General features: G+C 70.3%; 46 protein-coding genes (1 of these 46 running past the window's edge). 17 read left to right on the top strand and 29 right to left on the bottom strand.

The features are described 5' to 3' along the window. The 4 genes from GXW74_RS20220 to GXW74_RS20205 all read right to left on the bottom strand — a co-directional run. Positions 1 to 598: the 5' portion of an SDR family oxidoreductase gene (locus GXW74_RS20220; protein ID WP_211848360.1), read on the bottom strand. The gene continues 248 nt to the left of window position 1, outside the view; 598 of the gene's 846 nt are visible here — the first part of the coding sequence; it begins with the start codon at positions 596 to 598; its stop codon lies beyond the left edge, outside the window. A 1-nt stretch (position 599) separates the two neighbouring features. Further along, entirely contained in the window at positions 600 to 1400 is an 801-nt protein-coding gene (locus tag GXW74_RS20215; protein ID WP_211848359.1) for a crotonase/enoyl-CoA hydratase family protein, read from the bottom strand. A 63-nt stretch (positions 1401 to 1463) separates the two neighbouring features. After that, positions 1464 to 2435: a Bug family tripartite tricarboxylate transporter substrate binding protein gene (locus GXW74_RS20210; protein ID WP_246523740.1), complete on the bottom strand. Its 972-nt coding sequence runs from the start codon at positions 2433 to 2435 to the stop codon at positions 1464 to 1466. 16 nt (positions 2436 to 2451) lie between these two features. Further along, positions 2452 to 2952 carry a GAF domain-containing protein gene (locus tag GXW74_RS20205; protein WP_211848357.1) on the bottom strand — a complete coding sequence of 167 codons (501 nt, stop codon included), beginning with the start codon at positions 2950 to 2952 and terminating at the stop codon, positions 2452 to 2454. A gap of 393 nt (positions 2953 to 3345) precedes the next feature. Here GXW74_RS20205 and mbfA point away from each other — a divergent pair, with 393 nt between their 5' ends. Beyond that, entirely contained in the window at positions 3346 to 4323 is a 978-nt protein-coding gene (gene mbfA / locus GXW74_RS20200) for an iron exporter MbfA (protein WP_211848356.1), read from the top strand. Positions 4324 to 4412: 89 nt separating this feature from the next. Here mbfA and GXW74_RS20195 read toward each other — a convergent pair whose 3' ends face one another. From GXW74_RS20195 to putA, 6 genes are all read right to left on the bottom strand, one after another. After that, a complete protein-coding gene (locus tag GXW74_RS20195) occupies positions 4413 to 5741 on the bottom strand; it encodes an NAD(P)/FAD-dependent oxidoreductase (RefSeq protein ID WP_211848355.1) in 1329 nt (442 codons plus the stop codon). Then, positions 5741 to 7117 carry an aminotransferase gene (locus GXW74_RS20190; RefSeq protein ID WP_211848354.1) on the bottom strand — a complete coding sequence of 459 codons (1377 nt, stop codon included), beginning with the start codon at positions 7115 to 7117 and terminating at the stop codon, positions 5741 to 5743. The genes GXW74_RS20195 and GXW74_RS20190 overlap by 1 nt, the downstream gene beginning before the upstream one ends. 44 nt (positions 7118 to 7161) lie before the next feature. Further along, positions 7162 to 8067: an ABC transporter permease gene (locus tag GXW74_RS20185; protein WP_211848353.1), complete on the bottom strand. Its 906-nt coding sequence runs from the start codon at positions 8065 to 8067 to the stop codon at positions 7162 to 7164. Beyond that, positions 8064 to 9026 carry an ABC transporter permease gene (locus GXW74_RS20180; RefSeq protein WP_338148285.1) on the bottom strand — a complete coding sequence of 321 codons (963 nt, stop codon included), beginning with the start codon at positions 9024 to 9026 and terminating at the stop codon, positions 8064 to 8066. Before GXW74_RS20180 ends, GXW74_RS20185 begins: the two co-directional genes overlap by 4 nt. 40 nt (positions 9027 to 9066) lie before the next feature. Beyond that, complete coding sequence (locus GXW74_RS20175) at positions 9067 to 10764, bottom strand: peptide ABC transporter substrate-binding protein (protein ID WP_246523739.1); 1698 nt, start codon at positions 10762 to 10764, stop codon at positions 9067 to 9069. 241 nt (positions 10765 to 11005) lie between these two features. Continuing rightward, a complete protein-coding gene (putA, locus tag GXW74_RS20170) occupies positions 11006 to 14668 on the bottom strand; it encodes a trifunctional transcriptional regulator/proline dehydrogenase/L-glutamate gamma-semialdehyde dehydrogenase (RefSeq protein ID WP_211848352.1) in 3663 nt (1220 codons plus the stop codon). 133 nt (positions 14669 to 14801) lie between these two features. Here putA and GXW74_RS20165 point away from each other — a divergent pair, with 133 nt between their 5' ends. Further along, complete coding sequence (locus GXW74_RS20165; protein ID WP_211848351.1) at positions 14802 to 15263, top strand: Lrp/AsnC ligand binding domain-containing protein; 462 nt, start codon at positions 14802 to 14804, stop codon at positions 15261 to 15263. Between the two features lie 459 nt (positions 15264 to 15722). Continuing rightward, entirely contained in the window at positions 15723 to 17123 is a 1401-nt protein-coding gene (locus tag GXW74_RS20160; protein ID WP_211848350.1) for an aminotransferase, read from the top strand. A gap of 192 nt (positions 17124 to 17315) precedes the next feature. On the opposite strand, the gene GXW74_RS20155 is transcribed toward GXW74_RS20160, so the two are convergent. Both GXW74_RS20155 and GXW74_RS20150 read right to left on the bottom strand, forming a co-directional pair. Next, entirely contained in the window at positions 17316 to 19388 is a 2073-nt protein-coding gene (locus GXW74_RS20155; protein ID WP_211848349.1) for a hydantoinase/oxoprolinase family protein, read from the bottom strand. Then, positions 19385 to 21154 carry a hydantoinase B/oxoprolinase family protein gene (locus GXW74_RS20150; RefSeq protein ID WP_211848348.1) on the bottom strand — a complete coding sequence of 590 codons (1770 nt, stop codon included), beginning with the start codon at positions 21152 to 21154 and terminating at the stop codon, positions 19385 to 19387. Before GXW74_RS20150 ends, GXW74_RS20155 begins: the two co-directional genes overlap by 4 nt. Positions 21155 to 21319: 165 nt before the next feature. Between GXW74_RS20150 and GXW74_RS20145 the strand changes: the two genes are divergently transcribed. Continuing rightward, the gene (locus GXW74_RS20145) at positions 21320 to 22504 is read left to right on the top strand and encodes an MFS transporter (protein WP_211848347.1); all 1185 of its coding nucleotides are present in this window, start codon (positions 21320 to 21322) and stop codon (positions 22502 to 22504) included. Positions 22505 to 22522: 18 nt separating this feature from the next. Here GXW74_RS20145 and GXW74_RS20140 read toward each other — a convergent pair whose 3' ends face one another. Further along, positions 22523 to 23032, bottom strand: a complete 510-nt coding sequence (locus GXW74_RS20140; protein ID WP_246523738.1) for an Lrp/AsnC family transcriptional regulator — start codon at positions 23030 to 23032, stop codon at positions 22523 to 22525. A gap of 169 nt (positions 23033 to 23201) precedes the next feature. On the opposite strand from GXW74_RS20140, the gene GXW74_RS20135 reads away from it, so the two are divergent. The 5 genes from GXW74_RS20135 to GXW74_RS20115 all read left to right on the top strand — a co-directional run bounded on the left by GXW74_RS20135 (position 23202) and on the right by GXW74_RS20115 (position 30191). Further along, a complete protein-coding gene (locus GXW74_RS20135) occupies positions 23202 to 25583 on the top strand; it encodes a transketolase (RefSeq protein ID WP_408903883.1) in 2382 nt (793 codons plus the stop codon). Positions 25584 to 25628: 45 nt separating this feature from the next. Beyond that, entirely contained in the window at positions 25629 to 25772 is a 144-nt protein-coding gene (locus GXW74_RS20130) for a hypothetical protein (RefSeq protein WP_211848345.1), read from the top strand. A 209-nt stretch (positions 25773 to 25981) separates the two neighbouring features. Then, positions 25982 to 27364: an amidohydrolase family protein gene (locus GXW74_RS20125; RefSeq protein WP_246523737.1), complete on the top strand. Its 1383-nt coding sequence runs from the start codon at positions 25982 to 25984 to the stop codon at positions 27362 to 27364. Between the two features lie 209 nt (positions 27365 to 27573). After that, positions 27574 to 28512, top strand: a complete 939-nt coding sequence (locus GXW74_RS28660; RefSeq protein WP_338148290.1) for an isopenicillin N synthase family dioxygenase — start codon at positions 27574 to 27576, stop codon at positions 28510 to 28512. A 92-nt stretch (positions 28513 to 28604) separates the two neighbouring features. Next, complete coding sequence (locus GXW74_RS20115; RefSeq protein ID WP_211848343.1) at positions 28605 to 30191, top strand: ABC transporter substrate-binding protein; 1587 nt, start codon at positions 28605 to 28607, stop codon at positions 30189 to 30191. 15 nt (positions 30192 to 30206) lie between these two features. Here the strand turns inward: GXW74_RS20115 and GXW74_RS20110 are convergent, their stop codons facing one another. The 4 genes from GXW74_RS20110 to GXW74_RS20095 all read right to left on the bottom strand — a co-directional run bounded on the left by GXW74_RS20110 (position 30207) and on the right by GXW74_RS20095 (position 36152). Beyond that, positions 30207 to 31133 (bottom strand): LysR substrate-binding domain-containing protein, encoded by a 927-nt coding sequence (locus GXW74_RS20110; protein WP_211848342.1) that lies wholly within the window; start codon positions 31131 to 31133, stop codon positions 30207 to 30209. Between the two features lie 114 nt (positions 31134 to 31247). Next, complete coding sequence (locus tag GXW74_RS20105; RefSeq protein WP_211848341.1) at positions 31248 to 32906, bottom strand: hydantoinase B/oxoprolinase family protein; 1659 nt, start codon at positions 32904 to 32906, stop codon at positions 31248 to 31250. 11 nt (positions 32907 to 32917) lie between these two features. Next, positions 32918 to 34993, bottom strand: coding sequence for a hydantoinase/oxoprolinase family protein (locus GXW74_RS20100; RefSeq protein ID WP_211848340.1), 2076 nt, complete (start codon positions 34991 to 34993; stop codon positions 32918 to 32920). A 169-nt stretch (positions 34994 to 35162) separates the two neighbouring features. Further along, positions 35163 to 36152, bottom strand: a complete 990-nt coding sequence (locus tag GXW74_RS20095) for a Bug family tripartite tricarboxylate transporter substrate binding protein (protein ID WP_211848339.1) — start codon at positions 36150 to 36152, stop codon at positions 35163 to 35165. Positions 36153 to 36361: 209 nt separating this feature from the next. On the opposite strand from GXW74_RS20095, the gene GXW74_RS20090 reads away from it, so the two are divergent. Continuing rightward, complete coding sequence (locus tag GXW74_RS20090; RefSeq protein WP_211848338.1) at positions 36362 to 37276, top strand: LysR substrate-binding domain-containing protein; 915 nt, start codon at positions 36362 to 36364, stop codon at positions 37274 to 37276. Between the two features lie 96 nt (positions 37277 to 37372). Here the strand turns inward: GXW74_RS20090 and GXW74_RS20085 are convergent, their stop codons facing one another. After that, the gene (locus GXW74_RS20085; protein WP_211848337.1) at positions 37373 to 38359 is read right to left on the bottom strand and encodes a GlxA family transcriptional regulator; all 987 of its coding nucleotides are present in this window, start codon (positions 38357 to 38359) and stop codon (positions 37373 to 37375) included. A 119-nt stretch (positions 38360 to 38478) separates the two neighbouring features. Between GXW74_RS20085 and GXW74_RS20080 the strand changes: the two genes are divergently transcribed. The 3 genes from GXW74_RS20080 to GXW74_RS20070 all read left to right on the top strand — a co-directional run bounded on the left by GXW74_RS20080 (position 38479) and on the right by GXW74_RS20070 (position 42821). Beyond that, positions 38479 to 39468, top strand: coding sequence for an aminotransferase class IV (locus GXW74_RS20080; RefSeq protein WP_211848336.1), 990 nt, complete (start codon positions 38479 to 38481; stop codon positions 39466 to 39468). 10 nt (positions 39469 to 39478) lie between these two features. Beyond that, positions 39479 to 41098: an ABC transporter substrate-binding protein gene (locus GXW74_RS20075; RefSeq protein WP_211848335.1), complete on the top strand. Its 1620-nt coding sequence runs from the start codon at positions 39479 to 39481 to the stop codon at positions 41096 to 41098. Between the two features lie 286 nt (positions 41099 to 41384). Further along, the gene (locus GXW74_RS20070; RefSeq protein ID WP_211848334.1) at positions 41385 to 42821 is read left to right on the top strand and encodes an amidase; all 1437 of its coding nucleotides are present in this window, start codon (positions 41385 to 41387) and stop codon (positions 42819 to 42821) included. A gap of 154 nt (positions 42822 to 42975) precedes the next feature. On the opposite strand, the gene GXW74_RS20065 is transcribed toward GXW74_RS20070, so the two are convergent. The 3 genes from GXW74_RS20065 to GXW74_RS20055 all read right to left on the bottom strand — a co-directional run bounded on the left by GXW74_RS20065 (position 42976) and on the right by GXW74_RS20055 (position 45237). Continuing rightward, entirely contained in the window at positions 42976 to 43725 is a 750-nt protein-coding gene (locus GXW74_RS20065; RefSeq protein WP_211848333.1) for a YbaY family lipoprotein, read from the bottom strand. Between the two features lie 112 nt (positions 43726 to 43837). Next, positions 43838 to 44530 (bottom strand): J domain-containing protein, encoded by a 693-nt coding sequence (locus GXW74_RS20060; RefSeq protein ID WP_211848332.1) that lies wholly within the window; start codon positions 44528 to 44530, stop codon positions 43838 to 43840. Then, a complete protein-coding gene (locus tag GXW74_RS20055) occupies positions 44527 to 45237 on the bottom strand; it encodes a vWA domain-containing protein (protein ID WP_211848331.1) in 711 nt (236 codons plus the stop codon). The genes GXW74_RS20060 and GXW74_RS20055 overlap by 4 nt, the downstream gene beginning before the upstream one ends. A 134-nt stretch (positions 45238 to 45371) precedes the next feature. Between GXW74_RS20055 and GXW74_RS20050 the strand changes: the two genes are divergently transcribed. Further along, positions 45372 to 46961, top strand: coding sequence for a hypothetical protein (locus tag GXW74_RS20050; protein WP_211848330.1), 1590 nt, complete (start codon positions 45372 to 45374; stop codon positions 46959 to 46961). A gap of 396 nt (positions 46962 to 47357) precedes the next feature. On the opposite strand, the gene GXW74_RS20045 is transcribed toward GXW74_RS20050, so the two are convergent. From GXW74_RS20045 to GXW74_RS20010, 8 genes are all read right to left on the bottom strand, one after another. Then, the gene (locus tag GXW74_RS20045) at positions 47358 to 48107 is read right to left on the bottom strand and encodes a TlyA family RNA methyltransferase (RefSeq protein WP_211848329.1); all 750 of its coding nucleotides are present in this window, start codon (positions 48105 to 48107) and stop codon (positions 47358 to 47360) included. A 336-nt stretch (positions 48108 to 48443) separates the two neighbouring features. Further along, entirely contained in the window at positions 48444 to 49460 is a 1017-nt protein-coding gene (locus tag GXW74_RS28445) for a helix-turn-helix domain-containing protein (RefSeq protein WP_211848328.1), read from the bottom strand. 104 nt (positions 49461 to 49564) lie between these two features. Then, positions 49565 to 51484: a 1-deoxy-D-xylulose-5-phosphate synthase gene (dxs, locus tag GXW74_RS20035; protein WP_211848327.1), complete on the bottom strand. Its 1920-nt coding sequence runs from the start codon at positions 51482 to 51484 to the stop codon at positions 49565 to 49567. Beyond that, positions 51484 to 52404 carry a polyprenyl synthetase family protein gene (locus tag GXW74_RS20030; RefSeq protein ID WP_246523729.1) on the bottom strand — a complete coding sequence of 307 codons (921 nt, stop codon included), beginning with the start codon at positions 52402 to 52404 and terminating at the stop codon, positions 51484 to 51486. Before GXW74_RS20030 ends, dxs begins: the two co-directional genes overlap by 1 nt. Before the next feature lie 3 nt (positions 52405 to 52407). Beyond that, positions 52408 to 52665 (bottom strand): exodeoxyribonuclease VII small subunit, encoded by a 258-nt coding sequence (locus GXW74_RS20025; protein ID WP_211848326.1) that lies wholly within the window; start codon positions 52663 to 52665, stop codon positions 52408 to 52410. 34 nt (positions 52666 to 52699) lie between these two features. Beyond that, entirely contained in the window at positions 52700 to 53665 is a 966-nt protein-coding gene (locus GXW74_RS20020; protein ID WP_211848325.1) for a Bug family tripartite tricarboxylate transporter substrate binding protein, read from the bottom strand. 93 nt (positions 53666 to 53758) lie between these two features. After that, positions 53759 to 54688 (bottom strand): histone deacetylase family protein, encoded by a 930-nt coding sequence (locus GXW74_RS20015; protein WP_211848324.1) that lies wholly within the window; start codon positions 54686 to 54688, stop codon positions 53759 to 53761. Next, positions 54685 to 54924, bottom strand: a complete 240-nt coding sequence (locus GXW74_RS20010) for a sulfurtransferase TusA family protein (protein WP_211848323.1) — start codon at positions 54922 to 54924, stop codon at positions 54685 to 54687. Before GXW74_RS20010 ends, GXW74_RS20015 begins: the two co-directional genes overlap by 4 nt. 74 nt (positions 54925 to 54998) lie before the next feature. On the opposite strand from GXW74_RS20010, the gene GXW74_RS20005 reads away from it, so the two are divergent. The 3 genes from GXW74_RS20005 to GXW74_RS19995 are packed head-to-tail and all read left to right on the top strand — an operon-like array spanning position 54999 to position 57548. After that, the gene (locus GXW74_RS20005) at positions 54999 to 55889 is read left to right on the top strand and encodes an ROK family protein (protein WP_211848322.1); all 891 of its coding nucleotides are present in this window, start codon (positions 54999 to 55001) and stop codon (positions 55887 to 55889) included. Continuing rightward, positions 55886 to 56275, top strand: coding sequence for a hypothetical protein (locus GXW74_RS20000; RefSeq protein ID WP_211848321.1), 390 nt, complete (start codon positions 55886 to 55888; stop codon positions 56273 to 56275). The genes GXW74_RS20005 and GXW74_RS20000 overlap by 4 nt, the downstream gene beginning before the upstream one ends. Before the next feature lie 4 nt (positions 56276 to 56279). Then, positions 56280 to 57548 (top strand): DNA polymerase IV, encoded by a 1269-nt coding sequence (locus tag GXW74_RS19995; RefSeq protein ID WP_211848320.1) that lies wholly within the window; start codon positions 56280 to 56282, stop codon positions 57546 to 57548. Positions 57549 to 57671: the final 123 nt, after the last annotated feature.

Genomic DNA, 57671 nt, shown 5'->3' with positions numbered 1-57671 from the left:
CGGCAGCTTCCGTGGGGAAGGTGCCGGGCGCGATCGCCACGAGCCGGATGCCGTGCGGCCCCCATTCCACCGCCAGGCTCTGCGTCATCGCCAGCAGCCCGGCCTTGGCCATGGCGGACGGCGTGGTGAAGGCGCCGCCCTGCAGGGCGGAGAGCGTCAGGATGGACAGCACCACTGCCGGCTGCCCTGCCTCGATCCAGCGGCGCCCGCAGCCTATGGTGCAATAGGCCGCACCATGCAGTGTGGTGCCGAGCACCGCATCCACTGCGCGCGCGGAGAGCCTGTGTGTCTGCGCCAGGAAATTCGCCGCGGCGTTGTTGACCAGGATGTCCGGCGCGCCGTGCCGCCAGACGTCGTCGAGCATCGCCTCCACCGCGACCGGGTCGCGGATGTCGCAGGGATGCGTCGTCACCTGCGCGCCGGCCAGCTCGGCACGGAAGGAAGCGGCCGCCTGCTCCAGCACCTCCGCGCGCCGCCCGCAGATCGCGAGCGACGCGCCGAGCTCCAGGAACCGCTTCCCGATGCTGCGGCCGAGCCCGGTTCCGCCGCCCGTCACCAGCGCACGGCGGCCCGCCAGCAATCCCGGTGCGAAGGCCATCTCAGGCGCCCTTGTAGGTCGGCTTGCGCTTCTCGCGCATCGCCGCGAGGGCTTCCTTGTGGTCCTCCGTGGTATGCGCCACCGCCTGCATGGCGGAGGACATCTCCAACACCGTGTCGAGCCGGTTGTTCCAGGCCTCCCGCAGCAGGCGCCGCGCCATGCGCACCGCCTGGGGCGGATTGGCCGCGACACGCGCAGCGAGTGCCTTCGCCGCCGGGATCAGCTCGGCATCGGGCACGACCTGCGACACCAGCCCCGCCGCCAGCGCCTGCTGGGCCGTCAGCGAATCCCCCGTCAGCGCCATCTCCGCCGCCTTGGCGAAGCCGACCACGCGCGGCAGCAGCCAGGCACCGCCGTCACCGGGAATGATGCCGAGCTTGACGAAGGATTCCGCGAAGCGCGCGCTTTCCGCGGCGATGCGCAGGTCGCACATGCAGGCCAGGTCGCAGCCCGCGCCCATGGCGGGTCCGTTCACCGCGGCGATCACCGGCAGTTCGAGCTCTTCGAGCAGCCGCGGCAGGCGCTGGATGCCCCGGCGATAATAGCCGCGCGCCTGGGCGGGCGTGCGTTCCTTGGGGCCGCTGGCGGCCTCGCCCATGCGCCGCACATTGCCGCCGGCGCAGAAGGCAGTGCCGGCGCCGGTCAGGATCGCGACGCGCACCTCCTGCCCGGCATCGAGCGAGGACAGCGTGTCGAGCAGCGCGTCCTGCATCTCGGGATCGAGCGGGTTGCGGGACTCCGCCCGGTTCATGGTGAGGAGGGCGATGCCCTCCTCGATCTCCACCTTGAGCGGCGCGTCCATTTGCGTTTCCCCTTCTTGGCGGGGCGGAGGATGGAACGCGGCCGATGGTGCGGCAAGCCGGGCTCAGCTCGCCTCGATGCCGAGGCGTCGGATCAGCGCGCCCCACTTCTCGGCATCGCCGCGCAGGCGCCGGTCGAAAGCGTCGACGGATTCCGGCGCCACCTCCACGCCCATGCCGGCCAGGCGCTCCCTTACCTCCGGCAGCGCCATGATGCGGTTGAGGTCCGCATGCAGACGCTGCTGCAACGCCGGCGCCATGCCCTTCGGCCCGAAGGCGCCATACCACACCGCCATCTCGTAGCCGGGTACCGCCTCGCCGACGGTCGGCACGCTCGGCTGGCGGCCCCAACGCGTCGCCTCCGTCACGCCGATCAGGCGTAGGCGGCCGCCCTCCACATGCGGCATGGTCTGCGTCGCCGCGCTGAACAGCAGCTGCGTTTGGCCGGCGACCGTGTCGGTCACCGCCGGCTGGCCGCCGCGATAGGGGACATGGACCATGCGGATGCCGGTCATCGACTCGAACAACGCGGCACAGAGATGGTTCGTCGAGCCGGGGCCGGCCGAAGCATAGGCGATCTTCTCCGGGTTCGCGCGCGCATGGGCGATGAACTCGGGCACCGTCCGGGCCGGTACGGAGGGGTGGATCACCATAGTGTTCACCGCGAAGCCAAGCATCGCCAGCGGCGTGAAATCCGCCACGCCGTCGAAAGGCATGCTGCGCATCAGCGCGTGATTCATCGCGTGGGTGCTCATCGAGCCGAAGAGCAGCGTCTGACCGTCCGGCGCGGCCTTGGCCACGACGTCCGAACCGACATTGCCGGAAGCACCGGAGCGGTTCTCCACCAGCACCGGTTGGCCAAGCGCCTGGCCGAGCGGTTCGGCGACGATGCGTGCCAGGATATCGGTCGTGCCCCCTGGCGCCCACGGGACCACAAGCCGGACGGGCCTGGAGAAGCTCGTCTGCGCCCGGACTGACGAGGCGGCGAGCACGGCGGGGGCGGCCAGCAAGAGGCCGCGGCGCGGAAGAAGGCTCATTGGGGTCTCCATCGTCTCAAGATGCATCCATGGACAGCAATGCCGGCGCGGCAAGGGCCGCGAAGACGAGGCAGATCTCCGCGTCAGCCTCACCGTAGTGCCCGGCCGCGTGCAGCAGATTCACCGTACCGAGCGTCCGGCCGGACCATCGGACGGGCAGGTTCAAGGAACTGGCAAGGCCGAGCGATGCGATCTTGTTGTGGTCCGGGTAGGCCCAGGCGATGTCGGTGGCGCTGCGGCCAATCCAGGGCAGCCCATCGACCAGCACGCGCTTCGTCCACGGGTGGTCCCAGTTCACCGGCTTGTAGCCTGAAACGGGATAGGAAACCGGATCGCTGCTATGAACCCGCCGATTCCGCCCGGCCTCAGAATCATGGCGCATGATGGTGAAAAGGCGATGGCCGAAGGCCTCGCCCATCTCTGCCTGAAGTGCGGCGAAGAGTGTGCCGGGCTGTTCACGGCCGGCTTGTGCGGCAACGACGCGACGAAGGCCGGAAGAAGGGTCGACGGTGCTCATCGGCGTCACATAGCGCAATTGCCCGCGATGCCCAGGCCCAACATTGACGACGCGGCATACGCAAGATTCGATCGGGTCGGCAGCGCGGCCGCGTGGCGCGAGTGAGCACGGCCGTCGTGCTCATATATGTCTGCGCCGATCAGGAAGCTGGATCGCTTCGTCGAACCGGCGGAACGACGCGAAGGCTCGTCCCCCGATTCAGCCTACCTCGAGGAATGCTGCGGGTCGCTCTCAATTGCAGCGGACTGCCCGCAACTTCGCACGGCGGCAAGCTCCGCCTAAGATGCAAGGATGCAATCGGCCATCCTCGGCTGAGGACACGGCGCGATGCGCGGTGCGGCTCCTCCGCGGGCACGATGCGTCGGTCCTGAATATTGATTGGAAGGACAAGCGATGCTGGCGTTTCTGGGCAACCGGAAATCGTTCTCCAGGCTATCGGAGAAGGAGATCCTGGCGCTCGCAATCTCCTCCGAAGAGGATGACGCGAGAATCTACGCCACCTATGCGGAACGCCTTCGTCAGGACTACCCGGCGAGTGCGGCGATGTTCGACGACATGGTGGCGGAGGAGAACGAGCACCGGCGCACGCTGATCGCGGATTTCGAGCGACGCTTCGGTAGTACCATTCCGCTCATCCGGCGGGAGCATGTCGCCGGCTACTACTCGCGCCGCCCCACCTGGCTCGTGGAGAATCTCGGCATCGAGCGCATCCGCCAGGAAGCGGTGCGCATGGAGGAGGACGCCCGTCGCTTCTACGAGGCCGCCTCGGCGCGCGCGACCGAAGCTGGCACGCGGCGCCTCCTCGGCGATCTCGCGATGAAGGAGAGCGGCCACCTGCACCGTGTCGAGGTCGCAGAGGCGACGCATCTCACCGGCGACGCCAGACAGGAAGAAGACGAGCGCGCACGGCGCCAGACGATCCTGACCTGGGTGCAGCCGGGCCTCGCTGGCTTGATGGATGGTTCGGTCTCGACGCTCGCGCCCATCTTCGCGACCGCTTTCGCCACGCAAGATCCCGCGACGACCTTCCTGGTCGGTCTCGCCGCCTCGGTGGGCGCGGGCATCTCCATGGGCTTCACTGAAGCGGTGCACGATGATGGCGTGATCTCCGGGCGCGGATCGCCGGTGAAGCGCGGCATCGCCTCCGGCGTCATGACGGCTCTTGGCGGGCTCGGCCACGCGCTGCCCTACCTGATCCCAAGCTTCTGGACTGCGACGGTGGTGGCCTTCGTGGTGGTGTTCATCGAACTCTGGGCGATCGCGTGGATCCAGAACCGCTTCATGGAGACGCCCTTCCTGCGTTCGGTGACGCAGGTCGTTCTCGGTGGGGCGCTCGTCCTGGCCGCGGGCATCTTCATCGGCGGCGGCTAGGGCTCACGACATTCTGTGCGACCGCGCACCGCGCCGAGTCCGCGATGGCGACCTGCAGCGGCGCCGCCAGAGAGCCGGCGGAGTTGCACTCACACCCAGGACGAGGGCCGCAGCTTCGTGCCGTCGGTGAAGCGCGAGTAGCGGTAGGCGTGCGGATCGACGATCGGCGCATCGCCGGAGACGAGATCCGCGGCCAGCCGCCCGGCGCCCGGTCCGAGGCCGAAACCGTGCCCGCTGAAGCCGGCTGCGACGAAGAAGCCCGGCAGCTTGTCCACCGCCGAGATCACCGGCCGCGCATCGGGGGTGGAATCAATGAAGCCGCCCCAGGCCTCGGCGACCTTGATGTCGGCGAGCACCGGATAGTCGGCACGGAACCGCGCCATCGCCTTGTTGATCAGATCCATGTTCGCCGGCGGGTCGAAGATGCGGATCTTCTCGAAGGGCGAGACCTCGTTGAAGGACCAGCTTCCCGAAGCTTCGGGCCCCCGGAAGAACGATGGGCCGATCGTGATTCTCACCTTCTTGCGCCGCTTGCGGTAGAGCGGCATCAGCTTCCAGGCATAGCGGATGTTCTGTGGCGTCAGCTCCACGCGCCCGGCGCCGGCGATCGCGACCGTGTAGCCGCCATCATCGCGGCGGCGGAAGGCATAGCCGCCGGTGCTGATGCCGCCGGGCATCACCTCGGGCGCGGGCTCGGTGCGGCAGGCGGTGGCGAATACACCGGCCTGTGGCAGGCTGATGCCGTGGCGGCGACAGAACATCGAGGCCCAGGCCCCACCGGCACAGAGCACGGCGCTGGTGCGGATCCGCCCGCGCTCCGTCACCACGGCCGAGACCTTGCCGCCGGTGGTCTCCATGCCGCGTGCCGCGCAGCCCTGATGGATGGTAACGCCCATGCGCCGCGCCGCCTCGGCGATCGCCGGCGCGGCCTTCAGCGGCTCCGCGCGGCCATCCGAGGCGGAGTAGAGGCCGCCGAGCCAGCTTCCCGCGGCGTCCGGGAGCATGGCCCGCAGTTCAGCGGGGGAAAGCATGCGGCTGTCGAGCTGATAGGGCTGCGCCCGCTCCACCCATTCCTCGAGTTCGGCGAGCTCCTTGGGGTCGTCGGTGACGACGAGCAGGCCGGTGCGGCGGAAGCCGACATCGCGCCCGACGTCGCGTTCCATGTCGTTCCAGCAGGACAGGCTGAACCGCGCGAGCGGCACTTCCGGCAGGCTTCGCCCCTGCACGCGGCACCAGCCCCAGTTGCGGCTGGACTGCTCGGCGCCGACCTTGCCTTTTTCGAGCAGGGCAACGGAGTACCCCTTCTTCGCCAGGTTGAAGGCGGCGGAAACGCCGATGATGCCGCCGCCGATGACGACGACATCAACCTTCTCGGGCAGATCGGCGTCGCTCGCGACGGATTCGACTGGCAGCACCATCAGGCTGCGATCTCTGCGAAGGTATCGTCGAGCGCGCCGCGCAGCCGGGCGGCCATCTCGACGATCTCCTCCTCGGTGATGATGAGCGGCGGCGACAGCGCGACCCGGTCCGCCGTGGTGCGCAGGATCAGCCCGCGTTCCCGCGCATGCGCATCGACCTTCGCGCCGATCTTCTGTCCTTCCGGGAAGGGCCGGCGCTTCGCCTTGTCCTGCACCAGCTCCACGCCGCCCATCAACCCGTGACCGGCAACGTCACCGACCAGCGGATGGTCCTTCAGCGCGCCGAAGGCCCGCAGGAAGATCGGCTCCAGCGCCTTGACATGCGCGACGAGGTCCATTTCCTCGTAGATGCGCAGCGTCTCCAGCGCCACCGCCGCGGCAACCGGATGGCCCGCGTAGGTGAAGCCGTGCACGAAGCTGCCCAGCCTGTCGCTCTGGGTCATCACCGACTGGAAGATGCGCTCGTTCATCAGCACCGCGGAGATCGGCTGCATCGCCGCCGACAGCGCCTTGGCGCAGGTAACGATGTCGGGCACGACGCCGCAGGTCTGGCTGCCCCACATGTTGCCCGTGCGGCCGAAGCCGCAGATCACCTCGTCGGCGACCATCAGGATGTCGTACTTGCGCAGCACGGCCTGGATCTTCTCGAAGTAGCGGGCCGGCGGCGGCAGAGCGCCGGCGCCGCCGCCCTGGATCGGGTCGGCCCAGAAGGCGCCGATCGTGTCGGGGCCTTCGCGCAGGATCATTTCCTCCAGCGCATCGGCCATGCGCTGGGAGAATTGTTCCTCCGTCTCGCCCTCCTCGTGGTCGCGGTAGTAGTGCGGGCAGTCGGCGTAGAGGAAACCCTCGAAGGGCATCCCGAAGCCCTTGTGGAAGTCGGGGATGCCGGTCAGGCAGATCGTGGCGACGGTCGATCCGTGATAGCTCGCCTTGCGCGAGATGATCTTGCGCTTCTCCGGCCGCCCCTGGGCATTCCAATGGTACCAGACGAGCTTGAGGGCGGAATCATTCGCCTCCGATCCCGAGCATTGCAGCAGCACCTTCGACATCGGCACCGGCGCGATCGCGAGCAGCTTCTCGCACAGATCAATCGCCGGCTCGTTCGAGGCACCGCGGAAGATATGGTAGTAGCCCATCCGCCGCATCGTCTCGTAGGCGACCTTGGCCAGGCGTTCGCTGGCGAAGCCGAGCGAGGCGCACCACAGGGCGGAAGCCCCTTCCATGTAGGCGCGCCCGGTATCGTCGTGGATGTAGATGCCGCTGCCCTCGGAAAAGATGGTGGGCCCGGTTTCGAGATGCCGCCGCGCATGCGTGTAGGGATGCAGTACCGATGCGACATCGCGCGCATGCGGGCTGTTCGGGGCGAGATGTGTCATCGGAGCGGAATCCTCATGCGGCGCGACGGCCTGTGCGGCATCGGTCATTGAAGGTCGCTGCGGGGGTCGAGCGCATCGCGCAGACCGTCGCCCACGAAGTTGAAGCTCGCCACGGTGAGCGTGATCATCAGCCCCGGCAGGATCGCGAGCCATGGTGCGGTGGTCAGGTATTGCTGGGCCTTCTCCAGCATGTTGCCCCAGCTCGGTACCGGCGGCTGGATGCCGTAGCCGAGGTAGCTGACATAGGATTCCAGCAGGATCGCGCGGGCCACGATCAGCGTGGCGGCCACAATGATCGGCCCCATCGCGTTGGGCAGCAACTCGCGGAACATGATGCGCGTCCCGGTCGATCCCGAGGTGACCGCGGCCGCCACGAAGTCCAGCTCCCGCAATGCGCGGATCTGCCCGTACACGATGCGCGCCACTTCCATCCAGGCCGTCAGCGCGACGATCAACGTGATGGTGACGACGCTGGGGTCGATCAGCGCCGCCAGTGTGAGCAGCAGGAAGATGCTGGGGAAGCACAGGATCGCATCGACGATGCGCATGAGCACGGTGCCGACCGCCCCGCCATGGAAGCCTGCGATCAACCCGACACAGGTCCCGACAACGACGCTCAGCAGCATCGCCGCGAGGCCGATGGCAAGCGAGATACGACCCGCCGCCAGCAGCCGCGCGAGCTGGTCGCGCCCGAGCTCGTCGCTGCCGAAAAGATGCGGCCCCGCGAACGGCGCCTGGAAGCGATGGCGCATGTCGAGCTGCAGCGGATCATAGGCAATGATGCTCGGCCCGATCGCGCAGGCGGCGACCAGGAACACGATGACGAAGAGGCCGAACACCGCCAGCCGGTGCCGCAGGAAGCGCCGCATCGTCGGGCTGCGCCGTGAGCTGCTGCCGCCCTCGGCCTCATCGAACAGCGCATCGGTGGCGTTCGTCTGTCCTGCGCTCATTGCGGCCGCACCCTCGGGTCGGCCACGGTATGCAGGATGTCGGCGAGCAGGCTGCCTACGATCACCAGCACCGCCGAGAAGAGCAGCAGCCCCATCACCACCGGATAGTCCCGGTATTCGATCGAATCGAGGAAAAGGCGACCCATCCCCGGCCAGGTGAAGACGGTCTCGGTCACCAGCGCCCCGCCGAGCAGGGTCGGGAGTTCGAGACCGGCAATCGTGATCATGGGCAGGAGCGCGTTGCGGAGCACATGGTGAATCAGCACGGCATGCGGCGGCAGACCCTTGGCGCGCGCGGTGCGGACGTAGTCCTGGTTGATGACGTCCAGCATCGACGACCGCATGAAGCGGCTCCACAGTGCCGTCGTCACGAGGCCCAACACCAGCGCGGGACCGATCAGGTGATGGACGAATACCAGGAAGGATTCGTTGCCGACCGGCGCGATATTGCCTGGCGGCAGCCATCGCAGCTTCACGGAGAAGACATAGATCACCAGCAATCCGAACCAGAAGGTGGGTATGGACAGCGCGACCATCGTGCCGATCGTCACGCACTGGTCGAAAAGGGAATACCGGCGCACCGCGCCAATGATGCCGACGAGACCGCCAACCACCACCGCGATCAACGTGGCAGTCAACATCAGCCTCACCGTGGCGCCGAGGCGCGAGGCGATGACGCGCAGCACGGGGCTGTCGTCGCGGTACGATTTGCCCCAGTCGCCGACGAGCAGCCCGCCCGCCCAGTCGAGATATTGCATGGGGATCGGCCGATCGAGCCCCATCTGAGTCGCAAGACGCTGCAGATCCGCATCCGTCATGCCGGGGGTGTTCGCAAACTGGGACAGCGGACCACCCGGGACTAGGTGCAGCATCCCGAAGCCGATCATCGAAACCAGCCAGAGCAGTACCGCGCTCTGGGCCAGTCGTCGCAATAGAAACCTGCTCACCGGATCGCGCACTCCCGCTTCCTGTCGCCGGCAAGGCTGCCGGGCATCGCGGTCAAGCCGACCAGTACCACTGGCTCATGTTCCAGGCATTGCTGCGGTAGTTGATGTTCGGCGTGAACCCGTGAAGGTTCTTCTTCGTACCCTCACCCAGCAATGTCTGGTGCAGCGGGAAGGCGGGAAGATCCTCGCGGACGATCTCCTGCACCTTCATGTAGTTCGCCCGGCGCTGCGCGCGGTCGAGCAGGCCGACGCTCTCGCGCAGCAGCCGGTCGACCTCTGCATTCTCGTACTGCATCTGGTTCGCGCCGGCGCCGGACCGCTTCGGGATCGCCCAGCTTCCGAGCCGGTCGCTGACATCCGGGTCGCCGGCGGTGGGATAGATGGCGCCGACGATGGTCGATTCCCACTCGCTGTTGCGCCAGAAGTCGCCCCACATCACCGCCGCCGGGAAGTTCCTGATCGTCATCTCGATGCCAAGCGGCCGCCAGCTCTGCTGCAGGAACTGCTGGACCTGCTCGCGCAGGTGATTGCCCGCCACGGTCGAGCAGGAGAAGCTCAGGCGGACGCCATCCTTCATTCGCACGCCGCCGGCACCGCGCCGCCAGCCGGCGCCGTCCAGCATCCTCGCCGCCTGCGCCGGGTCGTGGACATGCAGCGGCAGGTTTGGATTGTATGCCCAGCTCTCCTGAGGGAGGAAGGACTCGGTCGGTCTGTTGGCATCGTAGAACAGGTCGCGGTTGATCGTCTGCTTGTCCAGCGCCATGTAGAGCGCCTTGCGCACCGCCGGATCGCGGAACTGCGGGATGCCGTTGTTCAGCGCAAAGAAGGTGACAAAGGAAGTGGGCGACTTGTGCAGTGTCACGCCGGGCGTGCGCCGCACCTCCTCATGATTGTCGGGAGTGATGCCGGAAATGCCCACCGCGTCGATGGCGCCGGCGACGAACTGCGTCTTCAGCACCGTCATCTCGGGGATGTACTTGAAGATCACGCGCTCGACGAAGGGACCTTCGCCGAAATACCTGTCGTTCGCATCGAGCCTCACATAGTCGCCTGGCCGACGCTCGCCCCACTTGAACGGACCGGTACCGATCGGCCGGTTGTTGAAGGCCGGATCGCGGTGGTCGGTAACCGTGGCCAGGACGTGCTTGGGCACGATGAAGGTCCAGGCCAGGATGGCGAAATATGGCGCGAAGAAGCGCTCCATCCTCCAGGTGATCTCGGTCGGGCTCACCACCGTGATGTCGCGGAGCAACGCATGCCCGTTGCGGCTCATCGCCGGGAAGTTCGGATTCTGCAGAAGGTCGAGGGTGAACTTCACGTCCTCGGCGGAGAACGGCGCTCCGTCATGCCAGGTGACGCCCGAACGCAGCTTGATGCGCCATTCGAGCCCGTCGGCAGAGATCCCGCCATTCGCCACGGATGGGATCTCGGTCACTAGGTCAGGGACAAGATCCCCCGCGGGGCTGACACTCCAGAGGGCGCTGAACAGGTTCAGGTGGACGCCTTCATCCACCTCGAGCCGCGCCTGCAGCGGGTGAAAGCGTGTCGGCTCCTGCGAGAGCCCCATCACGATCTGCCCCTGCCGGCGGGACGGCCGCGGCGGCGCCGCCTGTGCTGCCGCCTGCTTAGTGGAAAGACCCGCGGCCGAGAGGGCCGACAGTGCAAGAACCTGCCGGCGGGGCACCAGAAGCCCGCGGTTCCGCTCCACAATCCGATCGATCGTCGAGTCGTGATCGCTGCAGATCGACATCAGACATGTCTCCTGTTCGACCGGCCATCCCCGCGGCAGGTGTCTTCGCCCCGCCTGTGGCTCAATCCTTCTTGGCGGGGATGAAGGTTGTCCAGACAGTAGTTGCACGTCTTGCATAAGCCTGGGTTATGGGAGGTGCGGCTGATCCGCCGAGGCGTTCGTGGAACGCACCGCCTGTGCGGCTTGCGCTGGAGCGCGCGGCGATCGCCACGGGCCGCGAGAGCAGCGTCGAGGCATCGGCTCAGAGGCTCAGGAGCGAGGCGTTGCCGCCTGCCGCGGCGGTGTTGATGCTGATGCACCGTTCGGCCAGGAGCATGTCGAGGACATGAAGCCTTCGTCCGCCTCCCCCTGCCGGAGACGCCACTAGCACGCTCCGTATCGGTCCCTCCGCCGCCGCAGCGCGCCGGAGAAGCAGACGCAACGCATCTGCATCTCCGTCCGCTTCGACGAGAACGGCGTCGAAGACGGCCGGATCGACTTCGGTTGCCTGTTCGATCTGCCGGGCCAAGGCCGGCGGCAAGCCATCAAGAACCTGCATCAATGCCTTCGGCACGGCGATGCTTGCGCGATTGCCCGTCGCGAAGCAGGCCGCGAGGTGCAGCAGCAGCCCCTCCCGCGTGACCGCGCGGCAGAGCACTCTGCCCCGCGGCTCGAGCAGGTAGCGGTTCTCTTCGCCCACGGGTCCAGGCAACTCAAGACAGAGGCCGGTGCGCGACGTCGCGGTCAGGCGCCTGGCTGCCTCACTCATGTCGGCATGGCGCATCCCCAGCCAGTCGAGGTAGGCCGCCATCTCCTCCGTCAACGCCGTGCGGGGCAGTGATGGTTCCGCATCGCAGGCGGCAAGCAGCCGCCGCAGATAGAGGGGCCCTCCGGCCTTCGGGCCCGTTCCGGAGAGACCATGCCCGCCGAAGGGCTGCACGCCCACCACGGCACCGATGATGTTGCGATTGACGTACACATTCCCAGCCGCGATCCGGGCAGCCATGCGCTCCGTCAACTCGCCGATGCGGGACTGCACGCCGAAGGTGAGGCCATAGCCGGTGGCGTTGATCTCCTCGAGCAGCGCATCCAGCCGGTCGCGACTGAAACGCAGCACATGCAGGACAGGCCCGAAGACTTCACGTGCCAACTCGGCGACGTCGTCGATCTCGACGATCGTGGGAGGGACGAAGGTGCCATGCGCGCAGGCATCCGGCAGCGCCAGCGCGTGGACCCGCCGCCCCTTCGCCCGCATTGCCGCGACATGGGCGAGGATGCCCTCGCGCGCCTGTGCCGTGATGACCGGCCCGACATCCGTCGCGAGCCGATCCGGATTGCCGACGGAAAGTTCGGCCAGCGCGCCACGCAGCATGGCGAGGATGTGGTCCGCGACGTCGTCCTGCACGCAGAGGAGACGCAGCGCGGAGCAGCGTTGCCCTGCGCTGTCGAATGCCGAGGCGAGGACATCGGCGACCACCTGCTCGGGGAGCGCAGTGGAATCCACCACCATGGCGTTCAGCCCGCCTGTCTCGGCGATCAGCGGTACCGGGGTGCCATCCGGATTCAGCCGCTCGGCAAGGCTGCGCGCGATGAGGCGTGCCACCTCGGTCGAGCCAGTGAACATCACGCCCTGCGTCCGACCGTCGGCGACCAGACCTGCGCCGACATCGCCATCGCCGGGCAGGAGGTGCAGTGCACCCTGCGGGACCCCGGCCTCGTGCAGAATCCCGACTGCGAGAGCGGCAGTCAGCGGCGTTTCTTCTGCCGGCTTGGCGAGCACCGCATTGCCTGCGGCGAGCGCCGCGGCGACCTGCCCCGTGAAGATGGCAAGCGGGAAGTTCCAGGGCGAAATGCAGGTGACGACCCCGAGCGGGCGGTGCGTGGCAGAGCTCCAGCCACCGCGGATGGCAGTCGCGTAGTACCGGAGGAAATCCACCGCCTCCCGCACCTCGCCGACCGCATTGGGGAGGGTCTTGCCGGCCTCGCGGATGATCACGCCGAGCAGGCCCGGGATCCGCTCCTCCATCAGCGACGCCGCGCGCTCCAGCACGTCGGCACGATCGGCGGGCGACAAGGCGGCCCAGCCAGGTGCCGCCGCAACCGCCGCGGTGAGGGCGGCATCGACCACCTCCGGCGTCGCCTCGACGACATGGCCGACCACATCGCGATGGTCGGCAGGGTTGCGGACGGCGCGCGGCACGCCGTCCCCCGCCGCCGGCGCTGCCAGCGCAGACACGGCGGGAAGGCTGAGCGACCTCGAGAGTTCGGCAAGACGCGCCTCGTCCGCGAGATCCAGTCCCATTGAGTTTCGGCGCGCCGCACCGAAGAGGTTGCGCGGCAAGGCGATGCCCGGATGCGGCGCACCGACGGGTTTGACGGCGCGGGCCGCCGCCACCGGATCGGCGATCAGCGCCTCGATGGGCACCGACGCATCGCCGATGCGATTCACGAAGGAGGAATTGGCCCCGTTCTCGAGCAATCGGCGGACAAGATAGGCGAGCAGCGTCTCATGCGTGCCGACTGGCGCGTAGATGCGGCAAGGGCGGTCGAGCTTCGCGGGGCCGACCACCTCCTCGTAGAGCACCTCGCCCATGCCGTGCAAGCATTGGAACTCATACCGGCCGGGATAGAAGTCCTCGCCGGCCATGGCATGGATGGCGGAAAGGGTCTGCGCGTTGTGGGTCGCGAATTGCGGAAAGACGGCATCGGTGGCCGCGAGCACCTTCCGCGCGCATGCCAAGTAGGAAACATCCGTATGGATCTTCCGCGTATAGACCGGGAAATCATCGAGCCCGTCGAGTTGGGCGCGCTTGATCTCCGTATCCCAGTAGGCGCCCTTGACCAGGCGCAGCATCAGCCGGTGTCCGCTCCGCCGCGCGAGGTCGATGATCCAGTCGAGCACGAAAGGCGCGCGCTTCTGATAGGCCTGGACCACAAACCCGATGCCGTCCCAGGCGGCGAGCTCGGGCGAGAGGCACAGCCCCTCCAGCAGGTCGAGCGAGAGGTCGAGGCGGTCCGCCTCCTCGGCGTCGATGTTGAGTCCGATGTCGTAGCGCCGCGCCAGCGTCGCCAGGCGGAGCAGACGTGGGGTGAGTTCCGCCATCACGCGGGCGCGCTGCGATCGCGCATAGCGCGGATGCAGCGCCGAAAGCTTGATCGAGATACCCGGCCCCTCGATGATCCCACGCCCCGCGGCATTCACGCCGATGGCATGGATCGCTGCCTCATATGATGCGAGGTAGCGCGCGGCATCCTCCGCCGTCATCGCGGCCTCGCCAAGCATGTCATAGGAGTGGCGGAAGCCACGCGCCTCGATCCGGCGTGCGCGCGTCAGCGCTTCCTCGATCGTGCGGCCGGCCACGAACTGCTCGCCGAGCATGCGCATGGCGACATCCATGCCGCGCCGGATCACGGGTTGGCCGGCGCGGGCAATAAGGCGCGTCAACGCAGCGCCGAGGCCCGCTGTCTCCGGCGCGGCACTCAGCCGGCCGGTGAGCAGCAAGCCCCAGCTCGCGGCATTGACGAAGAGCGGACGGTCGAGGCCGAGATGCGCGTGCCAGTCGCCGCCGGCGACCTTGTCGCGGATCAGGGCGTCCCGCGTGGCATCGTCGGGAATGCGCAGCAGGGCCTCGGCCAGGCACATCAGCGCGACACCCTCGCTGGTAGACAGGCTGAATTCCTGCACCAGCGCCTCCACCGTGCCGTGGCGGCGCTTCGCGCGAAGGGCCTCCGCGAGACGCCGTGCCAGGCCGGAGGCGGCGACAGCCTCCTCCGGCAACGGGGCGGCGAGCGCAATGAGGGGTGGCAGGCAGGCCTCCTCGGGTCGGCGGCAGGCAGCCGTGATCGCAGCGCGCAGCGGCGTCTGTGGATGGGTTTCCTCGATCAGGGCCTTGAACGGTGCGGGCGCGGGGAATTCGACGATCATCTCTGCTCTCGGCTGAACGGCGCGGCCGGGTGGCCGATTGCGCGAGGGTAGGAAGCCCGTTGGGAGATCAGTATCGTCATTTTCATCAGGACGCCGCACTATTCACGGAATACCTGAGAAAATTCGGTGATTCATGCAAGAGCTCGACCGTACGGACAGAATGATCCTGGGCATCCTCCAGCAAGAGGGGCGCATCACCAATCTTGAGCTCGCGGACCGCATCGGGCTCTCGCCGACCGCGACGAGCGAGCGGACGCGACGCCTGATCAAGGATCGCCTGGTGACCGGCTTCGGCGCGCGGGTGGACCCGCAACGCCTCGGCTTCGGGCTGCTCGTATTCGTCGAGGTGTTGCTGGACAAGACGACACCGGACGTCTTCGCGCGCTTCGCAGAAGCTGTCCGCCGCGCCCCCGAAGTGCTTGAATGCCACATGGTCGCGGGTGGCTTCGACTACCTGATCAAGACGCGGGTGCGGGACATGGCAGCCTATCGCGCCTTCCTGGGCGGCGTATTGCTCGGTCTTCCCGGGGTGCGGGAGACACGGACCTATGCGGTGATGGAAGAGGTGAAGTCGGATGCGCCACTGCCGTTTTGATCGGAGTGCTTGAACCTCACGGCCTCCGAGAAGGTCCGGATCGCTGATGCCTGGGGCCGGCTTTGGTCGATGTCGCGACCAAGGGCACCCCGCTCCGCCACGTCGTCGCGACGAAGGGCTACCATCCCTGATGCGAAGGCCCGGTGATCTCCGCCCCCACGCGCAACCTCGATGCCGGCTACGATTGGCTGAAGTTCTGGATCGTGAGCTTCACCCGCGCGCGCGGATCGAGCACATCAATCGCCTCGCCAAGGCCTGTCACCACCGGAGCTGACCTGTGGTCTGGGCGCATCTGGCCGGTTCATAGGCGGCCTTCCAGGCAATGGCGAGCATCGGACATCACGAATGGACGGCCCGCCTTCGGATAGCATTGTTGGGTCTTCCCTCGACCGCCTGCTCGCGCGACCATTGGCCTTGGAACAGCCAGCTGACGGCCAGCCCCTTCCCGCGAGGTGTCTCATGTCGCTTACCAACCAGCCCGATCCCGAGGCGCGCCGCCGAGTCGTCGCGCAGGACCTCGAGAACGTGATGCACCCGATCGTGCAGCACCGTGCGCTCGAGACATCGCAGATCGTCGTCACCGGCGGCCAGGGCTCGACCATCGTCGATGCGGACGGCTCCACCTATCTCGACGCCATGGCCGGGCTGTGGTGCGTGAACATCGGCTACGGCCGCACGGAGCTCGCCGAGATCGCGGCCGAGCAGATGCAGCAGATCGCTTACTACCCGCACACGGCAATGAACCTTCCGGCGGCGCGGCTGGGCGAGCAGATCAACACGCTGATGGGCGGTGACTACCACACCTATTTCGTCAACTCGGGCTCCGAGGCGAACGAGGCTGGCTTCAAGGTCGCGCGGCAGTACGCCAAGCACGAATTCCCCGGCCAGTTCCGCTTCAAGACCATCGCGCGGCACTACGCCTATCACGGCACGACGCTGGCAACGCTCGCCGCCGGCGGCATGGGCGAGCGCAAGACGAAGTTCGAGCCCTATGCCGGTGAGTTCATCCACGTCCCGGCGCCGACCTGCTACCGCTGCCCGCTGGGCCTGGAGTCCGGCAAGTGCGGCATGGCCTGTGCCAAGCTGATCGAGGCGACAATCCAGGCCGAAGGTCCGCAGACCGTCGCCGAGATCATCGTCGAGCCGATCATGTCGGCCGTCGGGGTGGCCGTGCCGCCGGACGAATACCTGCCGATGGTCGAGCGGATCTGCCGCAAGTACGACGTGCTGCTGCATGTGGACGAGGTGATCAACGGCTTTGGGCGCACCGGCAAGATGTTCGCCCATCAGCACTACGGCATCAGCCCGGACATCATGGCGATCGCCAAGGGCATCGTCTCCGCCTACCTGCCCATCGCGGCGACGGTGGTGAAGAACAAGGTGTTCGAGAGCTTCCTCGGCGAGGTCGCGGAGGCGCGCCAGGTGATGCAGGTGAATACCTATGGCGGCCATCCCGTCTCGGCGGCCGTCGCCGTGCGCAACATCGAGATCATGCTCGAGGAAAAGCTGCCCGAGCGCGCCGCGACCATGGGCGCCTATCTGATGGAAGGGTTCAAGGACCGCCTGTTCCGCCACGGCATCACCGGCGACATCCGCGGCAAGGGGCTGCTGATCGGAATCGAGCTGGTGACGGACCGCGAGAGCAAGGTCCAGCTCGACGGCGCCCTGGTGCAGGGTGTGGTGGATTTCTGCAAGGCGAATGGCGTGATCGTCGGCCGCTCCGGTGGTGGCACGCGGCATTCCAACACCATCGTGCTGTCGCCGCCGCTGGTGATCACGCGGACGGAATGCGACATGCTGATCGAGGTGCTGGACAAGGCGCTGGAAGCGACGGTCGCGAAGATGAACGGGGCTGCCTGAAGGAAAGCGGCTCTGCGTCCGGTCGCAGCGCCGCCATCGAGAAGGACGCTGCCCCTCTCAGACTCACCCCGCCAAAGGCCACAGGGCCTTCGGAAGCCGATACTGGAGTCACCGCGGGTGCAGGGGACCGTGTCCCCTGCTGGGGGAGCTTGAGGGGGCAAGGCCCCCTCAACCCGCGTGACGTGATGCCCGCTACAACTCGATCACGATGTTCCCGAAGGCATCGAGCACCGCCCGTGCACCCGGCGGCACCAGGCAGGTCGCATCATATTCCTCGATGATGCAGGGGCCCGGCCGCAACGCGGCGAAATCCGATCGCCTGAGTACCGGCGTCTCGATCCACCCGGCCGCCGCGCCGAAATAGGCAGCGCGCGGCGGCTGCGGCGGGCCCTCCGTCCCGGCCATCAACCGCTCCGGCATGCGCGGGCGCTCCGGAACGCCGCGGCCGAGCACCTGCAAGGCGACGACCTCCACCGGCTCCCCGGCGCCGGCGCGGTGTCCGTAGGTGCGCTCATGCTCGGCACCGAAGGCTTCCTCCAACCTGGTGGCGACGTCGCCTTCGGCAGGCACCGGCACCGTCAGCTCAAAGGACTGGCCCTGGTAGCGAAGCTGCGCGGAGCGCGTGATGTCCTGCCTCTCCGGTGGGAAGCCATCCGCCGCGAGCCGTGCGCGCGCTTCCGCCTCCAGCATCGCGCAGGCCGCCTGGAGCGCGCCGGCATCGAGCCCCTGCGTCGGTCGCCGCCAGGTGCGCGTCAGGTGCACCTCCACATCCGAGCACAACAATCCAACCGCGGAGAAGACGCCGGCCGAGGGCGGCACGATGATGCGCCTCATGCCGAGGCTCGCCGCCATGCCGGCGGCGAAGAGCGGCCCGTTGCCGCCGAAGGCGACGAGCGCGAAGCTGCGCGGATCGCGCCCGCGTTCGGAGGTCACGGCCTTGATGGCGCGGATCATGTTGCTCGCGGCGATGGCGTGCGCGCCCCAGGCGGCCTGCTCGACCGGCAGGCCGAGCGGCTTCGCGACGCGTTCCTCCAGCGCGGCGCGCGCCTTCGCCGCGTCGACCGCGAGGGCCCCGCCCACCAGCGCGTGCGGATTGAGATAGCCCAGCACCAGGTTCGCATCCGTGACCGTCGGCTGCATGTTGCCCCGGCCGTAGCAGACGGGGCCGGGATGGGCGCCGGCGCTTTCCGGCCCGACCTGCAGCGCGCCGCCGGCATCGACGCGGATGATGCTGCCACCGCCCGCGCCGACTTCCGCGAGGTCGATTGCCGGCACCTTCAGCAGGTAGCCCGCGCCGGTCAGCAGGCGCGAGCCGACCATGATGCCCGCCCCCACCGCGTATTCCGAGGCGCGGCTGACCTCGTACGCCTCGATCACGCCGGCCTTGGCCGTGGTGCCGCCCATGTCGAAGGAGATGACGCGCGGCAGCCCCGCCTGGCGGGCGAGCGCGCGCGCGCCGATCACGCCCGCGGCGGGGCCGGATTCCACGGCATGGACCGGGCGTTCCGTCGCTTCCGCCGCGCCCATCAGCCCGCCATTGGACTGCATGATGAGGACGGGCGCACTGACGCCGCCCTTGCCGAGTTCCGCCGTCAGCCGCGCCAGGTACTGCTCGAAGATCGGCCGCACATAGGCGTTGATGACGGTGGTGGAGGTGCGCTCGTACTCCTTCCGCTCCGGCAGCACCTCGTGCGAGAGGCAAAGCGTCACCTCCGGCGCGAGGGCACGCACGATCTCGCCCACGCGCTTCTCATGCGCCGGGTTGGCGTAGGCATGGATGAGACAGACCGCGATGGCCTGCACGCCCTCGGCCAGCAGGGCCTTGACCGCGGCCTCCACCTCCGCCTCGTCGAGCGGGACGCGCACGGTGCCATCGACGGCGATGCGCTCGGTCACCTCGTGCCGCAGCCGCCGCTCGACCAGCGCGGGCGGCTTTTCCCAGGCGAGGTCGTAGAGGCGCGGCATGCGCAGCGTGCGGATCTCCAGCACGTCGCGGAAGCCGCGCGTGGTGATCAGCCCGGTGCGCGCCCCCTTCTGCTCCAGGATGGCGTTGGAGGCGACGGTGGTGGCGTGCAGCACCTCCTCCACCGCGCCGGCATCGAGGCCGCCTTCGGCCAGCGCCTCGGCCAGGCCCTGCACGATCGCGGTCGCATAGTCGCCGACGGTGGAGGACACCTTCTTCGTGCGCAGCCGGCCTTCCCCGTCCAGCAGGACGATGTCGGTGAAGGTGCCGCCGATGTCGGCGCTGACGCGCAGCCGGGTCATGCCGCGTCCTCCGCGCCGCGGACGATGGCGGCGGAGCGTCGCGGCATGGCGGCGCGCGCGGCCGCGGTCGCGGCCCCGTCCACCGCGCTGCCACAGGGCGTCAGCACCACACCGTAGTCGCGCCGCGCGGCCTCGGCGCCGAGCAACCCGGCGCGGAGGTCGCGCAGCACAAGAGCAGGGTCACGCTCCCGCGGGTCCCCCCATCCGCCGCCTCCGGCGAGTTCATGGCGGAAGACGTCGCCCTTGCGGAACTCCACGCAGAATTTCGAAGGGAGTTCCGCCCACGCGCCGTCGCGCAGGATCGCATTGCGGGACGGCGCGCCGGGCTGCCCGCCATAGAGACCGAAGGGCGGATAGACCCGCCGGTCGGAGCGGACCTGCAGCACGCCCGAATCCTCGAGCATCCGGTACTCGCGCGCGAAGGGCACGCCGCCGCGGAAGCGCCCGGCACCGGCGCGCCCGGGCAGCAACTCGTAGCAGAGGATCTCGATGGGCTGCTCGGCCTCCGTCACCTCGATCGAGGGGCAGGCCATGTTGGCGAACATGTGGGAATTGCCGTCGAGCCCGTCGGCCCAGGGCCGTCCGCCCCAGGCGCCGCAGGTGAAGTCCACGTAGATGAAGGGCCGCCGCGTCGCGTCATAGCCGCCGATGGACACGCCGGTATTGCCGCCGTCGCCCGCCGCGCCGACGCGGTCGGGCAGCATCAGCGCCAGCGCGCCGAACATCGTGTCCACCATGCGGAAACCGGTCAACCCGCGTGCCGCGCAGGCCGCCGGCAGCACGGCATGGGTGATGGTGCCGGGCGGCGCGATGACCTCGATGGCGCGGAAATAGCCCTCGTTGTTGGGAATTCCGGCCGGCAGGACGGAGCGGATGGCGCAGTAGGAGGCGCTGCGCGTGAAGGAGAAGGTGCTGTTGATCGCTCCCTTCACCTGCGGCGAGGACCCGGTCCAGTCGACCGTAATGCCATCCCCCCGCTTGGTGACCTTCACCCTGAGCGGGATCGGCTTGCCGAGGTCGACGCCGTCATCGTCGATGTTGTCCTCGAAGGACCATTCGCCGTCGGGCAGATCGGCCAGCGCGGCGCGGGTCAGGCGCTCGCTGTAGTCGAGCAGCTCCTCCATGAAGAAGCGCGTGCGCTCGGCCCCGTGCTGGCCGACCAGCTCCCGGAAGGCGCGCTCGGCGATGGTGCAGGCGGCGAGCTGCGCGCGCAGGTCGCCCATCACCTTGTCCGGCACGCGCACGTTGCGCTCGAGGAAGAGAAAGAAGGTCTCGTTCGGCCGGCCGCGCTCGTAGATGCGCATGGGCGCGATGCGCAGCCCTTCCTGGTAGATCTCCGTGCTGTCAGAGGCGTTCGATCCCGCGACGCGGCCGCCGACATCGGTGTGGTGGCAGATGGTCGCCGCGAAGGCGAGGCGCTGCCCATCCACGAAGATCGGCCTGAACACGAAGATGTCGGGCAGATGCATCCCGCCCTCGAACGGATCGTTGAGGGCGAAGATGTCGCCATCCGCCATGTCGTCCCCGTATCTGCGGATGACGGCGGCCAGCGCCTCGGGGATGGAGCCGAGATGCGAGGGCAGCGTCAGCCCCTGCGCCACCAGGCGCCCCTGGCCGTCGCAGAAGGCCGTCGAGTAGTCCATGTTGTCCTTGAGCACGGCGGAATAGGTCGTGCGATGGACCGTCAGTGCCATCTCGTCGGCGATGGAGAAGAGCGCGTTCTTGAACAATTCGAAGGCAATGGGATCGTAGCTGCGGTCCGACACACCCTGTTCCCCACATCATCGAGCGAGGCAAGCCTCGCCATCTTTCACCGGCCCAGCAAGCCCCGTGCCTGCCGTGCACGGCGGCGCGGAGCGTGCGGCCGGCATGCTGCACCGCCGACCCGGCGGCGGCTGGCGCGATGCCCCGGACTGCAGCACCATGGGTGCGTGACGATACCGGCCGGCGCCCAGACCCCCCGCATGCCCTGGGCGCTGCTCGCAGCCGCCTGCCTCGGCATGTTCGCCGCATCCTCGAGCGGCACGACGCGCGCGCCCTTCCTCCTCGACATGGCGCGCGACCTCTCCACCAGCCTGACGATGGTCGCGAACCTGATGGCGATGACCTCCATCGCCTGGGGGGTCACGTCGCTGCTGGCTGGCGCAGGATCGGATCGATGGGGGCGGCGGCCCTTCCTGATCGGCGGGCCGCTCGGCCTCGCGCTCTGCATGATCGGTGTCGCGACGTCGCCGGGATACCTCGGCGTCGCCATCGCGGTGACGCTGGCCGGCGGCTGCTCGGGCGCCTTCACCGGCGTGATCATGGCCGAGGCCTCGGCGCGCACCGTGGACCGCCAGCGCGGCCGCGCGCTCGGCTGGGTCATGTTCGGGCAGTCGCTCTCGCTGCTGCTCGGCGTGCCGCTGGCGGCCTGGATCGGCACCTTCATCGGCTGGCGCGGCGTCAGCCTCAGCGTCGCCGCGATCGCCGTGCTGGCAGCACTCGGCCTGCTGGCCACCACGTTGCGGCCGGCGGAAGCGCCGCCGGCCGCGCCATCCGCACGGCCAAGCCTGCGCGGAGCGATGAGCGGACCCGTGCTGCGCCTGCTGGCGATGGGCGTGGCGGAGCGCGTCTGCTACGGCCTGTCCGTCGTCTACTTCGCAACCTTCCTGCAGGCCACCTACGCCCTCACGCCGGCGGGGGTGGCAATCCCGCTCGCGCTCATCGCCATCGGCAACATCCTCGGCACGGTGGTGGGCGGGCAATTGGCGGATCGCCTCCCGAACCGGCTGCGGACCTTTGCGGCGGCGATGATGCTGTCCGCAGTGATCGCGCTGGCGCTCTATGCCTGGGTGCCCGGACTCGTCGTCACGGTCGCGCTCGGCTTCGCCTACGTCTTCGTGAACGCGATCGCGCGCCCCTGCCTGATGGCGGCGCTCGCCAATGTGCCGGACGGCATCCGCGGCACGGTGCTGGGCCTCAACGTCACCTCGGCGAGCTTCGGCTGGCTTGGCGCGGCCGCGGTCGGCGGCTGGGTGATGGCGGAGATCGGCTTCGCCGGCTTCGGCCCGCTGGCCGCGGGGGCGGCGATGGTCGGCGCGGGGCTCGCGCTGAGCGGGCGGCGGCCGCGCTTCTGAGGGCGGCCTGCCGGCCCGTCAGCCGCGCCCGACCGCACGCCGCTTGCGGGCCGGCGGCTTCTCCGGCGCCGATTGGTGCAGATGGCCGGTCGGCAGCGCGGTCGTATACTTCACCTGCTCCAGCGCGAAGCTGGAGCGCAGGTTCGCGACGCCGGGAATCGTCGTCAGATGATCGACGACGAAGCGATGGTACTTCGCCAGGTCCTCGACCACGACGCGCAGCAGATAGTCGGAGTCGCCGCTCATCAGGTAGCACTCCATCACTTCCGGCCGCCGCGCGATCCGTGTCTGGAAGACGCGCAGCGCCGCCTCGTTCTGCTTCTCGAGCGTCACCTGCACGAAGACATTGACCGCAAGACCGATCGCCGCCGGATCGACCACGGCGACGGAGCGCCGGATCACCCCGCGGCTGCGCAGCTCGTCCAGGCGGCGCCAGCAGGAGGACGGCGTGGTGCCGGTCGCCTCGGCCAGTTCGGCGAGGCCGATGTCGCTGTCCTCCTGCATCTGCTCGATGATGCGGACGCTCAAGGGGTCAAGCAGCTCGTTCGCGAGTGTTTTCCGCATATGACGCAAGTTCCGGCTGAATTTGCCAGATTTGCGCGTGCGGCCGGCAAGTTTGCAAGCCATTCCCGCCTGCGCTTCCTCAGGATCAGCCTTCACGCGGGCACGGACAGTCCCGCGGCAGGGGATCCGCGCCATGCTCGACCAGCTCAGCCTCGACACCTCGCCCGCCCGCCCGCAGCCCGATGAGGCGCGGATGCTCGCGGAGATCGAGCGCAAGGTGCTCTGGCTGTCGGCCTGGATGATCCATCACGCCAACCACCTCCGTCCCTCGCCGGACGGGCTGAAGGTCGGCGGGCACCAGGCCTCCTCCGCCTCCATCGCCACCATCATGACGGCGCTCTACTTCGCCATCCTGCGGCCGCAGGACCGTGTGGCGGTGAAGCCGCATGCCTCGCCGGTGTTCCACGCCATCCAGTACCTGCTCGGCAACCAGACGCGCGTGAAGATGGAGGCCTTCCGTGCCCTCGGCGGTGCGCAATCCTACCCGTCCCGGACCAAGGATGTGGCCGACGTGGATTTCTCCACCGGCTCCGTCGGCCTCGGTGCCGCGCAGACGATCTTCGCCAGCATGGTGCAGGACTATGTGCACCTGCATGGCTGGGGCAGCGGCCAGCCGGAAGGCCGCATGGTCGCGCTGGTCGGCGATGCCGAGATGGATGAGGGCAACATCTACGAGGCCCTGCTCGAAGGCTCCCGCCACGGCCTGCGCAACACCTGGTGGGTGGTCGACTACAACCGCCAGAGCCTCGACGCGGTGATCGGCGAAGGCGTCAACGACAAGATCATGGGCGCCTTCGCCACCATGGGCTGGGAGGTGGTGGAGCTGAAATACGGCCGCCTGCTGCAGGCCGCCTTCGCGGAGCCGGGCGGTGAGCGCCTGCGCGACTGGATCGATGCCTGCCCCAACCAGCTCTATTCCGCGCTGGTGTTCCGCGGCGGCGCGGCCTGGCGCGCGCGGCTGCTCGACGACCTTGGCGACCAGGGCGAGGTCAGCGCGCTGATCGCGCGGCGCAGCGACGACGAGCTGGCACGGTTGATGACCAATCTCGGGGGCCATGACCTCGGGCTGCTGCTCGATGCCTTCCGCAGCATCGGCCATGACCGGCCGGTCTGCTTCCTCGCCTACACCATCAAGGGTTTCGGCCTGCCGCTCGCCGGCCACAAGGACAACCACGCCGGGCTGATGAACCCGGCGCAGATGGAGCAATGGCGCGCCGGCATGGACATCCGGCCGGGGCATGAATGGGACATCGCCGAGGGGCTCGGCGTCAGCGAGTCAGGGTTGCGCGCCTTCCTCGCCGGCGTGCCGTTCAACGCCCGCGGCCCGCGCCGCACCACCGCGCCCGCCCTGCCGGTGCCGGAAACGCTGGCGATCGAGACGCAGACCCAGGCCTCCACCCAGGCCGGCTTCGGGCAGTTGATGCATGCGCTGGCGCGCAGCGAGGCACCGATCGCCGAGCGCATCGTCACCACCTCGCCCGACGTCACCGTCTCCACCAATCTCGGCGCCTGGGTGGGGCGGCGCGGCCTCTTCGCGCGCGAGGTGCGGCAGGACCTCTTCCGCGAGACCAAGATCCCCTCGGCCTATCGCTGGGACGCCGGGCCGCGCGGCCAGCACATGGAGCTCGGCATCGCGGAGATGAACCTGTTCCTGATGCTCTCGGCCTTCGGCCTCTCGCACAGCCTGTTCGGCGAGCGGCTGATCCCGGTCGGCACGCTCTACGACCCGTTCATCGCGCGCGGCCTCGATGCGATGAACTACGCCTGCTACCAGGATGCGCGCTTCATCCTGGCGGCGACGCCCTCGGGCATCACGCTGGCGCCGGAAGGCGGCGCGCACCAGTCGATCGGCACGCCGCTGATCGGCATGGCGCAGCCGGGCCTCTCCTCCTTCGAACCCGCCTTCGTGGACGAGCTCGGCGTCATCCTGCGCTGGTCGCTCGACCATGTGCAGCGGGACGGCAGCGAGGGCGGCTCGGTCTACCTGCGCCTGTCCACGCGCAGCATCGAGCAGCCACGCCGGGCCATGACCCCCGCCCTGGCCGAGGACATCGTCGCCGGCGGTTACTGGCTGCGCCCACCCGGGCCGAACTGCGAGGTCGCCATCGCCTACGCCGGCGCCGTGGCGCCCGAGGCGATCGCCGCCGCCGGCCTGCTGGGCGAGCATCGCCGCGATGTCGGGGTGCTGGCCGTCACCTCCCCCGACCGGCTCTTCGCCGGCTGGCGGGCGGCCGAGGCGGCCCGGATGGCTGGCGACGCCACCGCGCCGAGCCATGTCGAGCGTCTGCTGCGCCCCCTGCCGCGCCATTGCTGCCTGGTCACGGTGACCGACGCCCATCCGGCGGGCCTCGGCTGGCTCGGCTCGGTCGAGGGGCATCGCGTCAAGGCGCTCGGCGTCGACGCCTTCGGCCAGAGCGGCAGCATCGCCGAGCTCTACGACACCTACGGGCTGGACACCGCGGCCATCCTGCGCGCGGCGCAGGTGGGCGCGCCGGGGGCGCCGCTTCCCGTGTGACCGCGGGCGCCGGCGGATGGTGGCCGGCACTCCGGGATGCCGGCGATGCTCGGGCTCGCCCATTCGAAAGGCCAGTCATTGGCATCGTTCCTGCTCGGCGGCCGGATCGCCTGGCAGGTGCGCGGGCCGTTCCTAACGGCATCGGTGACGATGGGCGGCTTGGCGAAGGCGCCGCCGCTGGCTGCGTGAACGGCGCGACGTGCGTCACCTTCCGCCCACGGCGGAAACCGGGCACCTTCGCCGCCGCCGGCGACGACGCGGCACGGTGCCGTCGCCGGCGCGCTCACCAGGCCGATCGCCGGGGGCCTGTGGCGAGATCCTCCACCGCCACGGCCATGCACGCCCGGCGCCGACCGCCATCACCATCGACGCCGCCGACCAGGCCGCAGGAGCGAGACATGCTGCCAGAACCCCGGACCACGGCCATCTTCGGCTCCTACGTGCTGACCGAGGCCGAGGGCGCGCAAGCTGTGCTGCGCGACCACTGGGTCCTGATCGAGGGCCGACGCATCGCCGCCATCACCCCAACGCGCCCCGAGGCCGCCCTCGTGCTCGACCGGCCGGGGCGCTTCCTGCTGCCGGGGCTGATCAACCTGCACAATCACTGCTTCAGCGAGATGCTGGCGCGCACCCATACGGAGGACGGCGCCGGCCGGAAGAACAACAAGAGCATCGTCTACACCGTGCTGATGCCGCTCAGCCGGCGCGGCCTCGACCTCTACACGCCCGAGGAACGCATGGCCGTGGCGCGACTCGGCGTCCTGCAATTGCTGAAGGGCGGCAACGCCACGGTGATGGAGCCCTTCCGCAACGGCCTGCCGGAGATGTTCGCCGCCGCGGAGGAGATGGGCCTCCGCTTCTACGGCGCGCCCTACCTGTTCTCGACGGCCGATGCGCAGGCCGGCGCGGATGGCGTGGTACGCTATGCCGGCGACGATGGTGCGGCCGACCTCGCCGCCTGGAACGACCTCCACGCGACCTGGGAGGGCCGCGACCACGGGCGTATCCGGCTGGCGATGAGCCCGCACGCGACCGACACCTGCGGCCCCGACCTGCTGCGCACGGCAACCGCCCGCGCACGGGAGCTCGGCGTGCCCAACACCATCCATGTCGCGCAGAGCCCCGGCGAGGTCGCGACCATCCGCGCGCGCCACGGCCGCACGCCGGCCGAGTATCTCGATTGGCTCGGCGTGCTCGGGCCGGATCTGTTGGCGGCGCATTGCGTGGACTGCTCCGGCGACGACCTGGCGCTGATGGCCCGGCGCGGCGCGACCGTGCTCAACTGCCCGCGCGTCTTCGCGCGCGCCGGCACCGTCGCAAGCTTCGCGCATTTCCGCGCCCATGGGCTGCGCACGGTGATCGGCACCGATGGTTACAACCTCGACCTGCTCGGCGAGCTGCAGGCCGCGGCCATCATTTCCAAGACGACGGCAGCCAGCGCCACGGTGGCCACGGCGCCGGAACTGATCGATGCCGTGACGCGCGACGCCGCCGCCGCGATCGGCCGCGACGACCTCGGCACACTGCGCCCCGGTGCGGCGGCCGACATCACGGCGATCGACATCGGCCACCCGCATCTGCAGCCGCTGTTCGAGCCGCGGCGCGCGCTCGTCTGGCTGGCCAACCGGGCCGATGTCGACGTGGTGATGGTGGACGGACGCCTGCTGGTGGAGGGCGGGCGCCACCTGTTCGCGGACGAGGCGGCCATCACGGCGGCCGGGGCTGCCGCGATCGGCAAGATCTGGGCGCTGCCCGAGGCGCAGGCCGCCTTCGCGGGATAGCGGCGGGCCGCGGCCGGCCGGGTCGCGCCCGGCCACCGCCGCGGTCCGTGTGAATTTCCCTCATGCAGGACTGAGTTCTTTTGGTTTGACCCTTCCGGCCACCGCCGGAAGCATCCCGCCTTCGCAGCGGGGACAAGGGGTCCCAGCGCCCGGCCGAGGAATTTTCATGAGCGCGCAGGACGTCCCAACCACCGAGATCCCCGTCGTCGATCTCGGCCCCTATTTCGCCGGCGAAGAGGGCGCGCTGGAGCGCACCGCCGCGCAGCTCCGCGCAGCTCCGCGAGATCTGCGAAACGGTCGGCTTCCTCTACATCAGCAACCACGGCGTCTCGCAGGCGCTGATGGACCGCACCCTCGCTGCCGCCGCCGCCTTCCACGCCCAGCCCATCGAGAAGAAGATGGAGCTGAAGGTGGACAACGCCATGCAGGGCTATCTGCCCATGCGCGGCAGCACCACGCGCACTTCGACGCTCAATGCCAACAACAAGCCGAACGAGAACGAAGCCTTCTTCGTGAAGCGCGAGGGCGAGGCCGGCGTGACGAACCGCTGGCCCGACGTGCCCGGCTTCAAGGAGACCACCCTCGCCTACTACGAGGCGCTCGAAGCCCTCGCCATCCGCATGCTGCCGCTCTACGCCCGCGCGCTCGACCTGCCGGCGGAGTATTTCGACGCCAAGTGCGAGCGTCCCTTCAGCTCGCTGCGTCTCAGCCACTACCCGCCGGTCCCGGCCTATGCCGAGAACCAGTTCGGCATCGCGCCGCACACGGATTCGACCTTCATCACGCTGCTCGCGCAGAACAAGGTCGCCGGGCTGCAGATCCGCCGCCAGGACGGCGTCTGGATCGACGCGCCGGTGATCGATGGCACCTTCATCGTCAACACCGGCGACATCCTGCATCGCTGGACCAACGGGCGCTTCCTCTCCACGCCCCATCGCGCCTTCAACGTCTCCGGCGGCTCGCGCTACGCCATCCCGTACTTCTTCCATCCAAGCCAGGAGACGCTGATCGAATGCCTGCGGACCTGCCGGGTCGAGGGCGAGGAGCCTCGCTTCCCGGCGATGACCACCGCGGAGTATATGGCGTGGTTCCGCGGCAGGAACTACGATCACCTCCGCAAGTCAGCGCCGGCTGCCGCGGCCGAGTAGCGGCGGACCGGATCGATCGGCGCCACGGCGCCCAACAACGCGCGCCACACACGGTCTTCGGGACAAGACCGCGTTCGATGGAGAGGCTTCTGATGAATTTCCGCCGGATGGCTCGCGCCCTGGCGCTGGCACCGATCGCCCTGTGCGCCGCCCTGGGCGGGGCGACCGCGCAGGAGCGGACGCTGCGCGTGTCGCTGAACACCGAACTGCAGGTGCTCGACCCGATCGTCACCACGATCAACGCGACGCGCGTCTTCTCCTACCTTGTCTACGACATGCTCTTCGCCATCGACGGCGAAGGGAACTACCAGCCCCAGATGGTCGAGACCTACACGGTCAGCGACGATCGCCTGACCTACAGCTTCCGTCTCCGCGAGGGGCTGGAATGGAGCGACGGCACGCCGGTGACGTCCGAGGACGCGGTGGCCTCGATCCGCCGCTGGGCGCAGCGGGAGGCGCTGGGCGTGCAGATCATGCGCATCGCCGAGGGGCTGCGGGTCGTCGATGCCCGCACCTTCGAACTGAAGCTGCGCGAGCCCTACGCCTTCGTCATCGAGGCGCTGGGCAAGCCGGGCAACGTCATTCCCGTGATGATGCCGGCGCGCCTCGCCAATCTTCCGGCCAACACCGCGGTGCCGGAGGTGGTCGGCTCGGGTCCCTTCCTGTTCGACCGCGCCGGCTGGCGGCCCGGCGAGCGCGCGACCTTCCGCCGCAACCCGCGCTACCGTCCACGGACGGAACCGGCCTCCGGCCTCGCGGGCGGGAAGGTCGTACATTTCGACCGCGTCGACCTGATTTCCCTGCCCGACCAGGCCACGCGCGTCGCCGCACTGCAGGCGAACGAGGTCGACTACCTCGAGATCATCGCGGCCGACTACATCGAGCCGATGCGGCGCAACCGCAACATCACCATCGCACAGCCGCGCGGTGCCGGGCAGATCATGGCGATCGTCAGCCTCAACCACGCCCAGCCACCCTTCGACAACCCGGCGATCCGCCGCGCCGCCCAGCTCGCGCTGAACCAGGAAGAGGTGATGGCCTCCATCGGCCTGCCGGCCGGGATGTATCTGAGCGAATGCCGCTCGCTCTTCATGTGCGACACCGCGACCCAATCCAACGCGGGCGCCGACGTGTTCCGCAACGCCGGCATCGAGCGAGCGCGCACCCTGCTGCGGGAGGCCGGCTACAACAACGAGCCGCTGGTGTTCCTGCATTCCGAGAGCTCGGCGCTGCTCAATCCGATGGGTGTCGTCATCGCCGACCAGATGCGGCGCGCCGGCTTCAACGTGCAGCTCGCAACCTCCGACTACGCCACTGTCGCGCAGCGGCGCCTCAAGCGCGACCCTGTGAGCGCAGGCGGCTGGAGCATGGTCAACATCATCTGGAACGGCATCGACCTGGTGAATCCACTGGCGAATCCGGGCGTCGCCTACAATTGCGCCACCCACTATTCGGGCTGGTACTGCGACCCGCGCCAGACCGAGCTGCTGCGGCGGCTCGCATCTGCGCGGACGGCGGAGGAACGCACGCGCCTGGCCGATGAGCTGCAGGCGGCCTTCCACGACAACGTCAACTACATTCTCGGCGGGCAGTTCTCGGCGCCTGCTGCCTACCGTTCCGAACTGCAGAACGTGATCGAGTTCCCGATCCCCATCTTCTGGAACATGTCGCGCCGCTGAGGCCCGCGCCGGGGCTCAGCGGTCACGCTGGGCCTCGGCCAGCAGCCAGTCACGAAGCAGCAGCGCCGCGGCGCTCCGCTCGCGCGCCGGTGTCGCATAGACGAGCCAATCGGGCTCCTCGGTCAGAGCCTGGTCGAACAGCATGACCAGCCTGCCGTCACGCAGGTCGTCGGCGATCAGGTTCGCGAAGAACAGCATCACCCCCATGCCGGCGACAGTCGCGAGGTAGGCGAGGTTCATGTCGTCGAACTTGATGCCGCGGCCGGCATCGATCGACTCCGCCTTCGCAAGACGCAGCCACTTGCGCCAATCACCCTTCCGCTTGCGGGCATGAATGAGACTGTCCGGGTCGAGCTGGGACGGCCGCGTGATGGGTGGGCGGCCCGCGAGGTAGCGCGGACTGCACACCGGCACGAGGCGGCCGTCGAACAGCCGCGCGGGCTTCGCCTTGGTGAGCGGCGCTGGTCCGTGGGTAATCGCAAGGTCGAAGCAACGCGGCTCGAGCGCCGGTGGCGGGCCGCTTGCCGCCGTTAGGTCCAGCGTGATCGAAGGATGCCGGGCGGCAAGGCGCGGCAATCGCGGCACGAGCCAGCGCATGGCGAGATTGGTCGAGGCGTAGATCCGCAGCATCGCGAGATCGTTGGCCGCAAACAGCACGCGTGTGTCGTCCTCGATACGTCGGAAGGCCTCGCCAACCGACCGCAGATAGGCCTGCCCCTGCGGCGTCAGCACCACCTCGCGATGCTGGCGATCGAAGAGGCGCGCCCCGAGGAACTCCTCGAGCTGGCGGATCTGGTGACTGATCGCGCCCGGCGTGACGCCGAGTTCCTCGGCGGCCGCCGTGAAGCTCAGGTGACGGCCGGCGGCCTCGAAGGCACGCAGGCTGCGAAGGGACGGAAGACGGCTGGCGATCGGCGTTGCTCCTGCTCGGCGGGCAGGCATGGAAGTGTGACGCCGAGCGCGACTCCGCTCAATGCACCGATCGAAGCGAAAGCCGTGCCGGCCGAAATCGAGCCGACGGCCGATGTAGCTATCGCCAGACTGCCGACGCCCTGCCTATTGCCCGTAAGGCGAGGCGTCCGTCACATGCCCATTTGCGAGGTCGGCGGCAACCGCCGCAGCCGACCTTGCGCGCGGATCACCGTGACCACCGCCGCCCGGCGTGGCGAGGGAGACGGTATCGCCGCCCTTCAGCACGTATTGCCGCTTCGGATCCACGGTCTCGCCGTTGATCTTGAGCACGCCCGGCGCGCCGTCCATTCCGCCCTCGATGCCGAAGGCGGGGAAGATGGTGCGCTCGGCAAGGAAGGAGACGGCGATCGGTGTCTCCGAGCGGCTCTCGAGAAGGATCTCCTGCCCCAGCCCGCCGCGATGGCGCCCCGGCCCGCCGCTGTCGGGCCGCAGGCGCTTGTGGTGGATGCGCAGCGGCGCGATGTGCTCGCTGATCTCGACGGCGGTGGAGGAGACGTTGGAGGGCCAGGACAGGCAGGAGATGCCATCGCCATGCACGTTGCCGCCCATGCCGCCGTTGAAGAAGAACATGTTGGCGTAGGGCTTGCCCTTCTCGTCACCGGCATCGCGCACGCCCGACTGGTTGATCCCCCACATCGGCGAGCCGCAGGCAGCCATGACGCGCTCCGGCACGATCTGTCCGAGACAGCCGAAGACCAGCATCGGCAGGTAGTGCCCGATCAGCATGCGCGATCCGCCCGGGGAGGGAAACTGCGGGTTCACGATGCAGCCAGGCGGCGCGACGATGGAAATCGGCCGCCAGGCGCCCTCGTTGTTCGGCAGGGTGGGGCTGGTGCAGACCTTCACCCCGTACATGACCATCGCATAGGTGTAGCAGAGCGCGCAGTTGATCGCCCGGTCCACCTGCGCATCCGTGCCGGTGAAGTCGGCGGTGATGGTGTCGCCCTTCACCGTGAGCGCGAGGCGGATGGTGATGGGCGTGTCCATCAGCCCGTCGGTCTTGAGCTCGCTGCGGTAGGTGCCATCCGGCAATGCTGCGATGGCATCGCGCATCGCGCCTTCGCAGCGGCGATGGATCTCGGCGGCAAGGTCCGTCAGGTCGGCAAGCGCGGCCTGCTCCATCAGCACAAGAAGGCGTTCCTCCATCAGATCCAGCGCCACCACCTGTGCCCAGAGGTCGCCCAGCGTTTGATCCGGCGTGCGGACATTCTGCCGCAGGATCGCGACCAGCGTCTCATCCGTGACGCCGGCGCGCATCAGCTTGAGCGGCGGGATCTGCAGCCCTTCCTCGAACACCTCGCGCGGTTCGGGGCTGCGGATCTTGCCGCCGATGTCCGGCGCATGGGCGGTCGAAGCGCTGAAGGCCACCAGCCGGCCATCGCGGAAGATCGGCTTGGCCACCGTGATGTCCGGCAGATGCCCGGTGCCGAGCCAGAGATCATTGGTGATCAGCACGTCGCCCGGCGCCAGCGTCTCCGGCGGGAAGAAGCGCAGGAAATGCTTCACCGTCTCCGGCAGCGTGCCGATGAAGGAGGGGATGCTCTCCGTCGCCTGCACCAGCGACTGCCCGGCGGCATCGGTGACGACGCAGGAGAAGTCGTAGGATTCACGCACCAGGGTGGAGAAGGAGGTGCGCACCAGCGCCGCCGCCGCCTCGTCCACCAGGGAGATCAGGCGGCGCCAGAGCAGTTCCAGCTCGACGGCATCGAAGCTGCGGGTGGCCGGGAGGGCAAAGTCGTTCATCTGCGGCTTCCTCAGGCAATGCGCTCGGCGAGGATGGATCCGTCGGCCAGCACGTCGATGCGCGCGCCAGGGCCGACGATGAAGGTGCTCTCGTTCTCCTCGAACACCGCGGGGCCCTCGAGGCGCGTTCCGGTCGGCAACGCGTAGCGGTCATAGACCGGGGTGTGGACCTCGCCGCCCGCATCGGGGAAGTGCACGGCGCGGTGGCCCTTCAGTGCCGTCGTACCGGCACCGAGGCCGTCCAGCCGCAAAGCCCCGCCCGAGCCCGGCATGGGCGCGGACAGTGATAGGCGCAGCGCCACGAACTGCACCGCGGCGCCAGGCGGCGTGCGTCCGAACAGGCTACGGTAGGCGGCCTCGAAGGCGGCCAGGACGGTGTCCGGCGTCAGTGCGTCCGGCAGCACGATGGTGATCTCGGAGCCCTGGCCGACATAGCGCATATCCGCCAGCCGTCGGACGGCGCGGCGGGGGAGATCGGCGCCTGTGGCCGCGACCACGGCGAGCGCATCCGCCTCCAGCGCGTCGAAGATGCGCGCCGCCGCGTCCCAATCCACCGCCGCAAGCCGCGCGTTGAAGGACGCCACGCGATCGATGCGCGCCGGCGCCATCAGCATGCCGATGGTGCTGCCCGCACCCGCGCCGGGCGGGCAGACGACGCGCGTCACGCCGAGCTTGCGCCCGACATGCCAGGCATGGACCGGGGCCGCGCCGCCTGTGGCGAGCAGCGCGTAGTCCTGCGGCACGCGGCCGCGCTCGGCGATGGCGACACGCGCGGCGCCGGCCATGTTCTCGTTCACCACGTCATGGATGCCGAAGGCGCCGCGCGCCGCATCAAGCCCAAGTGTCCCGGCGAGCCCGCCCAGCGCCGCCCCCGCCTTGCCGGCATCGATCGTCATCGTGCCGCCGAGGAAGAAGTTGGCATTCAGATACCCCAGCGCGAGGTCGCTGTCCGTCACCGTCGGCTCCGCGCCGCCGCGGCCGTAGCAGACCGGCCCCGGCTGCGCGCCGGCGCTCTCCGGCCCCACATGCAGCGTGCCGAGCTCGCTGCGCCGTGCGATGGATCCGCCGCCGGCGCCGATCTCGATCAGTTCCACCGTGGCGATCTGCACCGGCAGGCCGCTGCCGCGCAGGAAGCGTTTGGTGCGGGCGGCCTCGAAGCCCCAGGCAACGATCGGCTCGCCGTCATCGACCAGCGCAAGCTTGGCGGTGGTGCCGCCCATGTCGAAGGCTAGCACGCGATCCAGCTTCGCATGGCGCCCGAACCAGGCGCCGGCCAATGCGCCCGCCGCCGGTCCGCTTTCCAGCAACTGCACGGGCGCGCGCTTGGCCTCCGCCACATGCGTCAGCCCGCCATTGGAGAGCATGAGGAACAGCCCGCCGGGAATCCCGGCGCGCTGCAAGGCGGCTTCCAGCGTGTCGAGATAGGTCGCGGCGATCGGCCGCACATAGGCATTGGCGGCCGTCGTCACCATGCGCGGATATTCACGGATCTCCGGCGCGATGTCACAGGACAGGGAAAGCGACAGCGCGGGGAAGCGCTTCGCGATCGCCTCGGCCGCCAGGCGCTCATGCGCGGGGTTGGCATAGGCGTGCAGGAAGCAGATGGCGAGGCTGGTCACGCCCGCGGCGACCAGCGCCTCCACCTCCCGCAGCGCGGCATCGACGTCGAGCGGGCGCTCGACGCTGCCATCCGGCGCCAGCCGCTCCAGCGCCGGGCGCCGCCAGGGCCGCGGCACCAGCGGCGCCGGCATCTCCAGGAACAGGTCGTAGAGCTCGTATTTGCGTTCCCGCCCGATCTCGAGGACGTCGGTGAAGCCCTCCGTCGTCAGCAGACCCGTCGCCGCGCCCTTGCGTTCGATCAGCGCATTGGTGAACAGCGTGGTGGCGTGCACGACGCGGCCGATCGAGCCGGGCGCGATGCCGCCCTTCTCCAGCAGGCGCATCAGTCCGGTGATCGCCCCGCGGGAGGGATCGTCGGGCGTGGTGCTCTCCTTCCAGATCACCGCCCGCCCATCGGCGGGGTCGAGGACGACGAGGTCGGTGAAGGTGCCGCCGATGTCGATGCCGAGCGAAAGCGACGCAGCCATGGTGCTCCTTGGACGCAGCGATGCGATGAGGGAAAGGGTCAGGCGGGATCATGCGGGCGGCGCCTTGCGCCGATCGTATGGCGCGCGGGGCTGGCGGGGCGGCCGCGCGCACGACCAAGGCGGCTACAGGCGGCGATGGCCCATGAGTCGATCATCGCCGCCGCCCGTATCAGTCGCCGCGGATGTTGTTGGCCTGCACCACCTGGCGCCAGCGCGCGCGGTCGCGCTGGATGCGCTGCTCGAAGGCCGCGCCGCTCTCGCCGAGCGGGATCAGCCCGCGCTCCATCAGCGTGCGGGTGGTCTGCGGGTCGCGTAGCGTGGCCTCGAAGAGGCCGGCGAGCCCGTCCCGCACCTCAACCGGCAGCCCTGCGGGGCCGGCCAGGCCGAACCAGTTGTTGATCTCGAGCGTCGGGAAGCGCACGGCGAGTAGCGGCAGTTCCGGCATCAGCGGCGTCGGCTCCCGCGCCGTGACGCCGAAGCCCTTGAGCTGCCCACCTCGGATTGCCGGCGCGACCTCCGCCACATTCGCCACCATGATGTCCACGCGGCCAGCGGTGACGTCGAGCATCGCCGGCGCCCCGCCGCGATAGGAGACGTGGTTCAGCGTGACGCCCGCCGCATTGGCAAACAGCAAGGCGCCGAGCTGGTTGATCGAGCCGTTGCCGGAGGAGGCGAAGGTCGCCGCCCCATCGCGCTGCCGCGCATAGGCGATCAGCCCGTCGATGTCGGAGAAGGGCGCATCCGGCCGCACCACCAGCGCCATCGGCGTGCCGGCGAGCGCGGTGACGGGCGTCAGCTCGCGATCGAGGTCGAGCGGGATCGGAATGCCGGGAATGGCGGGCGCGACGCTCATCATGCCCATGATGGCGCTGGCGAGCGTATAGCCGTCGGGCGCGGAGCGCGCGGCGGCCTGGGCGGCGATGAAGCCATAGGCACCGCTGCGCACCTCCGGCACCACGCTCACGCCGCGCAGGCGCTGCACGCCCTCGGCGATGATCCGCACCAGGATGTCCACCGCGCCGCCGGGCGGGTAGCCGATCAGGATCCGGATGGGCTGCTGCGGCGCCCAGGCCGCACGGGCCGGCGCGAGCGGCGCCAATCCGACGGCGGCACCGCCGAGGACGGCGCGGCGCGACAGGGGACGGAACGAGTCGGTCATGATGCCTCCTTGCTTCACCGTCCGGCCCAGCGTTCCCGTGTCGCCGGGTTGGCCCCGGCGGCGTTGAGGCGGCGCCGTTCATGCACCAGCCGCATGGGGCGGGACATCCCCGCTCCGTGTTGAGGCCAGTGTTCGGCGGCCTGCCTGGGGCTGGCAACCGATACTCCCTCATGCCTTCATGACGGAATGGAATGAAGTCGGGATCCACCATGCGTCGCCACACTCCTCCAACCGCCGCGCTGCAGGCCTTCGAGGCCTGCGCCCGGCACCTCTCCGTCTCCCGCGCCGCGGAGGAGCTGCACCTGACGCAGAGTGCCGTCAGCCGGCAACTCGCGGGGCTGGAAGCGCTGCTCGGCGTGCGGCTCTTCCTGCGCGTGCGGCAGCGCCTGGCGCTGACGGCGGCGGCGGCGGCCTACGCGCCGCAGGTCCGCGCCGCACTGGCGCGGATCGAGAGCGCGACGCTCGAAGTGCTGGCCCATCAGGGGGCCGGCGGGACGCTGACCCTCGCGGTGCAGCCGACCTTCGGCACACGCTGGCTGATGCCGCGCATGCCGCGCTTCCACGCGGTGCATCGCCGCGTGGTGGTGAACTTCCGCAACTACACGACGCGGCCCACGCCGCTCGACTTCGCGGCGGAGGACGTGGATGCCGCGATCATGCTCGATGCCGGCACGCGCCCCGGCATCGCGAGCCACCGCCTGGTGGCCGACCTCCGCGTGCCGGTCTGCGCCCCGGCATTGGTGGAAGGGGGCGGGCTGGCGACGGTCGCGGATCTTGCGCACCACACCCTGCTGCAGCACTCGACGCGGCCGCGCGCCTGGGCGGAATGGCTGGCAATGGCAGGCGCGAGCGGCGTAGACGGCTTTCGCGGGCCGCAATTCCATCACCATGCGATGGTCGCCGAGGCGGCCGCCCAGGGGCTGGGCATCGCCCTGATGCCACGCTTCCTGGTGGCGGAGGAACTTGCCGGCGGCCGGCTTGTCGTCCCCTTCGACCAGCCCCTCGATGCCGGCGAGGGGTATGTCCTGGCCTATCCGGAGGCTTCGGCCGACCTCCCTGCGCTGCGCAGCTTCCGGGACTGGCTCCTGGCCGAAGCCGAAGTCGGGCGCCGGACCAGATCCTGAACGGATGGAACCGCCTGGTCGGGTGAAGACGTTCCTGGCGACGTCAAGCGTCAGGAGCGGTTGGCGCTCGCCAAGGCGAACGGGACGGCCACGCGCTCACTCGGCCCGCCTCCCGCGCGCAAGGGCCGGCGCGAGGCGATTGGCGTAGCGCGCTCGGAAGCGCCGCGCCGACATGCCCGCACGGGCGCGGAAGGCCCGGGCGAAGGCGGTGGCGGAGGCGAAGCCGCAGGCCAGCGACACCTCCTGGATGCCGAGCGCCGAGAAGCGCAGCAGCGTCCGCCCCCGGTCCAGGCGCAATTCCAGGTAGTAGTCGCGCGGCGCCTGGCCTGACTCGCGCAGGAAGACGGTGTGGAGCTGGCGCGCCGACAGGCCGGACTGCGCGGCGATCGCCGGCAGCCGCAGCGGTGTCTCGATATGCGCCTGCATCAGCGCGACCGCAGCCAGGAAGCGCGGATCCCGCCCGGCATGGACATCGGTGATCGCCCCGATGCGCTGCGGCGTCTCCGCGTCCCGCCGGGCGGGTGCCAGCATCTCGACCGCGACCATGCGGCGCACGGCATCGCCGCAGATCTCGCCGATCACCTCCATCATCATGTCCACCAGGGCGAGGTGCCCGGCGCAGGTGATGCGGCTGCGATCGCGGATGTAGAGCGTCTCGACGAAGCGCGTGCGCGGGAACTCCTCGCGCATCGCCTCCGCGATGTCCCAGTGGGTGGTCGCGACGTGGCCATCCAGCAGGCCGCAGACCGCCATGATCTGCACGCCGTAATCCGCGCCGCCGATCAGCGCGCCCTGGCGCGCCACCTGCGCGAGCCAAGGGCGGAAGCGCCGCAAGGCGCTGCGTGGTGAGCGAAGGTTCGACAGGATGAGCACGACATCGGGCGCCGCGATCGCCGCGGGGTCGTCATGCGTCGGCGTCACCATCCGCCCATTGCTGCAGGCAACCGGCGCGCCCGTCCCGGTCAGCACCAGGATCTCGGGCGGCACCGCGGCGAAATGCTGCGCGACGCGCAGCAGGCCGTGGCAAATCGCGACGTCCAGATCCGTCACCGGCGGCACGACGAGCAGAGCGACGCAGCGCATGCCCAGGCGGCTTCCTTTCCCGGCATATCGCCGATTTCGTCACATCGGCCGCCGAAAACGTCAAGTATCCGCCGCGCCGCCGGCCCTAGGCTGCGGGCGCAACAGGCGGGAGGGCGACGATGGATCAGGCAACAGGCGTGACGTCCGGTTACCGGGGCGTAGCCTATGTGGACGGCGCCTTCGTCCCGGCCGAGGAAGCGAAGATCTCTGTCTTCGACTACGGCTTCTCGCGCTCCGACGTGACCTACGACGTGGTGCATGTCTGGGACGGGCGCTTCTTCCGGCTGGAACAGCATCTCGACCGCTTCGCCGCCTCCATGGCGTCGCTGCGCATGACGCCGCAGCTCGACCGCGACGGGCTGCGCCAGGTGCTGATGGAATGCGTCGGCCGCTCCGGGCTGCGCGACGCCTTCGTCGCCATGATCTGCACGCGCGGACGGCCGCCGCAGGGCTCGCGCGACCTGCGGCTGTGCCGCAACAACCTGATCGCCTACGCCGTGCCGTTCGTCTGGGTGGTGGCGCCGGACCGGCAGGTCAGCGGCATCAGCGCCATCATCAGCTCGATCCCGCGCATCGGCGCCGAATCCGTCGATCCCACGGTCAAGAACTACCACTGGCTCGACCTCGATCGCAGCCTGTTCGAGGCCTATGACCGCGGCGCCGACACCGCGATCCTGCTCGCCCCCGACGGCAGCGTTGCCGAGGGTCCCGGCTTCAACGTGTTCATCGTGCGCGACGGCCGCGTCATTACCCCGGACGCCGGGGCGCTGGAGGGCATCACCCGCCGCACCATCCTCGACATCTGCGCCGAGCGCGGCATCCCGGCGGAGGTGCGCCGCGTGTCACGCGACGAGTTGCTGGACGCCGACGAGATCTTCACCTGCACCACGGCGGGCGGCGTGATGCCGGTGGTGCGGATCGAGGATCGGATCCTCGGCAATGGAGCGCCAGGTCCGCTCTCGATGACGTTGCGCGAACTCTATTGGGTGCGGCACGCAGATGCGGCCGAGACCACGCCGGTGCCCTACCCGCCGGGCCTCGACGCCGCCGAGGCTCCGGGCAGCCTCGCCTCGGGGCGCGCCCTGATCCCCGCGACGACGCCTCGCTGAGGAGGCCCCCATGCACGAGGACATCAAGGCCACCGCCATGACCCGCCGCGCGGCCCTCGCCGGCCTCACGGCAGTGCCCGCCGTCGCGACGTCGCCGCGCGAGGCCGCCGCCCAGCGTGCGCCGCGCGTGGTGCGCTACGCCGCCTCCTCCGAGCCGACGACGCTCGACCCGGTGGTCAGCCCGCTGCTGGTGACGCAGGAGCATGGCTACCTCGTCTACGACACGCTGTTCTCGCTCGACGGGCAGTTCCGCCCGCAGCCGCAGATGGTCGAGAGCGTGGAGGCGGACCGCGACCGCCCGGTCTGGACGATGCGCCTGCGCGACGGCCTTGCCTTCCATGACGGCTCGCCCGTCACCTCGGCGGACGTGCTCGCCTCCATCGCGCGCTGGGCAAGCCGCGACACGGCCGGGCGGCAGCTCGCCGGCATGGGACTGCGGACCGAAGCGGTGGATGCGCGCAGCTTCCGCATCCGCCTCGACGCGCCGACGCCCTTCCTGTTCGAGGCGATGGCGAAGCCGACCTCCTCGGCGCTCTTCGTCATGCGGGAGAGGGAGGCGCGCACCGACCCCACGCGCGCCGTGCCGGAGGTCGTCGGCTCCGGCCCCTTCCGCTTCCTGCGCGACGAACACCGGCAGGGCTACCGCCTCGTCTATGAGCGCAACCCCGGCTACAAGCCGCGCCCGGAACCGCCGAGCTACCTGTCGGGCGGCAAGGTGGTGAAGATCGATCGCGTCGAGTGGATGGCGATGCCGGATTCCGCCACCGCGGTCGCGGCCCTCCAGCGCGGTGAGCTCGATATCTGCTCCTCCCCGCCGCTCGACCTGATGCCCGTGCTGCGCGCCAGGCGAGACATCGTCATCACCTCGACCAATCCGCAGGGCTGGGTCGCCTTCACGCGGATGAACTTCCTGCACCCGCCCTTCGACCGCCCCGAGGCGCGCCGCGCCCTGCAGCTTGCGGTGCGGCAGTCCGACATCGTCTCGGCGGTCGGCGCCGACGCCGAGGCGGGCATGCGCGAGTGCTACAGCTACTTCGCCTGCGGCGGCGCCAACGAGACCGAGGCCGGCACCGGCGCGAACCGTACCCAGGACCAGGCCGAGGCACGGCGTCTGCTGGCTTCGATCGGCTATTCCGGCACCCCGGTGGTCTTCATCGCGCCCGGCGACAACGACTCCCTGCGCATCATCGCCACGGTGACGGCCGAGCAGATGCGCCAGGCCGGCTTCGTCGTGGACGTCCAGTTCTCCGACTTCGCCTCGATGATGGCGCGGCGCAATCGCCGGGACCCGCCGGCCCAGGGCGGCTGGAACATGTTCCCGATGCTGGCCTTCGCCTTCGAGCTGGACAGCCCGGCCTCGAACTTCCTGCTCTCGAGCGCCTGCGACGGCACCGGCTATGCCGGCTGGGCTTGCGACCAGACGCTGTTCGATACGCGCCAGGCCTGGCTGAAGGAGACCGACCCGGCCCGACGCCGGGCGCTGGTGGAGGAGATGCAACTCGCCGCCGCACGCCTCATGCCGGCAGCGCTGCTCGGCCAGTTCGTGCGTCCGCTCGCCCACCGGTGCAGCGTGCGCGGCCTGGTCCAGGCACCGGTGACGGTGATGTGGAACGTCGAAGTGACGCGATAGAGCGGCTTCCGGAGGCGTGAGGCCGCCCCGGCCGGTGCCCGCTGCCGCGGCGTCTTGCTGCCGACCCTTCGGTGGCGAGGCTCGGCGGCGGCGTGCGCAGGGATCGCCTGGCAGCTGAACGCGACACCAGGACCACTGCATCGGCCGGCCGAACCGCCACCCGGAGCGATGCGCATCCGCATGCACGGGGCCCGGTCGGGCCCCATGCCGCCTGCCCCGCCCGCTGTTCCGGCCGCCTCCGGGACACCGGCACGTCAACCATAACCCGCCGAACCGGAACCTCCTCATGAGTGACGCCGACTTGCTCTTCATGTCCGCGCGCCGTGCAGCGGCGCTGATCCGCAAGAAGCGGCTCTCACCCGTCGAGTACGTGGAGGCCGCGCTCTCCGCGGCCGAGCGCGAGCAACCCCGGCTCAACTGCTTCATCACCATGATGGGTGAGCGGGCGCGCGAGGCCGCGCGCAGCGCCGAGCAGGCCGTCATGTCCGGGGCGCCGCTCGGCCCGCTGCACGGCGTCCCGGTCGTCATCAAGGACCAGATGGACATCGCCGGGTTTCCGACCCGCAACGGTTCGAGGATCTTCGACGACGCGCCGCCGGCCGCGCGGGACAACGTCATCGTCGCGCGGCTGCGCGCCGCCGGCGCCATCATCCTCGGCAAGACGACGCTGCCCGAGTTCGGCGTGAAGGGCCTGACCGACGGCCCTGCCTTCGGTGTCACGCGCAATCCCTGGAACCTGGCGCGCACCTCCGGCGGGTCTTCGGGCGGCAGCGCGGCGGCGGTGGCCGCTGGCATCGCGCCGCTCGCCGTCGGCACCGATGGCGCCGGATCCATCCGCGGGCCGGCGGCCTGCTGCGGCGTCGTCGGGCTCAAGCCTACGCTCGGCACCGTCCCGCTGGAGACCGCGCGCGACGCCTTCGCCAATCACGGCTACGCCGGGCCGATGACGCGCACCGTGGCGGATGCCGCCGTCATGCTCGACGTGCTGGCCGGGCCGGCGCCGGCCGATCCCTGGGCAGCGGGCGCGGCCCCGCCGAGGCCTCTGTCGCCCGCCCTCGTCGGCGAGGACCTGTCGGGGCTGCGGCTCGGCTGCTTCATGCGCCTCGCCAATCCCCGCGTGGCTGCCGACATGGCCGAGAACACCCGCGCCGCCTTCGCCGCCTTCGCCGAGATGGGCGCGGAGGTCGAGGAAGTGACCGAGGCGATCGACTGGATGGAGTACGAGGGCCGCGTCCTGTACCAGGCGAATTTCGCCGTGCTGCTCGCGCCCTACCTGCCGCGCTGGCGCAACGAGATGGACCCGGCGACGATCGTCGCCATGGAGCGCGGCGCCGAATTCTCCCTCGTTCAGTTCCGTGAGGCGCAATTCGCGCGCACCCGCCTGTTCCGGGCGGTGCAGGCGCTGCTGGAACAGTACGATGCCCTGCTGATGCCGACCATGTCGCGCACCGCCCTGCCCGCGTCCTTCGACTCGGCGCATGACGAGGTGGAGGTGGACGGCGTGAAGTGCGGCATCACCCGGCAGGGTTGGACCTCGCCGCAATACCCCTTCAACCTCACCGGGCATCCGGCGCTGTCCGTGCCGTCCGGCTTCGGTGCGGATGGCCTGCCGACCGGGCTGCAGATCGTCGGCCGCTGGGGGGCGGAGGCGGACGTGCTCCGCCTCGGGGCCTTGCTGGAACGGGCGCGGCCATGGGCGCAATTCCGACCGCCGCTGGCGTGAGGCGTTGGGTGGGGGGAAGGTTCCGAGAGGGGCGCCGCCCCTCTCGGGCTCACCCCGCCAAAGGCCGCAGGGCCTTTGGAAACCATGACTCAAGGATCCGCGGGTGTAGGGGACCGTGTCCCCTGCTGGGGGAGCTTGAGGGGGCAAAGCCCCCTCAATCGGCGCGAGCCAGCCGCACCAGCGCATCCCCACGCTCATCCAACAGATGCAGCAGGGCGTTCTCGATGCGGTATCCCCGTATCTCGGCCAGGGCGGCGTGGAAGCGCGCCTCCTGATCCATCGCCGCCGGCGTGCAGGCCATGTTGGTGGAGGCCATCGGCCCGAAGTGCAGGCGCTCGCCTTCCAGCGTGTAGCCGCCGGTGAAGCGGTTGCAGCCGCCACTGCCGAAGGCGCGCCCCTCGGCGCCGAAGGTGATCTCCGTCCGCAGCCGGTCCACCACGCCACGGCCGCCGATATCCTCGGCGATCCAGTTCGGGCCGATCAGTGCGGCCTGTCCGGCCGGCGTGGCGACGCGACGGAGCAGGATCTCCGCATGCGTCCCGGCACCACGCGTCAGCACGGGGTGGGCCACGTCATTCCGAAAGAGCACCCGGCCGCCGACCAGCAGGCGCGCTGCGACGGCGTAGGTCTTGCGCTCGTCAATGCGCGACGCGTCGAAGGTCAGGGTGAAGGGAATGGGAGGCTGCGCCGTCGCCTCGATGCGCATCGCCGCGATGCGTTCGGCCGCCGCATCGGCGCGCGAGATGTCGAGCAGGTCCACCTCCAGCACCGCGCCGGGCGGCAGGGCCATGCGCTCCCGGTAGGTGACGGTGCCGGTGATGGCGGCATCCTGGGCAATGGCCGCCGCCATGGCGGCGAGGGCGGCGATGGGAACGGCGAAAGCCGCGCGGCGGGTGGCGTTCATGCTGTCACCCTGCCGGTCCAGGTCGGCAACATTGCGGCCATGGCGGCACAGGCCGATGGCGCGACATGCAGCGCGTGGCGGAAGGTGATGCACGCGGCACATCCTGCGCCGCCTATCCCCCCAGCAGCAGGTCCCGCGCCGCGTTGAGCCGCGCCGCCAACCAGGCGCTGCCGCCCTGGTCAGGGTGCGCGGCGCGCATCAGGCGGCGATGGGCGGCGCGGATATCCTCCTCTGTCGCGCCTTCGGCGAGGCCAAGGATGGCGAGCGCATCGGCACGCGTCATCGGTCCTTCGGCGGGCGGGCGCGGCGCTTCCGCCCGCCAGTCCGGGTGGCTGCGATCGAGCCAGGCCTCCAGCAGGGGCACGCTCTCCGCGTCCTCGGCGGCGCAATCCGCGAGCAGGGCGCGCAGCGCAGGAAGGTCGAGATCTCCGAGATCCGCCCCTTCGAAGCGGCCGCGCGTCACCGTCCCGGTCATGCGCCCGCTGTCGTGGTGCAGCACCATCTCGAGCGTCGCGGTCGTGACACGGCTTTGCTGCCCCGGCTGCGGCTGGCCGCCGCGCGAAAAGGTGCGCGCGCTGCGCCACGACCGCCAGGCCTGCACCAGCAGGGGCGCGAAGAACGCAAGCGTCCAGATCGCCTGAAGCCCGCGGCCGCTGAACAGCACCGCGGCGAGCAGCACCACGCCGATGCCGCCGGCGATCCACGCCACCGCCTTCTTCACGGTGGCGACCGGTGCCCGGGCAAAGGCCGACAGCGCCGCGAACAGCAGCAGCAGCGCCAGCGCGCCAAGGGCGAGCCAGGTCATGAAGCCCCTTTCGGGCGCGGCAACTGGCCGGCGATGCGTGCCGCCGTCGCCCCCGGCAGGGCCGCGAGCGCCGCGCGCCCGCCGGCAGCATAGACCGCCACCGCGCGCAGCAGCTCGCGCAGCGTCTCGGCGGCGGCGGAATCGAAGGGGGCATAGGCGCCGCCGGAGACCTTCGCGATCTGCCGGAATGCGTTGCCCGCCACCGGGTTGGCGCCCTCGTGGAAGCAGAAGACCGGCGTGCCGAACAGGCCCAGTTCGCCTGCCGCGTGGCAGAGCGCGTCGACATCCTCCTCCACCGCGTCGCCAACCAGCACCAGGGCGCCGACCTTCTCCTTGCGGGATTCCGCCAGGGCATGGCGCAGGGCCCGCAGGATCTGCGTCTGGCCCCCGAGGCAGGACACGGTGGACATGCGCCGCGCCAGCTCCGCGCCGTCGGTCAGGAAAGGTGTCGCGGCGAACTCCATGAAGCCACGCCAGTAGGCGAGCGAGACGGCAAGCCCACCGAGGTCCCGGGTGGCGAGGAACATCTCCCCGGTCAGCGCGCAGGCGCGGTCCCAGGCCGGCTGGCGGGAGGCGGTGGCATCCACCGCGAAGACCAGCCGCCCCGGCCGGCCACGCGCCGGCCGCGCCGCCGGGAGCTGCGCCACCTTCTCGAGGAAGGCGGCGACCTCGGTGCCAGGTCCGGTGCGGGCAGGCGGGCGGGTCATGTCTCTGGTCCCATGATGGGCTCTGGATCCGACATGTGAAACTGCTCACACCCCACGCCAAGATCGTCCCGCGAGTGCTGGCGGCGGATCGCGCCACGGGCTTTACTGCGCCGCCGCAACAGGAGGTTCGCCGGATGCACGCAGCAGCCAGGATCGGCTTCAGGGCCGCAGCGCTCGCCACGGTCGCAGGGCTGGCGCTCGCCGGCGCCGCACTGGCCCAGACCAAGCCGGCGCCGCAGGGCGCCCCGCAGCAGGCGCTTCCCACGACGAAGCCGGCGCCACTCGGCGCACCGCAGCAGGTGCGGCCGGGCCCACGCTTCGCGCCCGCCCCGCCGCCTGCGGCGCGGGCCCCCGCCGCCCCGGTCACCCCGCCGACAGCCCAGGCGCCAGGGAAGCCCGGCCAGCCGCCGGCCGCCCAGGCGCCCGCCGCACCGGCCCCGCAGGCAGCGGTGCCGCAGCCCGTCCCGGCCAACGAGCCCGCAGCCATCACGCGGCTGCGCGGCCTGATGGGTCGCGACGTCCGCCTCTCCTACGGCGCCGCCGAGGCCCTCGACCCTGCCGGGGAACAGGTGCGCATGACCGCCGTGGTGATGGAGCGCCCGGGCAAGCGCGCCACCGCCGAGGAAGTCACCCTCAACGGCCTGCGCGAGGATGGCGTTGCGGAGGCGCTGATCCGCGGCTTCGCGACCGAGGAGGCCGGCACGAATGTGCGCGTCGCCTCCATCCGGATCGGCGGGCTCACGGTGCCCCGCAACACTGCCGGCGGACCGCCGGAGCCCGATCAGGTGCGGCTCGAGGCGCTGCGCGTCGAAGGCGTCGAGGCCACCGGCACGACAACGATGCGCCTCGCCACCGCCTCGGTCGAGAACTGGATCGCCGGGCAGCCTTCCCGCATGTCCCTGGAAGGGCTGGAGATGGGCGGCCTCGACGCCGGCCTCGTCGACGCCTTCCGTCTTGGCCGCTTCAATATGAGCGGGATGGATTTCGGCACCACGCTCGCCGCGGTGATGCGCCAGCAGACGCCGCCGAGCCTGGTCGGGCAGGCCGCGATCGAACTCGACGGGCTCGAGCTCACCGCGGGCGGGCGGCCGGTCGGCGGCCTGGCTGAGATGCGCATCGCGGCGGATGTGACGCGCACCGACGGCTCGGGCACCGGTACGGTCGCCTTCCGCGGCATCCGCGTGGAGCCGCTGCCGGTGATCGCGGACTGGCTGACGCGCTTCGGCTACCAGGCGATCGAGGGCGAGATCACCGCCGAAACCGCCTTTGACGGTGCGGCGGGACGTGTCGAGATCCGCGACCTGTCGATCGCCGGGCGGGAGGTGGGCGCGCTCTCCTTCGCGGTGGCGCTGGACGGCCTGACGCAGCAGCAGATGCAGGCGGGGGATTTCTCGTCGGCACGGCTGCTCTCCTTCGGCCTCCGCTATGCCGACGCCTCGCTGTTCGGCCGCTTCCTCGCCATGCAGGCAGCGCAGACGCGAACGCCGGAGGCCCAGCTGCGCGAGCAATATGCCGCGATGGCCGGCGGCGCGCTGACCCAGCCGGGGGTGGCGACGCTCGACCCTATCCGCGACGCCGTGCAGCGCTTCATCCGCGGCCAGGCCCAGACGGTGGAGATCCGCGCCAACCCGCCGCAGCCGGTGACGCTGCAGCAGGTGCAAGGCCCGCCGCCGAACGCAGCCGCGGCGCAGCGCATGTTCGGGATCACCGCCGAGGCGCGCTGAACGGCGGCGCTCACGGCCTTCCGGCGGGTCTGGCACCGCAGGGGCCAGCGAAACAGAAGGCCGGGGCGCAGGATCCTGCCCGGGCGCCCTCGGGCAGGGACTGATACCTGCGGCACGAAATCTTGACTCGTGCCGAGGCCGCGAATGCGGCCCGCCGGTGGTCCGGCGAAGCCAAGCAAACCGGAGGTTTGCGCCCGGCACCTGAGGGCAGGAAAAGCCTCATGCCCGCGGTCGCGAGCAGCGGCCGCTGGCATGAGGGGGCGTCGCCCCCTCATGCTCCCCCAGCAGGGGACACGGTCCCCTGCACCCGCGAGAACTCAAGTGATGGGTTCCGAAGGGCGTGTGGCCTTTGGCAGGGGGGGGCGGCGCCCTTCGCGGAACAATACCGCCGCAGCGTCACGCCTTCGCGGCCGCGATCAGGAATTCCCGGTTCCCCTCCGGCCCGGTGATCGGGCTCGCTTCAATGCCCAATACCCGCCAGCCGGGCAGCGCCTCCCACCAGGTGCGGATGGTGGCGCAGACCTCCTCGTGCATCGCGGGATCGCGCACCACGCCGCCCTTGCCGACCTTCTCCGGCCCGGCCTCGAACTGCGGTTTGATCAGCGCCACCGCCCAGGCGCCGGGGGCGGCCAGCGCGAGCGCCGCCGGCAACACCGTGCGCAGCCCGATGAAGGAAGCGTCACAGACCACGGCCCCGGGCGCTTCCGGGACTTGCTCCGCCGTGAGGTACCGGGCGTTGGTGCGTTCCAGCACCACCACGCGCGGGTCGTTGCGCAGCTTCCAGTCGAGCTGACCGTGGCCGACGTCCACGGCATAGACCTTCGCCGCGCCGTGCTGCAGCAGCACGTCGGTGAAGCCGCCGGTGGAGGCGCCGATGTCGAGGCCGATCCGCCCCGCCGGCGACAGGCCGAAATGCGCCAGCGCATGCGCGAGCTTGATGCCCCCACGGCTGACCCAGGGATGGTCCTGGCCGCGGACCTCGAGCGGCGTGCCCTCGGCCAGCAGGTCGCCGGCCTTGGCGACGCGCTTCTGCCCCGAAAACACCTTGCCGGCGAGGATCAGCGCCTGTGCCTTGGCGCGGGAGTCGACGAGGCCGCGCTCGACCAAAGCGAGGTCGGCGCGCTGTCGTGCGGGCCGTGGTGTCATTGCTGCCGGGCCGGGAAGGGCGTGCACATGGCCGGAAGATGCGCGCGCCGGGCTGGATGCGTCCAGGCCCGGGCGGTTCCGTCCGCTTGCCGCCGGCGGGGCGCACCGAAGGTTCGGCGACGCTCGCGATGACCGTCGCCGCCAATCTCGGCGACCTCCGGATCGGCCGGTGCAGGGAGCCAAGGACCGCTCTCGCGGCCCCTGCCGCCCCGTTCCACGCCCACGCATGCCGCCGCTCCACCGAAGGCACGCGGTCAGGGAGGTCCAGGGGACCCGGTCCCCTGGCGGGGGCCTCGGGGGCGGCGCCCCCGAGCGGAGCACGAGGCGGAGCCTCGTTCAATAGCCGCGCAGGCAGGCGCCCAGGCTCCGCGTCTCCGCCTCCATCAACGGCCTCCAGGCCGTTGCCGGGGCCGCCCCGACCCTGGCGGCGACGCGGAAATCGGATGGCGCGACGCCGAATTCGCGCCGGAAGGCCCGGCTGAAGGTCGAGGGATCGTAGAAGCCGCAGGCTTCGGCGATCGCCGCGATGGGTCGCATGTCGTGGGGATCGGACAGCACCGCGTGGCTCGCCTGCAGGCGCAGACGCTGGATGTAGTGGATCACGCCGCCTTCGCCCTCGAGCAGCCGGTAGAGCTGGCTGCGCGACATGCCCACCTCGCGGCAGAGCGAGCCGGCTGTCAGTGTCGCGCTGCTCAACCGCCGGCGAATTGCCTGCCGGACCTGCTCCAGCCGCGTCAGGTCCATCTGCTCGGCGGCAAGCTCCGAAACGGCGCCCACGGGGGTGACGCAGGCGGCGACCATGGCCCGGATGGGTTCGCTGAGGCGGGGAAGGTCCTCGTCCGGAAGACCGGGCAGCGACCGCGCGAGAAGACGGAGGTAGTCCGCGAGCAGGCGGCCGGTCGGACCCAGCATCGGCGTGCCCCTCGCCTGGTCCAGCACTGGCGCCAGCGAGGCGAAGCGGTCCCGCGGAAGGTAGAGCTGGAGACGCTCATCCGCCTCCCGCTCGCTCTCGACCGGCTCGCCGAGGCAGACCACGAAGGGGGTCGAGGCCGGGACGGCGAGGCTGCCGCGGGCAAGGGTGAGCCTCGTTTCGCGCGTACCGACGGTGATCGACCAGTGATCGACCGGATCCCGCCGGATGTTGCGCATGCCCCGGATGGCATGGATGTGCGGCGTGGTGACTTGGCTGAACACCGCGCCGCCGAGGATGCGGACCGCGCTCTCGGCCTCGAAGCCCTGCGCGGTGCCGTCATCGGGCTTGGCGACATCGAAGACCGGCTCGAACCAGGATCGCCAGGCATCGAGCTGCTGATCGGCCGGCACGGCGCGCGTGGAGAAGACTTGCGTGCTCATCGCGTGCGGCGAGGCGGCCCCTGTCCCGGACAGGAGGCCTAGATAGCTGTCATTTGGCCTCGGGAACAGCTTGGCGGCTCGTCCCCCCCCCCCCGCCGGGAGCCTCAGGCCCGGGCCGGCCGCTGGCTCGCCTGATGTCCCAGCGCCGCGAGCGCCGTCGCCACGATATGCGGCGCGTTCAGCCCGGCGTCGTCGTACTGCTTGCGTGGCGAATCGTGCTCGATCAGCCGGTCGGGCAGGCACATCGGGCGGATCTTCAGCCCGGAATCGAGCAGGCCGCGCAATGCGAGATGCTGCATGACGATGGCGCCGAAGCCCAGCATCGAGCCTTCCTCGATGGTGATCAACACCTCGTGCTCGCGCGCCAGGCGCTCCACCAGGGCGGTGTCGAGCGGCTTGGCGAAGCGCGCATCGGCGACGGTGCAGGACAGGCCATGTGTCGCGAGTTCCTCCGCCGCCTTCAGGCATTCCTGCAGGCGCGCGCCGTAGGAGAGGATGGCGATGGAACCGCCCTCGCGCAGGATGCGGCCCTTGCCGATCTCCAGTACCGAGCCGCGCGCCGGCAGGTCGAGCCCGAAGCCCTCCCCGCGCGGATAGCGGAAGGCGGAGGGGCGGTCGTCGATCGCCGTCGCCGTGGCGACCATGTGCATCAGCTCGACCTCGTCGGCTGCGGCCATCAGCACGATGTTCGGCAGGCAGCCGAGATAGGCGATGTCGAAGGCGCCCGCATGCGTCGCGCCATCGGCGCCGACCAGCCCGGCGCGATCCATGGCAAGCCGCACCGGCAGGGATTGCAGCACGACGTCATGCACCACCTGGTCGTAGCCGCGCTGGAGGAAGGTGGAATAGATGGCGCAGAAGGGCTTCATCCCTTCCGTCGCCATGCCGGCGGCGAAGGTGACGGCGTGCTGTTCGGCGATGCCGACATCGAAGCAGCGCTTCGGGAAGCGCTTGCCGAACAGATCAAGGCCGGTGCCGGAGGGCATGGCGGCGTTGATGGCGACGATGCGCTCATCGGCCTCGGCCTCGGCGATCAGCGCATTGGCGAAGACCTTGGTGAAGGAAGGCGGGCCGGGCGGGGCCTTGGCCTGTTCGCCGGTGATGACGTTGAACTTCTGCACGCCGTGGTACTTGTCGGCGGAGGCCTCCGCCGGCGCATAGCCCTTGCCCTTCTGGGTCACGACATGCAGCAGGATCGGCCCGGTATGGTCAGTGTCGCGCAGGTTGCGCAGCACCGGCAGCAGGTGGTCGAGGCTGTGCCCGTCCACCGGGCCGACATAGTAGAAGCCCAGCTCCTCGAACAGCGTGCCGCCGGTCAGCAGGCCGCGGGCGTATTCGTCGGCGCGCCGCGCCGCGCGTTCGAGCGGCGCGGGGAAGCGCCGCGCGACGCGTGCCATCAGCTCACGCAGACTGAGGAAAGGGCGCGAGGAGATCAGGCGCGAGAGATAGGCGGACATCGCGCCGACCGGCGGCGCGATGGACATGTCGTTGTCGTTGAGGACGACGATCAGGTTGGCCTTCGACGCGCCGGCATTGTTCATCGCCTCATAGGCCATGCCGGCGCTCATCGCGCCGTCGCCGATCACGGCGATGACGTTGCGGTCGTCGCCCTTGAGGTCGCGTGCCACCGCCATGCCGAGGCCGGCGGAGATCGAGGTCGAGGAATGCGCCGCGCCGAAGGGGTCGTATTCGGATTCCGACCGCCGTGTGAAGCCGGACAGCCCGCCGCCCTGGCGCAGGGTGCGGATGCGGTCGCGCCGCCCGGTCAGGATCTTGTGCGGGTAGGCCTGGTGGCCGACATCCCAGATCAGGCGGTCGCGCGGCGTCTCGAACACCGCATGGATCGCGACCGTCAGCTCGACCACCCCGAGCGAGGCGCCGAGATGCCCGCCGGTGACGGAGACGGCGTCGATCGTCTCCGCGCGCAATTCCTCGGCCAGGCGCTTGAGCTGGTCGGCGGAGAGATTGCGCAGGTCGGCCGGCACGCTCACGCGGTCCAGCAGGGGGGTGGCGGGGCGGGTCATCAGCTCCTCCGCGCGATCGCGTAGTCCGCGAGCGCCCTCAACAGATCGGCACGCCCGCCCAGGGCGTCCAGATGCGCGGCGGCCTGCGCCGCAAGTCTTTCCGCGTGCAGGCGCGCGCGCGGGATGCCGAGCAGCCCGACCAGTGTCGCCTTGCCGGCCTCGGCATCCTTGCCGGTGCGCTTGCCGGCCTCCTCGGCCGAGGCGGTTGCATCCAGCAGGTCGTCGGCGATCTGGAAGGCGGCGCCGAGGTCGCGGCCATAGGCGGCGAAGGCGTGCCGAAGCTGCGGCGGCGCCTTGCCGAGGATGGCACCGGCCTCGGCCGCGAACTCGATCAGCTTGCCGGTCTTGAGGAGCTGGAGCCGGCCGATCTCGGCTTCCTCGAGCGGGCCGCCGGCTTCCCCGGCCAGCATGTCGAGCATCTGCCCGCCGCACATGCCGCGCGGGCCAGCCGCCCGCGCCAGGCCGCGGCAGAGCTCGGCCCGCACCGCCGGGTCGGCATGCGTCTCGGGCTCGGCCAGGGCATAGAAGGCGTTGGCCTGCAACGCGTCGCCGGCGAGCACCGCCGTCGCCTCGTCGAAAGCCTTGTGGACGGTCGGCTTGCCGCGGCGCAGGTCGTCGTCGTCCATGCAGGGCAGGTCATCATGCACCAGCGAATAGGCGTGCAGCATCTCGACCGCCGCGGCCGCACGCAGGGCCGAATCGCGCCCGACGCCGAACTGGCGGGCGCCTTCCAGCACCAGGAAGCCGCGCAGGCGCTTGCCGCCGCCAATGGCGGCGTGGCGCATGGCCTCGAATAGCCGGGACTCGGGCCCCTCGGGGCGCGGGATCAGCACGTCCAGCGCGGCGTCGATCTCGGCTGCCGCCTCGGCCATGGCGGCGCGCAGGGCCTCGTCGGAGGCCGCGGCCGGGGGGGTGTCCATGACCTATTCCACGTCCCTGAGGGTGAGGCCGGACGGGCCCTCGACGATGGCCTGCACCTTCTGCTCGGCTTCCGCGAGCTTGCGTTCGCAATGGGCGCGCAGCGCCGCGCCGCGCTGGTAGGCGGTGACCGAGGCCTCCAATGCCCCCTGCCCGCTTTCCAGCGCCTTCACGATGCCTTCGAGCTCGGCGAGCGCCTGCTCGAAGGTGAGGGTTTCGATGTCGGAGGGAATCTCGCCCTCCGACTTGGATGTCCTGGCCATGTCAGGCCACTTTACCAGCCATCCGGGCCGGGAGCTATTCGGGCTCGATGCCGGCCTGGCGAATGGCATTGGTCCACTTCACCGTCTCCGCGCGGACGAAGGCCACCGCCTCCTCCGGGGTGGAGGGGCGGATGGCCATGCCGAAGGTGCCGAGGCGCTGGCGCGTCTCCGGCAGTTCGAGGGAGGCGACCACCGCCCGGTTGAGCCGCGCGACGCGGTCGGCCGCCGTGCCGGCGGGCACGAAAAGGGCGAACCAGGCGATCACCTCGTAGTCCGGCAGGCCGCCTGCTTCCCGCACCGTCGGGACCTCCGGCACCGCGGCGGAACGCTGACCGGAGGTGACAGCGAGGATGCGCAGGGCGCCGGCCTGGGCTTGCGGCAGGATCACCGCCTGGTCGGCGATGAACAGGTCCACGCGCCCGCTCAGCACATCCTGCACCGCGAGCGGCGAGGAACGATAGGGCACGTGCAGCATCTTGATGCCGGCCATCGCCGCCAGCGATTCCGTCGCGACGCGCTGCGACGACGACGCCGAGGCGAAGGTGATCGCTTCCGGCCGCGCCTTGGCCGCGGCGATCAGTTCGGCCAGCGTGCGGTAGGGGCTGTCCGCCTTCACCGCCACCAGCAGCGGCACGGTGGCGATGGTGGAGACGGGGATGAAGCCGTTCTCCATGTCGAAGGGGACGCGGCGGAAGAGCGCATTCGCCGCGGCATTGGTGGAATTGGTGCCGATCAGCACCGTGTTGCCGTCCGGGGCAGCGCGGGCGACGGCCTCGGCACCGATGAGGCCATTGGCGCCGGCCCGGTTCTCCACCACCACGGGTTGTCCGAGCGTCGGACGCATGCCGTCGGCCAGGACGCGGGAGACGGTGTCGGTGGCCGAGCCCGGGGCGAAGGGAACGATGGCGCGGATGGGCGCATCGGGCCAGGCCTGGGCGCCGGCGGCGGCAGGCAGCAGGGCGGCAGCCGGCAGGGCGGCCAGCAGGGCGCGGCGGTTCATGGCGTCTCCTTCCCGGATCACGGCGCGCTGATAGGGCCGGGGCAGGACCGGGGGCAAGTGGCATCGCCACGGAGGCCCCCGCTCCCGCCCCTGTCATGCCCGCATCAGCGCCCTGACATGTGCCGCGGTGCAGCGCCCCAGCGCATCGAGGTCGTAGCCCCCTTCGAGCAGGGAGACGACGCGCCCGCCGCAGCGCCGTTCCGCCATGGCGCAGAGCGCCTCCGTCACCCAGGCGAAATCGGCCTCCCGCACGCGAAGCTGCGCCAGCGGGTCGGCCGCATGGGCGTCGAAGCCCGCCGAGATCACCAGCAGGTCCGGGGCGAAGGCTTCGAGGGCGGGAATGATCTGATCCCCCCAGGCGGCGCGGAAGGCCATGCCATCCGCCCCCGGCGGCAGCGGCACGTTGAGGATATTGCCGACGCCATGCTCGTTCGCATCGCCGGTGCCGGGATAGAGCGGCCATTGGTGGCTGCTCGCATAGAACAGCGAGCCGTCCGTCTCGAAGCAGGCCTGGGTGCCGTTGCCGTGGTGGACGTCGAAATCCACCACCGCGACGCGCTTGGCGCCGTGTTCCGCCTGGGCGTGGCGCGCCGCGACGGCGGCATTCGCGAACAGGCAGAATCCCATCGGGCGGGCGGGCTCGCAGTGATGCCCGGGCGGGCGGGTGGCGCAGAAGGCGCGGCGGACCTCGCCCTTCATCACCGCATCCACCGCCGCCACCGCGGCGCCGGCAGACCGCAGCGCGGCCTCGGCGCTCCCCCAGGACATGATGGTGTCGCCATCGAGCGGCACGCGGTCATCCGGCTCCGGCCGGATCGCCAGGATGGCGGAGACGTAGTTCTCCGGGTGCACGCGGGTGAGTTGTTCCACCGTCGCGAGCGGCGCCTGGTCGCGGATCAGGTCGGCGAATTCGCCGGCATCCAGGGCCTTCAGCACGGCGCGCAGCCGGTCCGGGCACTCCGGGTGGTGCGGGCCGGGGTCGTGATGCAGGCAGGCGCGATGGGTCAGGAGAAGAACGCTCACCCCGGCGGGTCCTCGCGCTTGCGGATGACGAAGCGATAGGCGCCGGCTTCCTCCCCGAAGGCAACCAGCGCGTGCCCCGTCTCCTTGCAGAAGGCGCGGAAATCCGCGACCGAGGCCGGATCGGTGGCGAGCACCGTCAGCCGCGCCCCCGCCGGCAGGCCACGTAGCGCCTTGTTGGCCTTGAGCACGGGCAGCGGACAGGTCAGGCCCTTCACGTCGAGCAGGGTATCGCTCATGGACAGGAGTCCAGCACCCCGGCGCGGCGGCGTCCAGGGTTGCGGCGCGAGCAGGCGCCGACCACCCTGGAGGCATGCGGTACGGAATCGACCTGGGCGGAACGAAGATCGAGATCGCGGCACTGGACCGCAACGGCGCGGTGCGGCTGCGAAGGCGGGTGCCCACGCCGCCAGGCTACCCCGACCTGATCGAGGCGATCGCCGCCCTTGTGCATGGCGCCGAGCGCGAGACCGGTAAGCGCGGTACCATCGGCGTCGGTATTCCCGGCAGCCTCAGCCCGGCCACGGGCCTCGTGCGCAACGCCAATTCGCAGGAGCTGAACGGCCACCCGCTGGACAAGGACCTGGAAGCCGCGCTGGGCCAGAAGGTACGCGTCACCAACGACGCCAACTGCCTGGCCATGAGCGAAGCCGCCGATGGCGCGGGGTCGGGCCATCGCACCGTCTTCGCGGTCATCCTCGGCACCGGCGTCGGCGGCGGCATCGTCAGTTCCGGCCGCATCCTGGACGGGCCGAACGGCACCGGCGGCGAATGGGGCCACACGCCGCTGCCCTGGATGATGCCGGCCGAGTTCCCCGGCCCCCGCTGCTGGTGCGGCCGGCATGGCTGCCTCGAAACCTACCTCTCCGGCCCCGGCCTGGCCGCCGATTGCGACGGTCCCGGCGCGCGCGACGCGGGTCGGCTGCCCGGACGCGCCGCCGCCGGCGACGCGCAGGCCGCCGCGGCACTGGCGCGGCACACGGACCGGCTGGCGCGCGCCCTCGGCATGATCGCGAACATCCTCGATCCGGACGTGGTCGTGCTCGGCGGCGGGCTGTCCAACATGGACCACCTTTACCGCGACGTGCCGCCCATCATGGCCCGCCACGTCTTCGGCGACGTGGCCCGCACGCCGATCGTGCGGGCGCGCCATGGCGATTCCTCCGGCGTCTTCGGCGCCGCGCGGCTGTGGGATGCCGGATGAGCGCGGCGGCCGGCGCCGGGGCGCTCTACGCCGCGCTCGCCTTCGTGCTGGGCACGGTGCTCGGTCCGGTGCGGGAACTGGTGCTGGCACCGCGCCTCGGCGGCATGGCCGCGGCGCTGGCGGAGGCCGCGGTGATGGCGGCGCTGCTCTGGCCCGCGGCGTGGATCGCGGCCGGGCGGCTGCCGCGGCCGGCCGGGCGCATGGCGCGCGGCACGACCGCGGCGGTCGGCGTCGCGCTGGTGCTGTTGCTGGAGGCCGCGCTCGGCCTGGCCTTCGAAGCCAGCGGCCTCGCCGCCGGACGCGCCCCGCGCAGCATGGCGGAACGCGCGGCCATGCTGCCCCTCCTGCTCTGGATGGCGGCACTGCCGTTCCTCGTGCGACGATAGCGCCATGCCGGCGCTCTGCCGCGATTGCCTGCGCCATGCCGAGGCCGCCTTCGTGCGCTGCCCCTCCTGCGGGTCGCGCCGCGTCGTCGCGCATGCCGACCTGTTCCGGCTGACCGTCGCGCATATCGACTGCGACGCCTTCTACGCCAGCGTCGAGAAGCGCGACCGGCCGGAACTGCTGACCAGGCCGGTCATCGTCGGCGGTGGAAAGCGCGGCGTCGTCTCCGCCTGCTGCTACATTGCGCGCACCCGCGGCGTGCGCAGCGCCATGCCGATGTTCAAGGCGCTCGCCGCCTGCCCGGACGCCGTGGTGATCAAGCCCGAGATGGCGAAATACGTGCACGAGGGCCGGCGCATCCGCACCATGATGGAGGCGCTGACGCCGCTCGTGCAGCCGCTCTCGATCGACGAGGCGGTGCTCGACCTCGCGGGCACCGAGGCGCTGCACGGCGCCCCGCCCGCGGTGGTGCTGGCGCGCTTCGCGCTGGCGGTGGAGAAGGAGGTCGGCGTTACCGTCTCGATCGGCCTCGCGGCGAACCGGTTGATGGCGAAACTCGCGGCGGAGCGCGACAAGCCGCGCGGCTTCGCGGTGATCGGCGCGACGGAGGCGGCGGCCTGGCTGGCGCCGCAGCCGGTCTCCCTGCTGCCGGGCGTCGGACCCGCGCTGGCGAAGCGCCTTCAGACGGCGGGCTTCTCGACGCTCGGCCAGTTGGCAGCCCTGTCGCCGCGCGAGGCAATGCAGCGCTTCGGCGAGGACGGGGCCTCGCTCGCTGCCCGCGCGCGCGGGGAGGACACACGCCGCGTCAATCCCGACCGCGAGACGAAGAGCATCAGTGCCGAGACCACCTTCGAGACCGACATCGCCGCGCAGGACGCGCTGGAGGCGCCGCTATGGCGCCTGTGCGAGAAGCTCGCGCGCCGGCTGAAGGAGAAGGAGCTCGCTGCCGCCGGCGTCACGCTGAAGCTCAAGACCGCCGCCTTCGCGACGCGCACCCGCGCGACCCGGCTGCCGCAGCCGACGCGCCTGCCGGACGTGCTGTTCGCCGCCGCGCGTCCGATGCTCGCGAAGGAAGCCGATGGCACCGCCTTTCGACTCATCGGCATCGGCGCGCAGCCGCTGGCGCCGGCAGCGGAGGCGGACCGCGGCGACCTCGCGGACCCGGAGGCGCCGAAGCGCGCGGCGCGCTGGGCGGCAGTCGAGGCGCTGCGGGCGAAGTTCGGCGAGGCGGCGGTGGTGAAGGGGCGCGGGCTGAGGAAGGGGCGGGAGGAGTGACGGACAGGACGGGCGGCTGAAGGCGCTTCCGAGAGGGGCTCTGCCCCATAGGCGCGAATCTGATCCGCTTGCATCGGCTCGGGGCGGTGTGATTCTGGGTGTGGATGACACGCCGCCACCTAT

It is taken from the genome of Neoroseomonas eburnea (assembly GCF_018129005.1).
In the GTDB taxonomy this organism is placed as follows: domain Bacteria; phylum Pseudomonadota; class Alphaproteobacteria; order Acetobacterales; family Acetobacteraceae; genus Neoroseomonas; species Neoroseomonas eburnea.
This window is presented reverse-complemented; position numbering and strand designations above follow the sequence as displayed.

Excerpts from the sequence above, each read along its gene's own strand:
- GXW74_RS20215 (WP_211848359.1), bottom strand. The coding sequence starts at position 1,400 with ATGGACGCGCCGCTCAAGGTGGAGATCGAGGAGGGCATCGCCCTCCTC.
- GXW74_RS20210 (WP_246523740.1), bottom strand. The coding sequence starts at position 2,435 with ATGAGCCTTCTTCCGCGCCGCGGCCTCTTGCTGGCCGCCCCCGCCGTG.
- GXW74_RS20205 (WP_211848357.1), bottom strand. The coding sequence starts at position 2,952 with ATGAGCACCGTCGACCCTTCTTCCGGCCTTCGTCGCGTCGTTGCCGCA.
- mbfA (WP_211848356.1), top strand. The coding sequence starts at position 3,346 with ATGCTGGCGTTTCTGGGCAACCGGAAATCGTTCTCCAGGCTATCGGAG.
- GXW74_RS20195 (WP_211848355.1), bottom strand. The coding sequence starts at position 5,741 with ATGGTGCTGCCAGTCGAATCCGTCGCGAGCGACGCCGATCTGCCCGAG.
- GXW74_RS20190 (WP_211848354.1), bottom strand. The coding sequence starts at position 7,117 with ATGACACATCTCGCCCCGAACAGCCCGCATGCGCGCGATGTCGCATCG.
- GXW74_RS20185 (WP_211848353.1), bottom strand. The coding sequence starts at position 8,067 with ATGAGCGCAGGACAGACGAACGCCACCGATGCGCTGTTCGATGAGGCC.
- GXW74_RS20175 (WP_246523739.1), bottom strand. The coding sequence starts at position 10,764 with ATGTCGATCTGCAGCGATCACGACTCGACGATCGATCGGATTGTGGAG.
- putA (WP_211848352.1), bottom strand. The coding sequence starts at position 14,668 with ATGATCGTCGAATTCCCCGCGCCCGCACCGTTCAAGGCCCTGATCGAG.
- GXW74_RS20165 (WP_211848351.1), top strand. The coding sequence starts at position 14,802 with ATGCAAGAGCTCGACCGTACGGACAGAATGATCCTGGGCATCCTCCAG.
- GXW74_RS20160 (WP_211848350.1), top strand. The coding sequence starts at position 15,723 with ATGTCGCTTACCAACCAGCCCGATCCCGAGGCGCGCCGCCGAGTCGTC.
- GXW74_RS20155 (WP_211848349.1), bottom strand. The coding sequence starts at position 19,388 with ATGACCCGGCTGCGCGTCAGCGCCGACATCGGCGGCACCTTCACCGAC.
- GXW74_RS20135 (WP_408903883.1), top strand. The coding sequence starts at position 23,202 with ATGCTCGACCAGCTCAGCCTCGACACCTCGCCCGCCCGCCCGCAGCCC.
- GXW74_RS20130 (WP_211848345.1), top strand. The coding sequence starts at position 25,629 with ATGCTCGGGCTCGCCCATTCGAAAGGCCAGTCATTGGCATCGTTCCTG.
- GXW74_RS20125 (WP_246523737.1), top strand. The coding sequence starts at position 25,982 with ATGCTGCCAGAACCCCGGACCACGGCCATCTTCGGCTCCTACGTGCTG.
- GXW74_RS20115 (WP_211848343.1), top strand. The coding sequence starts at position 28,605 with ATGAATTTCCGCCGGATGGCTCGCGCCCTGGCGCTGGCACCGATCGCC.
- GXW74_RS20110 (WP_211848342.1), bottom strand. The coding sequence starts at position 31,133 with ATGCCTGCCCGCCGAGCAGGAGCAACGCCGATCGCCAGCCGTCTTCCG.
- GXW74_RS20105 (WP_211848341.1), bottom strand. The coding sequence starts at position 32,906 with ATGAACGACTTTGCCCTCCCGGCCACCCGCAGCTTCGATGCCGTCGAG.
- GXW74_RS20100 (WP_211848340.1), bottom strand. The coding sequence starts at position 34,993 with ATGGCTGCGTCGCTTTCGCTCGGCATCGACATCGGCGGCACCTTCACC.
- GXW74_RS20095 (WP_211848339.1), bottom strand. The coding sequence starts at position 36,152 with ATGACCGACTCGTTCCGTCCCCTGTCGCGCCGCGCCGTCCTCGGCGGT.
- GXW74_RS20090 (WP_211848338.1), top strand. The coding sequence starts at position 36,362 with ATGCGTCGCCACACTCCTCCAACCGCCGCGCTGCAGGCCTTCGAGGCC.
- GXW74_RS20085 (WP_211848337.1), bottom strand. The coding sequence starts at position 38,359 with ATGCGCTGCGTCGCTCTGCTCGTCGTGCCGCCGGTGACGGATCTGGAC.
- GXW74_RS20080 (WP_211848336.1), top strand. The coding sequence starts at position 38,479 with ATGGATCAGGCAACAGGCGTGACGTCCGGTTACCGGGGCGTAGCCTAT.
- GXW74_RS20075 (WP_211848335.1), top strand. The coding sequence starts at position 39,479 with ATGCACGAGGACATCAAGGCCACCGCCATGACCCGCCGCGCGGCCCTC.
- GXW74_RS20070 (WP_211848334.1), top strand. The coding sequence starts at position 41,385 with ATGAGTGACGCCGACTTGCTCTTCATGTCCGCGCGCCGTGCAGCGGCG.
- GXW74_RS20065 (WP_211848333.1), bottom strand. The coding sequence starts at position 43,725 with ATGAACGCCACCCGCCGCGCGGCTTTCGCCGTTCCCATCGCCGCCCTC.
- GXW74_RS20060 (WP_211848332.1), bottom strand. The coding sequence starts at position 44,530 with ATGACCTGGCTCGCCCTTGGCGCGCTGGCGCTGCTGCTGCTGTTCGCG.
- GXW74_RS20055 (WP_211848331.1), bottom strand. The coding sequence starts at position 45,237 with ATGACCCGCCCGCCTGCCCGCACCGGACCTGGCACCGAGGTCGCCGCC.
- GXW74_RS20050 (WP_211848330.1), top strand. The coding sequence starts at position 45,372 with ATGCACGCAGCAGCCAGGATCGGCTTCAGGGCCGCAGCGCTCGCCACG.
- GXW74_RS20045 (WP_211848329.1), bottom strand. The coding sequence starts at position 48,107 with ATGACACCACGGCCCGCACGACAGCGCGCCGACCTCGCTTTGGTCGAG.
- GXW74_RS28445 (WP_211848328.1), bottom strand. The coding sequence starts at position 49,460 with ATGAGCACGCAAGTCTTCTCCACGCGCGCCGTGCCGGCCGATCAGCAG.
- dxs (WP_211848327.1), bottom strand. The coding sequence starts at position 51,484 with ATGACCCGCCCCGCCACCCCCCTGCTGGACCGCGTGAGCGTGCCGGCC.
- GXW74_RS20030 (WP_246523729.1), bottom strand. The coding sequence starts at position 52,404 with ATGGACACCCCCCCGGCCGCGGCCTCCGACGAGGCCCTGCGCGCCGCC.
- GXW74_RS20025 (WP_211848326.1), bottom strand. The coding sequence starts at position 52,665 with ATGGCCAGGACATCCAAGTCGGAGGGCGAGATTCCCTCCGACATCGAA.
- GXW74_RS20020 (WP_211848325.1), bottom strand. The coding sequence starts at position 53,665 with ATGAACCGCCGCGCCCTGCTGGCCGCCCTGCCGGCTGCCGCCCTGCTG.
- GXW74_RS20010 (WP_211848323.1), bottom strand. The coding sequence starts at position 54,924 with ATGAGCGATACCCTGCTCGACGTGAAGGGCCTGACCTGTCCGCTGCCC.
- GXW74_RS20005 (WP_211848322.1), top strand. The coding sequence starts at position 54,999 with ATGCGGTACGGAATCGACCTGGGCGGAACGAAGATCGAGATCGCGGCA.
- GXW74_RS20000 (WP_211848321.1), top strand. The coding sequence starts at position 55,886 with ATGAGCGCGGCGGCCGGCGCCGGGGCGCTCTACGCCGCGCTCGCCTTC.
- GXW74_RS19995 (WP_211848320.1), top strand. The coding sequence starts at position 56,280 with ATGCCGGCGCTCTGCCGCGATTGCCTGCGCCATGCCGAGGCCGCCTTC.